At 58.3% G+C, this 56037-nt stretch carries 55 protein-coding genes and 2 pseudogenes (1 of these 57 only partly in view); 25 read left to right on the forward strand and 32 right to left on the reverse strand.

Annotated features, from left to right (window positions below; translation table 11 throughout):
- The first annotated feature begins 290 nt into the window (after positions 1 to 290).
- Positions 291 to 1223 carry an ATP-binding protein gene (locus tag JNM42_RS09335; RefSeq protein WP_294268612.1) on the forward strand — a complete coding sequence of 311 codons (933 nt, stop codon included), beginning with the start codon at positions 291 to 293 and terminating at the stop codon, positions 1221 to 1223.
- Between the two features lie 255 nt (positions 1224 to 1478).
- On the opposite strand, the gene JNM42_RS09340 is transcribed toward JNM42_RS09335, so the two are convergent.
- Together JNM42_RS09340 and JNM42_RS09345 are read right to left on the reverse strand one after the other, a co-directional pair.
- A complete protein-coding gene (locus tag JNM42_RS09340; protein WP_294268614.1) occupies positions 1479 to 2663 on the reverse strand; it encodes a sensor domain-containing diguanylate cyclase in 1185 nt (394 codons plus the stop codon).
- Positions 2664 to 2983: 320 nt separating this feature from the next.
- Complete coding sequence (locus tag JNM42_RS09345; protein WP_294268616.1) at positions 2984 to 5572, reverse strand: hypothetical protein; 2589 nt, start codon at positions 5570 to 5572, stop codon at positions 2984 to 2986.
- Between the two features lie 502 nt (positions 5573 to 6074).
- On the opposite strand from JNM42_RS09345, the gene JNM42_RS09350 reads away from it, so the two are divergent.
- The 8 genes from JNM42_RS09350 to JNM42_RS09385 all read left to right on the forward strand — a co-directional run bounded on the left by JNM42_RS09350 (position 6075) and on the right by JNM42_RS09385 (position 12593).
- Complete coding sequence (locus tag JNM42_RS09350) at positions 6075 to 6533, forward strand: hypothetical protein (RefSeq protein ID WP_294268618.1); 459 nt, start codon at positions 6075 to 6077, stop codon at positions 6531 to 6533.
- A gap of 28 nt (positions 6534 to 6561) precedes the next feature.
- Complete coding sequence (locus JNM42_RS09355) at positions 6562 to 8172, forward strand: 4-hydroxyphenylacetate 3-hydroxylase N-terminal domain-containing protein (protein WP_294268620.1); 1611 nt, start codon at positions 6562 to 6564, stop codon at positions 8170 to 8172.
- A gap of 84 nt (positions 8173 to 8256) precedes the next feature.
- The gene (locus tag JNM42_RS09360; RefSeq protein ID WP_294268622.1) at positions 8257 to 8799 is read left to right on the forward strand and encodes an isochorismatase family protein; all 543 of its coding nucleotides are present in this window, start codon (positions 8257 to 8259) and stop codon (positions 8797 to 8799) included.
- A 483-nt stretch (positions 8800 to 9282) separates the two neighbouring features.
- Positions 9283 to 9873 (forward strand): ferritin-like domain-containing protein, encoded by a 591-nt coding sequence (locus JNM42_RS09365; protein ID WP_294268624.1) that lies wholly within the window; start codon positions 9283 to 9285, stop codon positions 9871 to 9873.
- Between the two features lie 52 nt (positions 9874 to 9925).
- Positions 9926 to 10270: a c-type cytochrome gene (locus tag JNM42_RS09370; RefSeq protein WP_294268755.1), complete on the forward strand. Its 345-nt coding sequence runs from the start codon at positions 9926 to 9928 to the stop codon at positions 10268 to 10270.
- Between the two features lie 187 nt (positions 10271 to 10457).
- Positions 10458 to 11189, forward strand: a complete 732-nt coding sequence (locus tag JNM42_RS09375) for a sigma-70 family RNA polymerase sigma factor (protein ID WP_294268626.1) — start codon at positions 10458 to 10460, stop codon at positions 11187 to 11189.
- Positions 11186 to 12058 (forward strand): cupin domain-containing protein, encoded by an 873-nt coding sequence (locus tag JNM42_RS09380; RefSeq protein ID WP_294268628.1) that lies wholly within the window; start codon positions 11186 to 11188, stop codon positions 12056 to 12058. Before JNM42_RS09375 ends, JNM42_RS09380 begins: the two co-directional genes overlap by 4 nt.
- 10 nt (positions 12059 to 12068) lie before the next feature.
- A complete protein-coding gene (locus JNM42_RS09385; RefSeq protein ID WP_294268630.1) occupies positions 12069 to 12593 on the forward strand; it encodes an SRPBCC family protein in 525 nt (174 codons plus the stop codon).
- Positions 12594 to 12754: 161 nt separating this feature from the next.
- Here JNM42_RS09385 and JNM42_RS09390 read toward each other — a convergent pair whose 3' ends face one another.
- Together JNM42_RS09390 and JNM42_RS09395 are read right to left on the reverse strand one after the other, a co-directional pair.
- Complete coding sequence (locus JNM42_RS09390; RefSeq protein ID WP_294268632.1) at positions 12755 to 13891, reverse strand: ABC transporter substrate-binding protein; 1137 nt, start codon at positions 13889 to 13891, stop codon at positions 12755 to 12757.
- 144 nt (positions 13892 to 14035) lie between these two features.
- Positions 14036 to 14518, reverse strand: a complete 483-nt coding sequence (locus tag JNM42_RS09395; RefSeq protein ID WP_294268634.1) for a UbiA family prenyltransferase — start codon at positions 14516 to 14518, stop codon at positions 14036 to 14038.
- A gap of 552 nt (positions 14519 to 15070) precedes the next feature.
- Between JNM42_RS09395 and JNM42_RS09400 the strand changes: the two genes are divergently transcribed.
- Entirely contained in the window at positions 15071 to 15688 is a 618-nt protein-coding gene (locus JNM42_RS09400) for an SCO family protein (RefSeq protein ID WP_294268637.1), read from the forward strand.
- Positions 15689 to 15762: 74 nt separating this feature from the next.
- On the opposite strand, the gene JNM42_RS09405 is transcribed toward JNM42_RS09400, so the two are convergent.
- On the reverse strand, positions 15763 to 16248 hold the full coding sequence (locus tag JNM42_RS09405) for a copper chaperone PCu(A)C (protein WP_294268640.1): 486 nt from the start codon (positions 16246 to 16248) through the stop codon (positions 15763 to 15765).
- A 697-nt stretch (positions 16249 to 16945) separates the two neighbouring features.
- Between JNM42_RS09405 and JNM42_RS09410 the strand changes: the two genes are divergently transcribed.
- Positions 16946 to 19036, forward strand: a complete 2091-nt coding sequence (locus JNM42_RS09410; RefSeq protein WP_294268642.1) for an acyltransferase family protein — start codon at positions 16946 to 16948, stop codon at positions 19034 to 19036.
- 29 nt (positions 19037 to 19065) lie between these two features.
- Here JNM42_RS09410 and JNM42_RS09415 read toward each other — a convergent pair whose 3' ends face one another.
- Positions 19066 to 19230 carry a hypothetical protein gene (locus JNM42_RS09415; RefSeq protein WP_294268644.1) on the reverse strand — a complete coding sequence of 55 codons (165 nt, stop codon included), beginning with the start codon at positions 19228 to 19230 and terminating at the stop codon, positions 19066 to 19068.
- Between the two features lie 154 nt (positions 19231 to 19384).
- Here JNM42_RS09415 and JNM42_RS09420 point away from each other — a divergent pair, with 154 nt between their 5' ends.
- From JNM42_RS09420 to JNM42_RS09430, 3 genes are all read left to right on the forward strand, one after another.
- Positions 19385 to 20524 carry an SGNH/GDSL hydrolase family protein gene (locus tag JNM42_RS09420; RefSeq protein WP_294268647.1) on the forward strand — a complete coding sequence of 380 codons (1140 nt, stop codon included), beginning with the start codon at positions 19385 to 19387 and terminating at the stop codon, positions 20522 to 20524.
- A gap of 191 nt (positions 20525 to 20715) precedes the next feature.
- The gene (locus JNM42_RS09425; protein WP_294268648.1) at positions 20716 to 21705 is read left to right on the forward strand and encodes a 2-hydroxyacid dehydrogenase; all 990 of its coding nucleotides are present in this window, start codon (positions 20716 to 20718) and stop codon (positions 21703 to 21705) included.
- Between the two features lie 187 nt (positions 21706 to 21892).
- Positions 21893 to 22513 (forward strand): carbonic anhydrase, encoded by a 621-nt coding sequence (locus JNM42_RS09430; protein ID WP_294268650.1) that lies wholly within the window; start codon positions 21893 to 21895, stop codon positions 22511 to 22513.
- Between the two features lie 42 nt (positions 22514 to 22555).
- Here the strand turns inward: JNM42_RS09430 and JNM42_RS09435 are convergent, their stop codons facing one another.
- Positions 22556 to 24598 carry an acyltransferase family protein gene (locus JNM42_RS09435; RefSeq protein ID WP_294268652.1) on the reverse strand — a complete coding sequence of 681 codons (2043 nt, stop codon included), beginning with the start codon at positions 24596 to 24598 and terminating at the stop codon, positions 22556 to 22558.
- A 218-nt stretch (positions 24599 to 24816) separates the two neighbouring features.
- A complete protein-coding gene (locus JNM42_RS09440; protein WP_294268654.1) occupies positions 24817 to 26103 on the reverse strand; it encodes an extracellular solute-binding protein in 1287 nt (428 codons plus the stop codon).
- A gap of 401 nt (positions 26104 to 26504) precedes the next feature.
- On the opposite strand from JNM42_RS09440, the gene glgX reads away from it, so the two are divergent.
- Positions 26505 to 28847: a glycogen debranching protein GlgX gene (gene glgX, locus JNM42_RS09445; RefSeq protein WP_294268656.1), complete on the forward strand. Its 2343-nt coding sequence runs from the start codon at positions 26505 to 26507 to the stop codon at positions 28845 to 28847.
- A gap of 154 nt (positions 28848 to 29001) precedes the next feature.
- Here the strand turns inward: glgX and JNM42_RS09450 are convergent, their stop codons facing one another.
- The gene (locus JNM42_RS09450) at positions 29002 to 29565 is read right to left on the reverse strand and encodes a MarR family transcriptional regulator (RefSeq protein WP_294268658.1); all 564 of its coding nucleotides are present in this window, start codon (positions 29563 to 29565) and stop codon (positions 29002 to 29004) included.
- A gap of 110 nt (positions 29566 to 29675) precedes the next feature.
- Between JNM42_RS09450 and JNM42_RS09455 the strand changes: the two genes are divergently transcribed.
- The 5 genes from JNM42_RS09455 (at position 29676) to JNM42_RS09475 (ending at position 34186) form a co-directional block, all read left to right on the forward strand.
- Complete coding sequence (locus JNM42_RS09455) at positions 29676 to 29915, forward strand: thioredoxin family protein (RefSeq protein ID WP_294268661.1); 240 nt, start codon at positions 29676 to 29678, stop codon at positions 29913 to 29915.
- Between the two features lie 10 nt (positions 29916 to 29925).
- Positions 29926 to 30402 (forward strand): cytochrome P460 family protein, encoded by a 477-nt coding sequence (locus JNM42_RS09460; protein WP_294268663.1) that lies wholly within the window; start codon positions 29926 to 29928, stop codon positions 30400 to 30402.
- A 12-nt stretch (positions 30403 to 30414) separates the two neighbouring features.
- Positions 30415 to 30903 (forward strand): redoxin family protein, encoded by a 489-nt coding sequence (locus JNM42_RS09465; protein WP_294268665.1) that lies wholly within the window; start codon positions 30415 to 30417, stop codon positions 30901 to 30903.
- A 536-nt stretch (positions 30904 to 31439) separates the two neighbouring features.
- Positions 31440 to 32075 carry a glutathione S-transferase family protein gene (locus JNM42_RS09470; protein WP_294268667.1) on the forward strand — a complete coding sequence of 212 codons (636 nt, stop codon included), beginning with the start codon at positions 31440 to 31442 and terminating at the stop codon, positions 32073 to 32075.
- Positions 32076 to 32098: 23 nt separating this feature from the next.
- Positions 32099 to 34186 carry a pyridoxamine 5'-phosphate oxidase family protein gene (locus JNM42_RS09475; protein WP_294268669.1) on the forward strand — a complete coding sequence of 696 codons (2088 nt, stop codon included), beginning with the start codon at positions 32099 to 32101 and terminating at the stop codon, positions 34184 to 34186.
- 89 nt (positions 34187 to 34275) lie between these two features.
- Here the strand turns inward: JNM42_RS09475 and JNM42_RS09480 are convergent, their stop codons facing one another.
- On the reverse strand, positions 34276 to 35175 hold the full coding sequence (locus JNM42_RS09480; protein ID WP_294268671.1) for a LysR family transcriptional regulator: 900 nt from the start codon (positions 35173 to 35175) through the stop codon (positions 34276 to 34278).
- 437 nt (positions 35176 to 35612) lie between these two features.
- On the opposite strand from JNM42_RS09480, the gene JNM42_RS09485 reads away from it, so the two are divergent.
- Both JNM42_RS09485 and JNM42_RS09490 read left to right on the forward strand, forming a co-directional pair.
- Positions 35613 to 36182, forward strand: coding sequence for a glycosyltransferase (locus JNM42_RS09485; RefSeq protein WP_294268673.1), 570 nt, complete (start codon positions 35613 to 35615; stop codon positions 36180 to 36182).
- Positions 36183 to 36312: 130 nt separating this feature from the next.
- Positions 36313 to 37134 carry a symmetrical bis(5'-nucleosyl)-tetraphosphatase gene (locus tag JNM42_RS09490; protein ID WP_294268675.1) on the forward strand — a complete coding sequence of 274 codons (822 nt, stop codon included), beginning with the start codon at positions 36313 to 36315 and terminating at the stop codon, positions 37132 to 37134.
- Here JNM42_RS09490 and JNM42_RS09495 read toward each other — a convergent pair.
- The 11 genes and pseudogenes from JNM42_RS09495 to JNM42_RS09540 form a co-directional block, all read right to left on the reverse strand.
- Positions 37067 to 37864, reverse strand: coding sequence for a lysophospholipid acyltransferase family protein (locus JNM42_RS09495; RefSeq protein WP_294268677.1), 798 nt, complete (start codon positions 37862 to 37864; stop codon positions 37067 to 37069). The genes JNM42_RS09490 and JNM42_RS09495 overlap by 68 nt on opposite strands.
- A gap of 11 nt (positions 37865 to 37875) precedes the next feature.
- Positions 37876 to 38328 carry a glycine zipper 2TM domain-containing protein gene (locus JNM42_RS09500; RefSeq protein WP_294268679.1) on the reverse strand — a complete coding sequence of 151 codons (453 nt, stop codon included), beginning with the start codon at positions 38326 to 38328 and terminating at the stop codon, positions 37876 to 37878.
- A 10-nt stretch (positions 38329 to 38338) separates the two neighbouring features.
- Positions 38339 to 39274, reverse strand: a complete 936-nt coding sequence (locus JNM42_RS09505; RefSeq protein ID WP_294268683.1) for a carbohydrate kinase family protein — start codon at positions 39272 to 39274, stop codon at positions 38339 to 38341.
- Positions 39275 to 39378: 104 nt separating this feature from the next.
- Entirely contained in the window at positions 39379 to 40125 is a 747-nt protein-coding gene (locus JNM42_RS09510; RefSeq protein WP_294268684.1) for a DUF3426 domain-containing protein, read from the reverse strand.
- Between the two features lie 159 nt (positions 40126 to 40284).
- A pseudogene (locus tag JNM42_RS19460) lies at positions 40285 to 40344 on the reverse strand (zinc-ribbon domain-containing protein); the annotation flags it as partial.
- On the reverse strand, positions 40341 to 41237 hold the full coding sequence (gene prmA / locus JNM42_RS09515; RefSeq protein ID WP_294268686.1) for a 50S ribosomal protein L11 methyltransferase: 897 nt from the start codon (positions 41235 to 41237) through the stop codon (positions 40341 to 40343). The pseudogene JNM42_RS19460 and the gene prmA, both read right to left, overlap by 4 nt.
- 11 nt (positions 41238 to 41248) lie before the next feature.
- On the reverse strand, positions 41249 to 42613 hold the full coding sequence (gene accC / locus JNM42_RS09520) for an acetyl-CoA carboxylase biotin carboxylase subunit (protein WP_294268688.1): 1365 nt from the start codon (positions 42611 to 42613) through the stop codon (positions 41249 to 41251).
- 15 nt (positions 42614 to 42628) lie between these two features.
- Entirely contained in the window at positions 42629 to 43078 is a 450-nt protein-coding gene (accB, locus tag JNM42_RS09525; protein ID WP_294268690.1) for an acetyl-CoA carboxylase biotin carboxyl carrier protein, read from the reverse strand.
- 77 nt (positions 43079 to 43155) lie between these two features.
- Positions 43156 to 43647: a type II 3-dehydroquinate dehydratase gene (gene aroQ / locus JNM42_RS09530; RefSeq protein WP_294268691.1), complete on the reverse strand. Its 492-nt coding sequence runs from the start codon at positions 43645 to 43647 to the stop codon at positions 43156 to 43158.
- Between the two features lie 47 nt (positions 43648 to 43694).
- Positions 43695 to 44243, reverse strand: a complete 549-nt coding sequence (locus JNM42_RS09535; protein ID WP_294268693.1) for a TlpA disulfide reductase family protein — start codon at positions 44241 to 44243, stop codon at positions 43695 to 43697.
- Positions 44240 to 44914, reverse strand: coding sequence for a hypothetical protein (locus JNM42_RS09540; protein WP_294268757.1), 675 nt, complete (start codon positions 44912 to 44914; stop codon positions 44240 to 44242). Before JNM42_RS09540 ends, JNM42_RS09535 begins: the two co-directional genes overlap by 4 nt.
- Before the next feature lie 86 nt (positions 44915 to 45000).
- Here JNM42_RS09540 and mpl point away from each other — a divergent pair, with 86 nt between their 5' ends.
- Positions 45001 to 46398 carry a UDP-N-acetylmuramate:L-alanyl-gamma-D-glutamyl-meso-diaminopimelate ligase gene (gene mpl, locus JNM42_RS09545; RefSeq protein ID WP_294268695.1) on the forward strand — a complete coding sequence of 466 codons (1398 nt, stop codon included), beginning with the start codon at positions 45001 to 45003 and terminating at the stop codon, positions 46396 to 46398.
- Between the two features lie 37 nt (positions 46399 to 46435).
- Here mpl and JNM42_RS19465 read toward each other — a convergent pair.
- From JNM42_RS19465 to JNM42_RS09565, 5 genes and pseudogenes are all read right to left on the reverse strand, one after another.
- Positions 46436 to 46684: pseudogene (locus JNM42_RS19465) on the reverse strand (COX15/CtaA family protein); the annotation flags it as partial.
- Entirely contained in the window at positions 46624 to 46974 is a 351-nt protein-coding gene (locus JNM42_RS09550) for a COX15/CtaA family protein (protein ID WP_294268697.1), read from the reverse strand. The gene JNM42_RS09550 and the pseudogene JNM42_RS19465, both read right to left, overlap by 61 nt.
- Positions 46975 to 47201: 227 nt before the next feature.
- Complete coding sequence (cyoE, locus tag JNM42_RS09555; protein WP_294268698.1) at positions 47202 to 48104, reverse strand: heme o synthase; 903 nt, start codon at positions 48102 to 48104, stop codon at positions 47202 to 47204.
- Positions 48105 to 48121: 17 nt separating this feature from the next.
- Positions 48122 to 48679, reverse strand: a complete 558-nt coding sequence (locus JNM42_RS09560; protein ID WP_294268699.1) for a hypothetical protein — start codon at positions 48677 to 48679, stop codon at positions 48122 to 48124.
- Between the two features lie 78 nt (positions 48680 to 48757).
- Positions 48758 to 49567: an SURF1 family protein gene (locus tag JNM42_RS09565; RefSeq protein ID WP_294268701.1), complete on the reverse strand. Its 810-nt coding sequence runs from the start codon at positions 49565 to 49567 to the stop codon at positions 48758 to 48760.
- Here JNM42_RS09565 and JNM42_RS09570 point away from each other — a divergent pair.
- On the forward strand, positions 49566 to 49757 hold the full coding sequence (locus JNM42_RS09570; protein ID WP_294268702.1) for a twin transmembrane helix small protein: 192 nt from the start codon (positions 49566 to 49568) through the stop codon (positions 49755 to 49757). The two genes, JNM42_RS09565 and JNM42_RS09570, sit on opposite strands and share 2 nt — an antisense overlap.
- Positions 49758 to 49904: 147 nt before the next feature.
- On the opposite strand, the gene JNM42_RS09575 is transcribed toward JNM42_RS09570, so the two are convergent.
- The 5 genes from JNM42_RS09575 to coxB all read right to left on the reverse strand — a co-directional run bounded on the left by JNM42_RS09575 (position 49905) and on the right by coxB (position 54828).
- Positions 49905 to 50516: a cytochrome c oxidase assembly protein gene (locus tag JNM42_RS09575; protein WP_366504431.1), complete on the reverse strand. Its 612-nt coding sequence runs from the start codon at positions 50514 to 50516 to the stop codon at positions 49905 to 49907.
- 128 nt (positions 50517 to 50644) lie between these two features.
- Entirely contained in the window at positions 50645 to 51007 is a 363-nt protein-coding gene (locus tag JNM42_RS09580) for a cytochrome c oxidase subunit II transmembrane domain-containing protein (protein ID WP_294268704.1), read from the reverse strand.
- Between the two features lie 101 nt (positions 51008 to 51108).
- Positions 51109 to 51945 carry a cytochrome c oxidase subunit 3 gene (locus JNM42_RS09585; protein ID WP_294268706.1) on the reverse strand — a complete coding sequence of 279 codons (837 nt, stop codon included), beginning with the start codon at positions 51943 to 51945 and terminating at the stop codon, positions 51109 to 51111.
- 16 nt (positions 51946 to 51961) lie between these two features.
- Positions 51962 to 53554 (reverse strand): cytochrome c oxidase subunit I, encoded by a 1593-nt coding sequence (ctaD, locus tag JNM42_RS09590; protein WP_294268707.1) that lies wholly within the window; start codon positions 53552 to 53554, stop codon positions 51962 to 51964.
- Positions 53555 to 53568: 14 nt separating this feature from the next.
- Positions 53569 to 54828 (reverse strand): cytochrome c oxidase subunit II, encoded by a 1260-nt coding sequence (gene coxB, locus JNM42_RS09595; protein WP_294268709.1) that lies wholly within the window; start codon positions 54826 to 54828, stop codon positions 53569 to 53571.
- On the opposite strand from coxB, the gene JNM42_RS09600 reads away from it, so the two are divergent.
- Positions 54827 to 55411, forward strand: coding sequence for an SCO family protein (locus tag JNM42_RS09600; protein WP_294268711.1), 585 nt, complete (start codon positions 54827 to 54829; stop codon positions 55409 to 55411). The genes coxB and JNM42_RS09600 overlap by 2 nt on opposite strands.
- A 147-nt stretch (positions 55412 to 55558) precedes the next feature.
- Here the strand turns inward: JNM42_RS09600 and JNM42_RS09605 are convergent, their stop codons facing one another.
- Positions 55559 to 56037: the final stretch of a THUMP domain-containing protein gene (locus JNM42_RS09605; protein ID WP_294268712.1), read on the reverse strand. Its footprint extends 673 nt past the window's final position; 479 of the gene's 1152 nt are visible here — the last part of the coding sequence; its start codon lies beyond the right edge, outside the window; it ends in the stop codon at positions 55559 to 55561.

Below are 56037 nucleotides of genomic sequence, written 5' to 3' on the forward strand. Positions count from 1 at the left end.
ACTTGATCGCCAGAAAATTCGTATGACAGTCAAGCTGGTATTGGCTTGGGCCAACGAGCGTATCGGGTAGAAATCAACGCGCCACGAGATTCGAGAAACCAGGTAGAGGAATTCCGCTTTAGGCAAAACCCTGGTCAGGGGGCGACATCTTATCGGTATTTATTGCAAGAAGTCAGCCTTGACGCCACCATTTATCATGGTAATTCGCGGAATATAAATCCATAATTGCCAGGATCTTAGATCGAATCCTGACTCCCGTTCTGCTCGATGCACTGGCGCATTCCTCTGCCGTGGCATTGCTCGGCCCACGCCAGACGGGCAAGACGATGCTGGTTCTGGAAGCGGCCAGGGCGAGTGGACGGCCTTATCTTTATCTCGATCTGGAATCGGAACAGGATCGCGCAAAACTGGCGCAAGCCGAGTTGTATCTGGCCGACCATGTCGACAAGCTGGTCATTCTTGACGAGGTTCACCGGGCTCCCGGCCTGTTCCCGATCCTGCGCGGTCTGATTAACCGTAACCGGCGTGAAGGCCGACGCGCGGGGAATTATCTGCTGCTCGGCTCGGCGGCGCTCGATCTGCTCAAGCAATCCGGTGAAACGCTGGCCGGGCGAATTGCCTATCTTGAACTGGCACCCTTTACCTTGCAGGAAACCCGCCATCTGCCTCCGGATACGCTCTGGCTGCGCAGCGGCTTTACCGAAAGTATGCTGGCCCCGAGTAATGCGCGCAGCCTTCGCTGGCGGCAGGACTTCATCCGTACTTATCTGGAACGCGACATTGCGCAATTTTGTCAGCGCATTGCGGCTGAAACCCTGCGCCGCTTCTGGGGCATGCTGGCGCATCATCAGGGCTTCCTGCTCAACACCGCCCAGTTTGCCCGCAATCTGGGGGTGGATGCGAAGACCGCTGCGTCATATCTCGATCTGCTTGTCGATCTCCTGCTGGTGCGCCGCCTGCCGCCCTGGCACGCTAATCTCGGCAAACGCCTGGTCAAGTCGCCCAAGGTCTATGTACGTGACAGTGGACTGGTGCATGTGCTGCTGGCTATCCCGGACAAGGAAACCCTGCTCGCGCATCCGGTACTCGGGCAAAGCTGGGAGGGCTTTGTCGTCGAGAATTTACTAAACTGTGCGCCGGAAGGCGTTCACGGATATTTCTACCGGAGCAGTTGCGGCGCAGAAATCGACTTGTTGCTGTGCCGGCCCAATGACGAGCTGTAGGCCGTAGAGATCAAACGCAGCCTGACGCCCAAGCTGGAACGTGGTTTTCATGCCGCCTGTGCCGACCTCAAACCCGTACGCAGAATGGTCATCTACCCTGGCGAGGAAAGTTACCGCCTGGCCGAGGACTTCGAAGCCATGAATCCGCTTGCTGCATCGATGCTGGTATCGTGGGGTAATTGAGTCCACTGTGTCGGCGAGCATGAGAGGACGGGGCCGGGGTTGATCTACGGGTTTGATCAACCTGCAAGATCCTCAGGCGCGCTTCGAGCGTTTCCTGGCGGAAAGTGGGCGAAAGATCCTGCGCCAGGCTGAAAGTCGCGCTGTAGCCAACGGCACACTCCCGGCGCAGACGACGCGGTTGCGACCTCCATTCTTGGCCTGATAGAGCGCCTGGTCGGCGGCAGCAATCAGCCGTTCGGCCTGTTGCTGATTTTCCACGGACGGCAGCTCGGCGGGCAACATCGAGAGCCCGATCGAGAGGGTGACCTTGATGGCCTGTCCCGAATGGTCCTGGAACTGGTTTTCTTCGATGCTGCGGCGAATCCGTTCAGCGATTTGCCGGGCATAATGCAGCTCGGACTGCGGCAGGAGAACAACGAATTCCTCGCCGCCGTAGCGGGCAATCGTATCGCCCGCCCGCAACTGGGACTGTATGACGACAGCTACGCTGCGCAGCACTTCATCACCCGTCTGATGGCCGTGCGTGTCGTTGATCCGCTTGAATCGATCGATGTCGAGGAACATGCACCCCAGCGCATGCCGGTATCGGCGAGCCTGGCTGATTTCGGCCTGGCAGCGGTGTTCGAAGTATCGGCGGTTCGGCACCCCGGTCAAGGCATCGGTCAGCCCGGCCAGCTTCAGGCGTTCCTGTATCAGTGCACTTTCCAGGCAAAGGGCGATGATTTCAGCCAGTCGCTCAAGGAAGTCGGTTGCACAACCGGCAACATAACGATCGGGGTTGGCACTGCCAAAGTGGAGGCTACCGATCAGTTCACCCTGACGCGTAAGCGGCAACAGGGCCACAGAGGCAATCGCAGCCGCCGGCGCATTGAACAGTGTCTGGTGTTGCGCCTCGCTGAAGACGCCGAGAAAGGGACGATGTGTGCTGCAATACAGCGTTTCCAGCGCAGCCGGCGTCGGCAGCAAAGTGAGTCCGCTGCAGGCGGTATCGCTGCCCAGCCCGCTTTCCAGAATCCGGCTGGCCTCATTCTCCCGATCAACCAGCGCGAGGGTCACAAACTCAAGCCCGAACGTGAGTTTGCATTCGCTGAGCAGCAGGTGAAGCAGTTCCAGCAGCGAGCCGGCGCCAATCAACTGGCGTTCGAGCTGATCAAAGCGGCGCATCTTGTCTTCATTGATCCGCGCTTCGTTCAGCAGGGATTCCAACTGCCGGTGAAGGGAAAAGTTCTCTGCCTGGAGATGGCTGTTCATTGTCATGCAGTCGGCTGTCAATTCCCGTACTTTAACGTGAAAGTCGCTTCAGCGACTCTTGAACCGCACCTCGTACTCCGGTCTGGCCCGTCAGTCCATGGCCAAATTTCGCGCCACGGTATTTCAATGAGTTAGCGTCAGAACAAATTTACAGTGTTCTGCGCCACTCCTTGATGGCTTTTTCACGCTCGATGGCCGATGGCTTTGTCTGGTGAGTTTCAAACCAGACCAGGGCATGAACGCCGCATTGTCTCGGAACGGCAGCCGAAGCCGAGGGGCATGACTTTCAAAACCTGCGGTGCCTGCCAGAGTCATGCCCACCGGAGTCAACGTCGCCCGCCGCGGAACCCGCCACCGCCGAAACCACCGCCACCAAAGCGGCCTCCGCTGAAGCCACCGCCTCCGAAACGATCGCCGCCGAAGCCGCCTCCAAAGCGATCATCTCCGCCAAACAGGCCACCACCTGAGTGGTCGGCGCCGACGAAGCTGCCGAAGCGGTCATCGCCGAAGCTGCGTGCTGCCGATTCCCTGTCGCCCCACGACGAGGCGCTGGACGATCCGGACCACCCGCCCGATGAATGTTGCTGCCACCCATCGCCGGTATTCCTGTACACGTTGCCATTGACGTCGGCATAATGGTTGTTGCCGACGGAAGCCGTATTCCAGGTGTTGGTCTTGCCGGTATTGGCGTTGTAGGTCGAACCCTGGCCGGCATGGGCATACCCATCGGGGCCCGCTGTCGTTGCTCCGCTACGTTGGTAGCTGCTGCCGTCGGCGCCTGTTCCCGAGACGCTTGAGCCGGTAGAGCGCTGCCCGGTATAGACGTTGTCATTGCTGGCGCGGGCGACGTTGCCGTAGCCACCGGCGGCGGTGTTGACGGTGCGGTCGTAGCCGCGCGTGTAATTGCCGGTGTAGGCGTTGAATTGTCTGCCGGCGGCATATGAGCCCGAGGTGCCGGTGCGCTGGTTGAAGTAGTTGCCGCTGGCGGTACTGCCGGCAACGCCACCGCCCGCATACCACGAGCGCGTGCCGGAGGTCACAGTGTTGCCCCAGTGTCCGTAAACATTCGCGCTGGCGGAGGCGCAGCAAGGGTATCCGCCCCAGTAAGCAGGATGATAATAGGCGCCATAGAAGCCGCCGTAGTACGGCGACGCCCACGCCGCTGTGGCCAGCCCCATGGCGAAGCCGAAGGTGAAGCCGACATAGGGGTTATAGACGGGTACGGCAGCAACGGTATAGGTCACGGGTGCCGGATACCATACCGAGCCGATCCACGGCGAGTAGTAATAACCGGTGCCGTACACCACGGTTCCTGACGGGTCGACGACAGTGCCGAGATAGCCTGGGGTGTAACCCGTGAACACCACAGCAGGCGTTGCTTCGTAAATCCGCACATAGGTGACATAGTGCAGCGGAGATGAAGCAGGGATGGTGTAGATGACGTCGGGCACCGCGCTGGCGACGACCCAGGGTCCGGTCAATTGAGGCGCGCTGAACCACACACCGGCGGATACGGCGTAATAGCCGCTGGCTCCGGCCTGGATGATCGGTACCGACGAGTTGACGACAGAGGACAAAGGAGTGCCGGCAATCGGGGCGTATTGCGGCGGGCCGTCGAAGGACGGCGTGAATGTCGGCCCGTTGCTGAGCGGAACGCTCGCGGTCTGCGGAATGCTGTTGGCGATAATGGCTTCCTGCGCCTGCGGCGTGCCGGCCACTGACGCCAGTACGGCCGCAGCCTTCGAACTGGCCGGTATCTGGGCGAAAGCGGGAGGCAGCGCATTGCTGGCGACAAAGGTCCACGGCCCGCTGAGCGCGGCCGAGCGGAACCAGCGTCCCGCGAGCAGGACGTAGTAATCGTTATTGGCGGTGTTGATCAGCACATCGTTGGTCGAGTTCGATGCCCACAGCAGAGGCGTTCCGTCGATCGGCAGGAAATCGGGCTGGCCGTTGAAAATCACCAGTTCCGCCGGCCCCTGAGCGGTATAGATGGTCGGGACGCCATTGGCCAGAGAGGGCTTTGGATTCGCCTGCGGCCCGCCGTCGAGCAAATCGACTTTCCCCGCAGCAGACAGTTGCCGGGCAACGTTGTCCAGTTCCTGCTGCGCCCCCCAGCCAGGCGAGGCCAGCGTCCATGGCCCGCCGATCGACGTCGAAGTCAGCCACCCATCATAAACATGGAGGTAGTAAGCAGCGCCGATGCCACCGGTCAGGATCAGCGCCCGCGTATTGATCGCGCGTTGTAGCTGGCCGTAATCGGCGACGGGTTTGAGTACCGGCGGGCCATCGATGGGCACCAGGATCGCCGGCGAGTAGCTGACGATGATCTGCGGCGGTGCATTGAGGACGGGAACCGAAGATGGTTTGATTCCCGATGCGGCAAGCGAAGCCTGCAGGCGATCGAGCGAAATGGTCTTCAGGCCTGCCGCCAGGCTGGCCTGCAGTTCTGCCACATAGGCGGCGCCACGCTCAGGCAGTGTCGGGAAATCGCTTTTGGTGATCCTCAGGTTTTCGAAAACGACGGTGCGTGTCACCTTGTCGACCTGCGCGCGCGCGCTGGCGAAGACAACACCGAAGGTCTCCTCCTGCGCGCCGCTCGGCTTGATCGCCAGCGCCGCCCTGAAATCGATCTTATTGCCGTTCCAGGAGTTGATCTGCGGTTGATAGACGAGCACCGCCGCGTTGCTGATGCTCAGATCCCGGGGCCACGGATCGGCCGGCGGCGCCGTGCCCGGTGTCTGTGCAAGATCGCTGGTGCCAAAGCTTTGCTGGTTGGCAAAGCCGGTCTTGGGTGCGCTGAAGCCAGTCTCACCGTCCCCGCCCCCCGCCGAAGCACAGCCGGTCAACAAGAGCGCTCCGCTGACAGCACCGGCAAACAGTCCGCGCAAGACAAGTTTCGTAGATTGACTGGCCATGGTTATCTCCTGGGTGAACAAGGATCGGATACGCGAAAACGTTTGTCGTTCAAGGATTCAATTCATCCCTCGGCTACCAGGGGGATGGTGATCGCGAGGTATCAGCACGGTTTGCAAAATCTAGCTGAATTGCTGCAAAAAGGTCATTCAACAATAGCAGCACAAGTATATTGGTGCGCATCGACAGCGGTCAATCGGCAGGGCGATTGCAACAGTTCTCTTTTAGAACAAGCATACCCTGTCGATCGGCTGGTTGAGGATGGCATCAGCCGATGGTTCGGGTCGATTGCGGCCGTATCGAGGTTTGGGCAAGTATCAATCGGCGCAAACTCCTCGCATGGCATCTCGATGGGGTCATGCGCCCTGGCTTCCAGCCGGCTTTACAGGCCGTTCTGAAAGCTCGGCAAGCAGGTTATGGACAGAGGTGTAAGATCGACGCTCATGTTGTCCTCCAGATTAACTGGGGTCAGTAGGGCGTATCTTTGATAGCGAAGGGAATACTATGGCTACCCCGGCAAAACCGGCAACAAAATCCACAGCGAAATCAGGCGCCAAGTCGGTGACCAAAGCCGCTTCGACAATACGCGCCAAACCAGCCACAAGCTCCACGCGCGCCACTGTCCATGAAGCGGCCGAGCCCTTTCTGCGTTTCCGTCACTCACCGGAACTGCAGGCCAGAACAGAGGCCGTGTTGACGTCGCTTGAAGCATCACCGGCGCTTGCCGGCCATGGCGATGCCCTGGCGGACTTGGTGGCCGAACTCACCGAGGCCGGAATGAATTACTATTACCTGCGCGCACTCAAGGATGCCCAGGTCGGCTTTGTCATTGAGCAGTCGGCGCGTCTGGCCATGTCGGGTGCGGTGAAACTGATCAGTTCGGTCAGCCGGAAATTCATCGTACGCATGGACGATACGCAGTTACTGGCCGTCGCCCGGCATATCCGCCATCTTGCTCGATGAGTTTTCCGGATGTCATTGAGGAGTACGCATGGTAACCAATGCAGCAGGCAGTGACCGCAGCAAGTTGATGAACGGTCAGGATTACCGTGACTCCTTGCGGAAATACAAGCCCACGGTCTATGTCGATGGCCGCTTGATTGAGTCCGTGGTCGATGCTCTCTCGCTTCAGCCCGGCATTAACGCACTTGCCGTCACCTATGACTTCGCGCTTGACCCTGCCAGGGCGCCGTTGATGACGGCCAGGCAGTCCGTCAGCGGCAAGACCGTCAATCGCATGCTGCACATCGACGAATCGGCCGGTGACTTGCTGAACAAGCTGGAGGCGGTCCGCATACTCTGCCAGGAGACAGGCTGTGCCCAGCGCTACCTGGCACACGATGCACTCAACGGGATTGGTCAGGCTGTCGCCCGGATCGATGACGCAAAAGGGAGCACCGAATATCGCGCCAAATTTGCCGCCTACCTGCAGCATGTCCAGGATGAAGATCTGACACTCGGTATCGCCATGACCGATGCCAAGGGCGACCGCAGCAAGCGCCCTAACCAGCAACTCAATCGGGATGTCTATGTGCATATCGTCGAGCGCAACGGCCAAGGCATTGTCATCTCCGGCACCAAGGCCATCGTGACCGCAGCGCCCTACGTGCACGAGTTCCTGGTCATGCCTTCACGCAACATGCAGGAGGCCGATGCCCAGTTTGCCGTCTGCTGCGCCGTTCCCGTCGATGCGCCTGGCATTACCATTGTGTCTCGTCCGGCCGGGCGTCCGGGCGAGAAGCCGGAACATGGTTCTCCACTCTTCTCTCGCCGATATGGCCAGGCCACCGGCGTTGTCATCCTTGACAAGGTGTTCGTTCCCTGGGAGCGCGTTTTCGTTGCCGGTGAATGGGAGTTCTCAGGGGACGTCACTTACAACTACGCCACCCATCACCGCCATAGCTGTATCGCTGCCCGTGCAGGCTTCGGTGATTTGCTGATCGGAGCGGGTGCGCTGATGTGCGAAGCCAACGGCCTTGACCCCGACCGCAAGGCCAGCCTGCGCGATCCCATGGTGGAACTCATCAAGATTACCGAAGGCTTCTACGCCTGCGGTGTCGCGGCCAGTGTCTATGCCGTGCAAGACCCCTACTCGAAGAGCTTCATGCCGGAACCCGTGTTCGCCAACATCGGCAAGCTTCTGCTCTCCACCCAGATTTACGACATGCATCGCCTTGCCCACGAAGTGTCGGGAGGCCTCATCGTCGCCTTGCCAGGCCCGGATGAAGACCACAACCCGGCTACCGCAGCGACCCTGGCCGAGGTGCTGCGAGCCAATCCCGATGTTCCGTACGACAAGCGAATCGAAGTCGCGCGCTTCATCGAGGATTTGACGGCATCCTACCAGGGCGGCTGGTACTCCCTGATCAGCTTGCACGGTGGCGGCTCCCCGAGCGCCCTGAAGCAGGAAATCTGGCGCAACTACCCGCTCGGCGACAAGGTCGATCTGGTGGAGCGTTTGCTTGATCGCGGCGTGCTGACGGATGACAATCGGCCGATTACCCGCAACAAGCAGCCTGGCCGGTGCTGTGATGCGGGCTGTAGCCAGCCGGGGCAAGCGGTGATGGTGCCGTTACCCATTTCACGTAAAGCTGACGCGTGACAGGAAGCCCGCCAGCTCTGATAGACCATAATCAAGTCGTCACGCGCTCATGCAGAGCGGTGAGCTTTTCACGAGAACAGCAGCATGCGAATCAAGCCTTCTGAATCATTACTGCTGGCCATTGACCTGCAAGCGCGCTTGTTGCCTGCCATTGAATGCGCCCAGACCGTTCTGGCCAATGCCGTGTGGCTGGTCGATGTGGCACAGGTTATTGGCGTGCCTGTGCTGGCAACAGAGCACTGTCCCCAGAGTTTGGGTCTGGTCGAGGCCGGGCTGCGGGCGCGGTTCCCCGAAGACGCCATTGTGCAGAAGACGCATTTTTCGGCCGTCAGCGAGGGCAAATTGCTTCAGGCCTGTGAAGCAGGGCGGAAACAATGGGTTGTCGTGGGCACTGAAGCCCATGTCTGTGTGCAACAGACGGTACTCGACCTGTTGGCAGTGGGTCGCCAGGTGTTTGTAGTCGAGGATGCTGTCGGCGCAAGGCGCCACCACGATAAAGAACTGGCCTTGCAGCGCATGCAGCAGAACGGCGCTGAGATTGTCAGCCGGGAAATGGTTGTTTTCGAATGGCTTGAGCAGGCCAATACTCCGGTTTTTCGCGATGTGCTTAAGCGGTTTATCCGTTGAATTCAGAGCAGCGACGAATTTCGGCAGTTCTACACTGAATGGACGCCCCGGGTCGGATTACTGTGACTCGTGTTGCTCCGACTGTACTCCTCAGTCATGGAAAGTCACAGACCCTCCGGATTGTTAGCGACGTTCAGCCTGATAGCGCTGAATGGCACAAGTCGCCATGCCAGCATTGTCCGGCAAAGCAGATTCTTGAATCCAGTGGGTAGTCACCCCTGCTTACTGGATTCCGGGTTCCGCTTCGCGGCCCCGGAATGACGTGCTGAACATTGTGGCTAATCAGGACGTCAGTTAGCGCTGCATTGCTGCCTGACAGGGAAGTTGTCGGTGAAGCTATGGCTGCGGTAGTCGCCCCACAATTTATTTTCCTGCATCCGGACTCGGCATCGCTGCGTATGGGTCAACAGGTGCTTGCTGGGCACCTCTTGTCAAGAACCGAACCCGGCCTCACTAGGTCGCAACTGAATGAAGGAAAGCACCATGCTGATCAAGACGAATCAATCTCCTGATGTCACCCGCCGCAGCTTCCTGAGTACGAGCGGCGGTATCGCCCTATCGGGCGCTGCCCTGGCGCTTCTAGCCGGCCATACTCACATCGCCGCAGCGGCGAGCGCCAATCCGTCCAGCGATGTGGGTATCCTCAACGTGGCCCTGGGCCTGGAGTACGAGGCCATCGCCGCCTACCAGTTGGGTGCCGAGAGCGGACTGCTGCAGAAGCCGGTGCTGGACACTGCGGTACTCTTCCAGAGTCATCACAAAGGGCACCGGGACGCGCTCATTGCCACCATCGAAAAGCTGGGCGGCAAAGCCGTCATGGCCAAGTCCAACGCCGACTATGCGGCGGCCCTGAGCGCCGGTGGGCTCAAGTCCCAGACGGACGTTCTGACCCTGGCAGCGCGCCTCGAACTGGGGGCCGTCAATGCCTATCTTGGTGTCATTCCCGCCTTCGGCGACAAGGATCTGGCCAAGGTAGCGGCGCGCCTGGCCGCCGACGAGACCATGCACTGGTCACTGCTGACCAGCAGCCTCGGCAAGCCGGTACCGGTGGTGGCCCTGAGCTTCGGAGCCTGAGTTGGCGCAGGCGGCCGGACTGGCGTTGCGGGCCACTTCGCTGCTGACTGCGGTGGTCGCCCTGTCGGTACCTCCCGTCGGCGCCGCTCGCGCCGCCGACACGGCGCGCGGCGGCGCGCTGTACGAAGCCCGCTGTGGCGCCTGCCACAGCCTCGACGCGCATCGGGTCGGACCCATGCACCGGGGTGTCTTCGGCCGTCGGGCGGGTTCCGCCCCCGGCTACGAGTACTCGCCGGCCCTCAAGGGGGCGGACATGGTCTGGGACGCTGCGACTCTCGATGCCTGGTTGAAGAACCCGGAGACACTCGTTCCCGGTCAGCGCATGGGCTATTCAGTCGCTGACGCGATCGATCGGGACGACCTGGTGGCCTTCCTGCGCCAGGCGTCGACGCGCTGACATCTCCCATTCAGGCACGATCCGCGCTATGTCACCGCGCATTGCCGATGATCCACCAGGACGCCATCTGGCGCCCCTCGCCGTACCCAATGTTTTCATACCGGTGTCGGCCAGCCTTGCCCCTGCGATGTATGCGTCCCGAGCAAGTGAATTTGGCAGGAGAGGCGGATTGGTGCAAGATGCACTCATGGCACTGACCGACCCCCCTGATTTGTTATTGGCAGCAAGCGCAGACGACGCCTGGTTCGACGCGCCGGCCAGCGTCGCTGCCGCGGACGAGGAAGCCCATGGCGCCGAAAGCGCTGCAAGCAGGCGCCGGGCAAGCTCGGCGGCCGCCAGCGAGGCTTGTCTGTGCGACTGGATTGCGCGCGTGGTGCGGCAGGACGAGCAGGCCCTCGCGGAACTCTACGAAACCATGGCCGGCCGGGTCTATGGCCTGGCTTTGCGCATCACCCGTCAGGTGCAGACCGCCGAGGAAGTGACCGAGGATTGCTTCTGGCAGGTCTGGCGCCAGGCGCCGCGCTTTGACCCCACTCGCGGCGCCGCTGTCGCCTGGATCTTGACCATCGCCCGCAGCCGCGCGCTCGACGCCCTGCGCCGTGCTGACAGCACCGAGCCCCTCGGCGATGAGCGGCTCGCCAGCATCGAGGCGGAAGACGGAAGCAATCCCCACGACCTGCTCGACGCTGTCGAAAAGCAGCACCGCCTGCACGCCGCCCTGCGCGACCTCGAACCGCTGCCCCGCCAACTGGTGGCACTGGCCTTCTTCCGGGGGCTTTCCCACGAGGAGATCGCCGCTCAGATGGGACTGCCGCTGGGCACCGTGAAATCACACATTCGCCGTGCCCTGCTGCGCCTGCGCGAGCTTCTCGGCTCAGCATCCGGCGCCGCCAACCTGAGCCAAATGGTGACGCCATGAGTACCGATCCCAGACTGCCCGACAGCGACCTCCCGGACGAGATTTCCGGCGAGGGTGGCCGCGCGGTGAGTGAGATCAACCGGCTGATCCTTGAGAGCCTGGCGCCTCTGGAGGTTCCTCCTTCTCACAGGGCAAGCCTGCGCGGAAGGCTGATGGCCCGCGTCGGCGATAGCAAGCGTCGCCATGCCGGGCTGGTCACCGTGCGTGCCGGCGACGGCGCCTGGCGTGAGATCAAGGCCGGCGTGCGCACCAAGACCCTGCGCGAGGGCCCGGAGGGCGCCTCCGTGCTCATCGAGCTGGCGCCGGGAGCGGCGCTGCCGGTACATCGCCACCGCCACCTCGAGGAAGGCATCGTGCTCCAGGGCGGGCTGCAACTGGGCGATCTGGAGCTGGGTCCCGGCGACTACCACGTGTCGCCCGCAGGCAGCCGCCATGGCCGCATCAGTTCCCGTCAGGGCGGCATCGCCTACCTGCGCGGCACCTCACTGGGACACACGGCCGCAGTGTTCGCCGAGCTGATCGGCGGCCTGCTACCCGGCGACGGACCGGCGCTGCATACCGTCCTGGCCGGCGAGGGTAACTGGGAGGCTATTGCCGAGGGCGCCGAGCAAAAGCTGCTCTGGCGCGACGGGGACTTCATCTCCCGCTTCGTTCGCATGGCCCCCGGAACCCGCCTGCCGCCCCACGCCCATGACGGCGAGGAGGAATGCATCATGCTGGCGGGCGAGGCCTTCTTCGGCGACATCCTAGTGCGCGCCGGAGAGTTCCATCTGGCGCTCCTCGGCAGCATGCATCAGGAGGCAGTGAGCGAGACGGGCGCCATGGTCTTTTTGCGCAGCCGCGAAGCCCTTCCCGTGCCTGCGGCATGAGCCGGTCGCGGTGAGCCTCCGCTTGGTTCTGGTCAGTCGCTGGCGCCTGGATACGACGCGCGAACGGATCTGGGAATTGCTCAGCCGACCCCAGACATGGTCCGACTGGTGGCCCCATCTGGCGAGCGTCGAGCCGCTTGCCGCCGGCGATGACGACGGCGTTGGCGCCAGTTATCGCTTTCACTGGCGCAGCGGGCTGGGCTACGGATTCTCGCTTGTCATTACCACGACCCGTTCGTTGCGTTTGCGGGAGATCGAGGGGGCAGCCGGGGGCGACCTGCGTGGCATCGGCCTCTGGGTCATCGAGGAAGACGGGCCCGGCGCCGTGCGCCTGACCTACCGCTGGGACGTGGAACTCGCAAAACCCTGGATGCGCTTTTCCGCCCCGCTGCTAAGGCCGGTCTTCGCCTGGCGCCACTTCGCAGTCATGAGCAGCGGCGCCCGCGGCATGGCGCAGCGCCTGGGTTGCCGGCTGGGTGAAATGGAGGAGTGGTCTACGATCACGTTTCTGGCACCGAACGCGACAGCAGGGTAAGCTTCATGGGATGTCACCGTCCGCTACGCTGTGAAGCTGAAGATGTGTGCCTCAACCCCGCTACCGGCCAATGGCTTCGCATCAAGCAGAACTTCAGTCTGACAACAGCGGAAGTGCCGGATATAGACACGAATCGGCACGATGTCCTTTGATCCTGATATCTACTTCAGCAGCTTGCCATCGCGATTGATGATATTGATATCGACGAAGTTCACACCGCCATGGTTATTCGTTGTATAGCTGACAAACAGGTCGCCTGCATTGTAGTCCCTGATCTGCTCAAGGGCGTCGCGCAGTTTCTTGCGGGTCGGATTCGGGCCGGCGCGGCGCAAGCCTTCGACGAGCACTTTGGCGCCGAGGAAGCCTTCCAGCAGGGTATGGTTGGGCGTGACGTCAACTGGCTTAAACTTGGCAAAGTTGTCCATGACTTCCCGAGTTAATGGAGTCGCGCGGGTTTCCGGGTTTGGAACCACCTGGGTAATGACAAGGCCGGCCGCTGCCTTCTTGCCAATGCGCTGGACGATCTGCGCCGCATCGGTGACGGAGAGTGTAATGAATTCGGCCATGTTGCCCATCTCCCTTGACTGCTTGAGGAATTCGGCGCCTGCCGCTGTGTTGGCAATCATGATCACCGCCTGCGGTGCGGCGGCAGCAATCGACTTGACGGCAGCAGAAACTTCCGTGGTGTTCTTTTCGTAACTGGCTTTGGCGATGATCTTGCTGTCGTATTTGCCGATCAGTGCTTCGGCGCTGGCCAGCCCGTCGAGACCAAATGGGTCATTCTGGTAAAAAATCGCATAATTGCGGTAACCCGTGGAACTGTATTGCTGAATGATCCTGTTGATTTCCGCCTCATAGCTGGCTCGGGTAAAGAACAGCCATGGGCTGCCGCTCTTGAGTACGCTTGACGCTCCAGTTCGCATCATGACCAGTGGAATGCCGGCGTCGGTGAGTATCTTGTCCTTGAGCAGCGCTTCAACATTGCCGGTGCCGACGAACCCGATGAGGGCCAGAGGCTGCGCCTCGTTAATCAACTCCCTGGTCAGGCGAACGGTTTCGCTGGCGTTATAGGCGTCATCCTTTGTGATCAGACGGATTTTCTGGCCATGCACACCGCCACTGGCATTGACGGCGTCGAAATAGAGCTGTGCGCCGGCACGAATGTGGCTGCCGGTCGGCGCAAGCGGGCCGGACAAGGGGGTGACCTGCCCGATGACGATATCGGCGAGTGCGTTTCCGGCAACAGTGAGTGCGGCAAGAATGAGGGCTGTCCGCTTGAGTTTGCTGATCAATGTCATATCCACTCCAGTTGTAAAACACGGAATACATGCAATACAAGGAATCTATGGGGGCGGATACGTAAAGTCAAGGAGCGGACATCAGACGCTCAATGAAGTCAGGCATTCCGAGTGCCAGGGCCAGCGGCAGATCGACCGCCAGATTCACAACAGCACTCCGATCGACAGCACCAGTCCGAGCACAAATCCCGTCTGGGCTGTAGCAGCCAGCAAGGAATTCAACTCCGACCCCGGCGGATTGCGCAACAGTCGGCGAATGAGCGACAGACTGAGCGGCAGGGCCAGAAATCCGAGCCAGGCGCCTTTATGACCGTACCATGAAAGTAGCGGCAGCATCAGTGCAACGTAAAGCAGGCGCGAGTGCTTGCGTCCAAGTACCGATACCAGCGTTTGGCGGCCGCCAAGCAGATCACTCTCAAGGTCTCGGTAGTTGTTGATCAGCAGGACGGCTGCGGCCGGCAGGCCGACCACCAGACCAGCGAGCAAGGCATCGGGCGACCAGGCGCCGAGTTGAAGCCAGTGGCTACCTGCGACAGCAACCAGCCCGAAGAAGAGCAGAACAAAAAGGTCGCCCAGGGGTGAATGGGGAAACTGGACGCGGACCTCCGGAGTAGGACCAGCCGGCAAGCAGTGAGGCCAGGCCGGCAAGCAGAATCGGCCATCCGCCCAAGGCGACCAGATAAATGCCCAATAGCAAAGCCACAGTAAAACTGAGGAAGGCCGCACGGCTCACGCTGGCCGGATTCGTCCCTCCCTCGGCTGACACACGCCGTGGTCCGACGCGGTCAGATTGATCATTGCCACTCTCAAAGTCGGCAGCGGTGCCGACCAGGGCCGGTGTAGCGGAAATGCTCAGGGTGCGTTGAAGAACCGCCATCCACCAGAGATGCCAACCGCTGCGAAATACCGTGCTGGTTTTACCAGTGACCGTCAGCTTGCTGATACTACTTTGGCTAGAGCTGTTGTTTGGCATCGCAGCACCCGGAGATAGCCGCATGGCCTGCTGACAGCAACATGTATGCGGTTTGTTTCATAGGTAATGTCATGTAGGCGCTCCAGCCTTGATATTTGGAAATCAAATCGCCCATGCGACTAAATGCCACTTTGGAATTAAGTCGCATCTGATCATAGTAGAGCCCAACACGAACTTGAACTGAAACAGGCAGTGAAAAGAACCGAATGAACAGAAACACTCTCCTCCCGGCGGCAGTTCTCTTGCTCGCCGGCATGCTCGTCTGGATGCTGTTCTTCTGGAAACCGGGTAACCAGGCGATACCGCAACCAGGCCAGCCGCTAGCGCTGGCCAGCACGCCCACCGGCGGTGAATTCACGCTCACCGGCAGCAAGGGTGCCGTATCCCTGGCGGATTTTCGTGGCAAGGTGGTGCTGTATCTGGGCTACACCTACTGCCCGGACGTTTGCCCGATGTCGCTGGCGCTGATCGCGCAAGGGCTTGCCGGGCTGGATGCCGCCGCACTGCAAAAGGTGCAGGGGATTATCGTCTCGGTCGATCCGGAGCGCGATACGCTGAAGCGCCTGGCGGAATACGTCCCCTTCTTTCACACCAGCCTGATCGGCGTTACCGGGACGCCGGAGCAGATTGCTGCCGTCGCCCGCATGTACGGATCCAGCTACCGCAAGCAGCCAAAGGGGCCGGAAGGCCACTATGCCGTCGATCACTCGTCGGTGACTTACATCATTGCCCCGGACGGCAAGCTTGTCGTCATGCTGCAGCACGGTAGCCCGCCGGAGAGCATTACGGCGGCGATCAACAAGACACTTGCTACGACAAAATAGCGATTTGACATTCATTTCGCCCAAGAAATAAATGTCAACACCCCCTGGTTCAACAGCAGTGACAACTTCAGCCCTTAATGCTTCATTCCACTGTGCTCCATGCCCTTTTCGGCGGACGGGGTGATTGGCACTTTGCGCACCGGGGCTTCGATCTGCTGTTTGCTGCCATCATCGAAACTGAGCGCGATCGGGATCGCATCACCATCCTTGAGCGCTTGCCTGATGTCGATCAACATGATGTGGTAGCCGCCCGGCTTGAGTTCGGCCTGACCATTGGCCTTGATGTCGATGCTCTTGACTTCACGCATCTTCATCACGCCGTTTTCATTGGTGTGTGAATGCAATTCGACGGTTTTTGCGATGGGGCTTTCTGCCTTGACCAGTTTGCGATCAGAACTTCCGGCATTCTTGATGACCATGAAGGCTGCGCTAACCTGCGAGTTTGGCGGAACCAGGTTGACATAGGGATCGTTGATTGACAGCCTGGTTTCTGCAGAAAACGAGGCGAACGGGATTGCTGCACTGAGCAGCAAGGCAAAGCGGAAATACGTGCGGTACATGGAATCTCCCTGGTAAAGATTGTTCGTGAAGTCTTGTGACATAAAGACCAGTCTGCTTTGTCTGTATTGAGCAATGTTCTGATCATATCAATGATTTTCCACAAAGTTGACGAAAATTCACCCCTGCTCGATGAGCTTCATGGAAGCCAGGAATGCCATTAGCCTGGACGGCCAGAATCGAAAAGCGAATGCGCTGGCGGAGTTCAAGCGAGATGCAAGTTAAAAGGGGAATTATTCGTGAACTCAGCAGTAGCCCTAAAAAATTGGCATGGACTCAAAAGTGCACGTAGGCATTCTCGAAAAGCAGACGCTCCGACGCAAAGCCCAGGATTCTCTGCTGGCGCTGGTTCAGGTCGGAATAGGCAGTGTATCCGCCACTCAGAATCGGTAATCCCGATCATGTCGTCATCTGAAAGATATGGCCAGTGGCATTTTTCCTGGCCGTTAGCAAGCGCTGAGCTGCGGTTAACCTGGTGAACAACTTGCGTATCTCTGGTTCAATCGCCGCTTCGAGCAGATCGAGGGTCCTGCCGCCGCAAGCGGCAGCATACGAACATCAGATTCCGGCTGTCTGACCACCTCCTCGAAGGCCCGATCAGCGAGAAGCCCCATAAAAATCTGTTAGCATGACGCCCCTCCGGAAGTTGAAAATCCGGGGGAAGCTCACCGTCAGGAATTCAATCAGCATCGATCCCACATGAACTCTCCAACGCCGAAAGCACAATCCAAATATCGCCCGGATATTGACGGGCTGCGGGCTATTGCCATCCTCTCGGTGGTTTTTTTTCACGCTGGATTTCCAGGGTTTTCTGGCGGCTTCGTTGGCGTTGACGTTTTTTTCGTCATTTCCGGCTTCCTGATTACCTCACTGCTCTTTAACGAGGCGGTGGCCACCGGCCGTGTCAGTCTGAGTGCCTTTTATGCACGACGCGTGCGCCGACTGATGCCCGCCGGTCTGCTGGTAGTGGCTGTAACGCTGCTGCTCGGCGGGATTTTCATGGCTCCCGTCTCGGATGATCAGCGCTCACTGGCGCGCTCGGCAATGACGGTGGCTGTCTTCGCATCGAACTTCTACTTTTTTGCGACGACGAGAGGCTATTTCGATTCTCCCTCCTTCACCATGCCATTGCTGCATACCTGGTCGCTCGCCCTGGAGGAGCAGTACTACCTGATCTGGCCCCTGCTCATGCTCCTGGTTTTTCACGTTTCCCGAGCGTCGCATGCCGAAGGCCCCATGCGAATACGCGCCGTGTGGGCTTTGAGTGTGATGCTGCTGGTATCGCTCGTCGTGTGCGTCGTCACAACCCCCGTTTATCAGAACTTTGCCTTTTACCTGCTGCCTGCCCGGGTCTGGGAGTTTGCCATCGGCGGCCTGGCCGGATTGGCGGGGTCTGCATTCTATGTGCGCCTGCGCTGGTGCGCCGAGGGATTGGCCGTGGCCGGCCTGGCAATGATCGCCTGTTCGGTCGTCGCCCTGAATGAAGGCACGCCTTTTCCGGGGTGGGCGGCCATCCTGCCTGTATTTGGTGCAACCTTGCTGATTGTCGGCATGACAGCCAACGAACGGGGCGTCGTGCGGCAAGTGTTGTCCTTCAGACCCATGGTATGGATCGGCTTGTTGTCCTATTCGTGGTACCTATGGCACTGGCCACTGCTTTCAATTTACAGAACATACAAGCTGGGAGTACTGGACATTGCGGGCAATGCGCTGATTGTCGCGCTAGCGCTGGTACTGGCCGGGTTGACCTATCTCTGGATCGAGCGCCCCATCCGGCTACGTCGGCCGTGGCTGTTCAGCGGAACAAGGTCGACGCTGTTTGTGGGTCTGGCAATGTGCCTGGCTACGCTGTTCCTGGCCGGCGGCCTGTGGGCGTGGCGCCACCATCAGAAGTCTGCCGAAGCGTATCGGGAGATCATCACAGCACATGCCGACCATCCCCCGTTAACGAAGGAATGTTCCGAGCCGGTGCGGCCAGCAGGCGACTTGCCGCTGGAAAAGTGCAGTCACGGCCCGGATAAAAAGCATCCCAGACTGCTGTTGTGGGGAGATTCACATGCACGCCACATGTTACCGATGCTGATGCAGGCATTTCCTGATGTTGCCGTTTACGAACTGACAAGACCCACCTGCGCACCGCTGATCGCTGACGAATCACGGACGGTGGAGCGTGGATCGCGGTCGGCAGTTCTGGCGAAGCCCTGCCAGGAGTTCAATCAACGGGTGTTGCAAGAAATTATGGAGTTGAAAGGCCGCGGACTTGAGGGTGTGGTCATTTCTGCAAGATGGCCCATCCACTTTGCGCACAACAGTTTTTCGGTTGCTGACATCCCACGAAGCGGTCTGGTTCAAACCGACGAAAAAATTCTGGTACAGGTACGTGCCGACATCCAGGCGGATCTCGACCTTACGTTGACTAGTCTCGAACGTAGCGGCTTACGCGTCGTGGTGCTCGCGCCAACCCCGCAACTGATTTATCACGCGCCGGCCTGCCTGGCGTCGCTGGATACATCGCGCTGCGATGTTGCGCGCTCCTTGAACGACGCTTTGCTGACCGATGTGACTGCCGCGCTTGCCGAAGTGGTGAGTCGGCATCCGAATGCACGGCTGGTCCAGGTGATGGATTTTTTCTGTGACGAACAGACCTGCCATGCCGTGCGCGACGGAAAAATCCTCTACCACGACGACGATCACCTGACGATAACCGGAGCCCGGGAACTCGGGCGCTATCTGAGTGCCGATCTGGCCTGGCTGCGCGGCAAGCCGGACGCGGCTGGCGGAGTGAAGTGACAAGGAGCGGGGTCTCCGATAAGTGCTACTCAATGCTTGCGGTTCTGTGACTGATCGGTAGCCAGTGCGTCCTTGGGAAGACTGTGCAGCACATCATTGAGTTCCCAGGCATGCTGGCCGGGGAAGTGCTGCCCAGCACCGGCGCTGATCAGGTGATAGTCCTGAAGAGCCGAATGCAGATCAATGAAATGCATTTTATATGCTGAAAAGTCTCGTGTATTCTTGCTCTTGCGATGCCTTGCCTCGGGATACGGTATTTCAATGAGTTTGCGCCAGAACTATTCTACCTTGCACCCTTGACCCGCCTTAAACCACCCCCCGGAAACCTGTCCGCAAAGCATGAAAGCCATGAAAAAACTGCTCCTTGCACTGGTACCCACGATCATTGTGCTGCTGTTGTTCGGCCTGGGTTTCCTGGCCTGCTACTACGTGATCGGCAAGGTGCTCGACAATGAAATCCAGGGAGAGGCCAAGGCATTTACTCTCGGTCGTCTGCTGAAAGACAGTCCGGAGAAGCGAAGTGCGCTGGCAAGCACCTACCACGATCCCGGCAAGGCGTTGCAGATGTTCGACGACATTTCGTGGGCCGTCCCCAATATCCCGACGCCATTCGTCGGCACCGCACCCACACCCGGCCAGCATGGTAATGCCCATATAAACTCGATGCAATTCCGGTCTGCCAAAGAGCTGGAAATGCCGAAGCCTGAGGGCACCTACAGAATCTTCATTACCGGAGGCTCTACCGCCTATGGCAGCGGAGCGCCAGGCGATGACCAGACCATCGCCGGTTACCTGAACGCAATCCTGACCAGGCAGCTCACGCCCGTTACCAAACAGAAGTATGAAGTTTTCACCATGGCCAATCGGGCATGGGCTTCGACACATGAGCGCATTGCGATCGAGAATCGCCTTTCCGAACTTGAGCCGGACATGGTCATCTCGTTTTCCGGGGTCAACGACGTGCATTGGGGGGTGCGCGGGCGAAATGTCCTGTGGTTCCGCTCTTATGCCGACGAATACTACTGGTCGCTGATCAAACGCGTTTTCATAATCACCCGACAGCCCCCGATGCCCGAAAACACACGGATTGAAAATCCGATTGCTCCTGCCCTGGTCGCAGAACGCTTGCTCAAGAACGTCAGGATCAGTCAGTTCGTCCTGTCGGAGAAGAAGATAGATTATGTATTCGCGCTGCAACCGGCGCTGGCGGTGACCAACAAGAAATTGAGCAGCCGTGAAAAAAGCAGTTTGAAAAGCGAGGACTATTTCCGGACGTGCTACGGGCTGTTCGTAAAAGATCTGCAGAACCTGCATGGTGAAAATTTCCAGTTTGTCGATCTGTCAGGAGTGTTTGACGGTCTGGACGATCAGGAGGAGATATTTATGGATTCCTATCATTTTGGCGACAAAGGAAACGAGAAGATCGCTGAAAGCCTCTTTCTTCAGATCAAGGGCCGGCTTCTCAAGCAAGCTCGACCGCCACCCTGAATGCCCGGCAGGGTTGCTCGATTCAGCCCATAGGGCGTAAGCCGACGCATTGCACGTGCTTTGCATAAGCCAATGTCGGCTTTCGACGATGCTGGTCGAAGGAAATGCTGAGCCGGCCCAGGCAACTGCACAACCCGAGAGCGACGTCGAAATCAACTTCATTGGGTCCGACCATTTTTTGAGTATTCAGAATGAAAATCGCCGTATTCAGCGCCAAGCGCTATGACCGGGAATTCCTGAGCGCCGCCAATGTAAGCGCCGGCCATCAACTACGCTTTTTCGATGCGCCGCTGGATCTGGAAAGCGTTGCGCTGGCCAGCGGGCACGATGCTATATGCATCTTCGTCAATGACATTGCCGATGCCGCCGTGATCGAGGCGCTGGCAGGCGGCGGTACGCGGCTGGTGGCCTTGCGCTGCACCGGCTTCAACAACGTGGATATGCAGGCAGCAGCACAATTCGGCATCAAGGTGGTGCGGGTGATCACTTATTCGCCCTATTCGGTGGCCGAGCATGCGCTTGCCCTGTTGCAGGCGATCAACCGCAAGATTCACCGGGCCTACAACCGCACGCGCGATTCCAATTTCTCGCTCGACGGGCTGATGGGTTTCGATCTTCACGGGAAGACCGTCGCGGTGGTAGGAACCGGCAAGATCGGGCGCGTTTTTGCCCGTATCATGCTGGGCTTCGGTTGCCAGGTGCTCGGCTATGACAAATACCCTTCGCCCGAATTTGAAGCGCTCGGCGCCCGCTACGTCGCACCTGAGGAGATCGGTGCCAAAGCGGACATCATCTCGCTGCACTGCCCGCTGACGCCTGAAACGCATTACATCATCAATAAGGACACGCTGGCCAGGACCAAGCGCGGCGCCTTGCTGATCAACACCAGCCGCGGCGGACTGATCGACACCGAAGCCGCCATCGAAGCGCTCAAGAGCGGGCAACTGGGCGGTCTGGCGCTCGATGTCTATGAGCAGGAAGCCGATCTGTTTTTCCGCGATCTGTCGAGCACGGTCGTTTCCGACGATATGTTCCAGCGCCTTCTGTCATTCCCCAATGTCATTGTAACGGGGCATCAGGCGTTTTTTACGGAGGAGGCCATTACCACCATCTGCGAAACGACGATCAACAGCTTCACCGAGTTTGCCACCGGGCAAGCCCTGTCCAACGAGATCAGATAAATGAACCTAAAAAACGCAGTTGATCATAATGCCGATCGTAGGCACTCATCCCCGGCCCTTCTCCCGCAGGGCGAAGGGTGCAAACCCACTCGCCCTGCAAGGGATGGGGTGAGGGCCAAACACTCGCCAAACCTGGTGTTGCGGCGGTCTCGCTCAACTGCGGTTTCTCGGATGAAAGAGTCCTGTCATGAGCACCGACCCCACCGATAGGCCACTGTGGACTGCCGATGAAGCGCTCGCCCGCCTGCAGGCCGGCAACTTGCGCTTTATCAGCGGCCAGGCACGTTTTCCAACCGTGCAGAAAGAAGTTCTGGCCGATCTTGCCAGGGGGCAACAGCCCTATGTCACGATTCTGGGCTGTAGCGACAGCCGGGTGCCGCCCGAACTTGTTTTTGATGCCGGCTTCGGCGAACTGTTTGTCATCCGGGTCGCGGGCAATGTACTCGGCCCCTCAATCCTGGGAACCTTGCAGTATGCCGGCTTGCACCTGCATACCCCGCTGTTTGTCGTGATGGGCCACGAGGGTTGCGGCGCAGTCAAGGCAGCCATCGCTTCCCGCTTTGACGGCTCCCGGCAGGCCAGCCGGATCGAGATACTTCTCGAACAGATTATTCCTGCACTGGACGGCCTTGACCCGCAGGCCTCGCCGGCCGTACTGCTCAGTGCGGCGGTCGAAGCCAATGTGCGACACACCGTGCGCCAACTGCTGGCAACCCCGGAAGCCAAGGCTCGCCTGGGCGAAGGTGTCATGCGACTGGTTGGCGCCGTCTATGAACTTGAAACGGGCCGCGTTCGCTTCCTAGATTGAGACGGTCAGGCCCATCGGCCAGTTGGCAGGCGATTACCCTGGCTAGGGTCGAGCGCCTGCCCAGTCCAGGTCATCTTTCAGATAGCCAGCAAGATCGCGGGCGGTGGTGGCAGAAATGTGGTTGTTGTCGTAGTAGAGAATTTTCCCGTCCCGGACAGCGAAGCAGGTTTCTCTATCGCAGAAATAGTCCATCAGTTGCGCCAGGCGGGTGTTGGGATGCCGTTTTATGACCTCAGCGAGGGCTTCACTGCTTTGGCCAACTCCGGTTGTGTTGGTTTCGCGGGAGATGTTGCAATACGCGGCGTCTCGCGAACCGATGCACTGCGGGATCTGGTAGACCATCGACGGGATAGGACCAAGAACAAGAACACGCAAACCCAGTTTCTCCAGCGCAGTCAGCGTGGCTTCAAAATGATGCTGCATTTGGGCGTGTAGTTGAGCCCGTTTGTTTTCGTCAGCCTGAAAGTCGCCAAGTCGCTGGCTGGCCAGGCTAATGTTCGGATAGCCCAGGTAAAGAGGCCAGCGTGCAGAAATGATAACAGTTTCAAGCCCCTTGTTCTGCAACTCGGTAATTTTCTGGAGGACGCGTTGATTGAAATCAGCGCAGTAAGGCTGAGGTGTCGGTAACTGTGACTCGAAGCCAAGAATCGGGACGCATCCACCCATGGCGATTTGATAAATACCCAGCCCGGGAAAGGCTTCAATGAGCATCGGCATCATGTGGTCGGCATGTGAATCGCCCCAAAGCAGCAGTTTGGGATGTGCTTTATCCGGGCCGTGGACACAATTCTCTTCCGGTAATTTGGTGAGCGGGTGATACTGATTCAGCAGGCAGGTCAAGGGTAGACGATCCTCGCGTGCTGCCTGTATCCGGCGAAATTCGGGCGTCGACATTTGCAGCTTGTTCCAGGCCAGCAGTGCGACGGCGAGCAGTAGGGTGCACAAGATGATTCCCAGCCCGGCAAACAGCGTCGAACGATTGCGTCCAAACAGCCACGGGCGATGCAGTCGGATCGGGCGTTCGATCCAGATGAAACTCAGCCAGGCCAGGCCGAGTGCCAGCGTAACAATCAGTGCGTTATCCAGCAGATTCTGGGCACCAAGATTGTAGATCCGGTAGATGGAGAGAAGCGGCCAGTGCCACAGATACCAGGAGTAGGACAGGATTCCAATAAAGACCAGTGGACGGGCGCAGAGCACGCGACGGACAAGACCGTGTTCATTGGCGCTCAGGCCGCAAATTAGCGCCGCGCTGCCAAACACAGGAAGCATCGCCGCCCAGCCCGGAAAGGGGGTGCTGTGGGTAAAGGCGGTCACCGAGTAGATAATCAGGCCGAGGCCGGTCAGCGCAAGGGTTTCGGCATGGCGATAAAGTCGCGCATGGAAGGCGCTACCCGCCAGCCCGACGATCCCGCCGATGGCGAATTCCCATACCCGTGCAGGGAGGAGGTAAAAAGCCATATTTTGCTGTTTCGGCGTGCTGATGATGCACCAGGCGAGAGAAACCACCAGCATGGCACTCAAGGCCAGGATGACGCGCAAGCGCATCTTGTGCTCAGTGTTCGGCGTCCGGTAAAAACGGAAAAACAGCAGCAACAGCAGCGGCCACAGCAGATAGTATTGCTCCTCGATGGATAATGACCAGGTGTGCAGCAGGGGCAAGCTGAAGGACGGGTCATCGAAATAGCCGCCGGTTTTGTAAGCAAAAAAGAAGTTTGAGCCGAACACAGCCACGGCCAGTGCAGATCGCGCCAGTATGCGTTGATCACTCGATCCCGGCAGCATGAACAGCCCGCCCAGCAAGAGGGTGACCGCGAGGACCAGCAGCCCGGCCGGCATCAGCCGGCGCACCCGCCGCGCATAAAAGCCGCTCAGGCTGATACGGCCGCTTGCGATGGCCTCGTTGAAAAGCAGTCCGGTTATCAGGTAGCCTGAAATGACGAAAAAAACGTCAACGCCAACGAATCCACCGGGGAAGCCGGGAAAGCCGGCATGGTAAAAAACGACCGAAATGATGGCGATGGCGCGCAGGCCGTCGATGTCCGGGCGGTATTTGCTGGCGGTATTCAATTGTGAAGAGGGCATGGATGATGCTCGGTTTATTTCTGCTCAGACGGGCGGGCGCAGTTTACAGTGTCCCGGAATTGCTTGGCGCTATATAAACCATTCTGTCCTTTTCGGGCACCTTCCTGACGCTGGCATGACACCCTGGCTGACGAAAGGGCACCCGGAATGACGTTTCGATACTTGTTCAGTGGCTCCCTTGAGTGCCAATGACAGCCGGGTCACGAGTCGCGTGTCTCTCAGAAGGGCTGAGCCTTCTTCAGCCCTGGTTTGGCCGCAAGCACGGCATTGCCGCGAGCAACTGCGATATCAAGCGCGGCCTTGGCCGGTTTCCTGTTGGCCCAGACGGCTTCCATTTCCTCGTCGGCGATGATTCGGACCGGATCGATGTTGGCGACGCGAACACTCGGCTGGTCACCCTTGCCATCGATCGATTCATAGGCCAGTTGCAAGGTCTGGTCCTCGTTTTTCAGCAGCTTGCTGTGTGCAGCGGTCCGCGCCGCAGCGGTGAGCGGCAGGGAGCCAAAGCTGCGAACCAATTCGGTCTGCATTTCGGGCGTCAGCAGCCAGGCCACAAAACCGGCCGCTTGCCTGTAGTGTGCCGAAGGATGCCCGGCACCGGCCCACAGCGAAGCGCCATCGGCCAGCGTGTGCTGGCGACCACCATAAACATCGTCATGGAAGGGCAGCATCGCCACCCCGAGCTCGACGCCCCTGGCGTCGCGGAAATTGACGGCTTCACGCGAATCGGTGGTCAGCATCGCGCACTCGCCATTGCGGAACTTGACACTGGCCTCATCACGTCGTCCGAAGCTCTTGAAGTAACCGGCCTTGGCCCAGGTGGCCATCATTGCGACGTGCTTGACCTGTGGCAGTGCGTTGAAGCCCAGTTGTCCCTTGGCGTTCATCACCGGCACGCCGGATAGCGAGCTGATGTTGTCGATGTGCACCCATACCGGCCAGGACGACGTGTAGGGGCAGGAATAACCGGCAGCCTGGATCTTGTCGAGCATGCCCTGCATCTCGAACCAGGTTTTGGGCGGCTGCTCGGGATCGAGTTTGGCCTTGCGCAGGGCGTTCTTGTCAAAGAACAGCACCGGTGTCGAATAGACCAGGGGCAAGGCGACCAGCCGGCCTTTGGCATCGAGCACGCCGGCCTTGAGATCGGCCGAGAGTTCGCCGACATTGAGGGCTTGCCCGGCCTTGGCCATCATCTCATGGAGCGGCAGGAACCTTTTCGGTTGGATCAGAACGTCGGCCATGTCATAGCGGCTGACCAGGTTCAGTGCCGCCGGTTTCTGGCCCTTTTCGAAGCGGACCAGTTTCATCGAACCGCCATTTTCCTTGTTGTAACGATCAACCAGGGCCTGCAGGTGCTCTTCGCCAAGCGTGCCGAGGTTGTGAGCCAGTTCGGGATCGCCTGCGGCAATCGGCGCCGCTGCCGGTTTGGCTGGTTTGGCCGCCTGTGCGGAGATGCTCAGCGCAAGGCCGGCGGCGATGATTAGTGGACGGATGAAAAAAGACATATACGCTCCTTTGCGATGGCAATAACATCGCCCACGCTTGGTACGCGCGAGTGATCCCCTTACCCTTGATTATGAGGAAAGCCATGACAATTATGCCATCGGCTGGCAGGGACACTTCAGAATAGACGGCGAGTAAATCGTTAACGAAGACAACGACGCTCCGGATAAAGTTACAATCCACGGTTACGCAACATCGTTACTGCTGTGCATGATAAAAAATCCGGAGCACCTCTGGCCGTAATGGCAACGCTCAGGTTTCCAGTATTTTTGACTGGCGTTGGTTTTCGACGGTGCAGGGATTTTCCTTTAAGGTTGTTGATGCGACGCCAAAGCTTTGCTGACACGATTCATCTGTCGCCCCGCAAGCCGGGCAGAGTTCCATTCAAAATTTCCGACTCGCGATGAACAAGCTTCCGATTACTGTGGTGTGTTCCGGCCAACCCAGCCCCATCGGCGCGACCTGGGACGGAGAGGGGGTTAATTTCGCCCTGTTTTCGGCCAATGCCGAAAAGGTGGAACTGTGCGTCTTCGATTCCAGCGGCAATCATGAGCTGCAACGCCTTGAGTTGAAGGCACGCACCAATGATATCTGGCACGGTTATCTGCCGCAGGCTCGCCCGGGAATGCTGTACGGTTATCGCGTTCATGGCCGCTACCGCCCGCAGGACGGTCACCGCTTCAATGCCAACAAGCTGCTGGTCGATCCCTATGCCAGGTCGCTCGCCGGCGAGATCGAGTGGAGTGATGCCCACTTCGGGTATCGCATAGGCCACGAGCACGAGGATCTCTCCTTCGACCGCCACGACAGTGCGAGAGGCATGCCGAAGTGCCGCGTTATCGACCCGGCCTACAACTGGCAGGACGACCGGCCACCGCGCATTGCCTGGCAAGACACGGTGATCTATGAGTTGCATGTGAAGGGCTTTACGATGGGCCATCCGGGGGTACCGCCCGAGCTGCGCGGCACTTACGCCGGGTTGGCGAGCGCACCGGCGATCGAGCATTTCAAGCGGCTCGGCGTCACCGCCGTGGAACTCCTGCCGGTGCACGCCTTTGCCCACGACCGCCATCTGGTTGAAAAGGGTTTGTGCAATTTCTGGGGCTACAACTCGCTTGCTTTCCTTTCGCCCGATCTTCGCTATGCGGCCACCGGTCGCATCTCGGAGTTCAAGACCATGGTCAAGACGCTCCATGCCGCTGGAATCGAGGTCATTCTCGATGTGGTCTATAACCACACGGCAGAAGGCAATCAAATGGGCCCGACCCTGAGCCTGCGCGGCATCGACAACGCCAGCTACTACCGGCTGGTGCCCGGCAACGCCCGCTACTACATGGATTACACCGGTTGCGGCAACACGCTCGACACGGCCAATCCGCGCGTTCTCGATCTCGTTCGTGACAGCCTGCGTTACTGGGTCGAGGACATGCACGTCGACGGTTTTCGCTTCGATCTCGCGGTCGCATTGACACGCGGCATGACCGGCGTCGAAATGGGTAGTGCGTTTCTCGAGGAGATCACGCGCGACCCGGTGCTCTCGCAGGTCAAACTGATCGCCGAGCCCTGGGATCTCGGCCTCGGCGGCTACCAGCTGGGCGGCTTCCCGCAGGGCTGGTCGGAATGGAACGACCGCTACCGCGACACCCTGCGCGCCTTCGGCAAGGCCGACGCCGAGACGCTCGGCGAGTTTGCCACCCGCTTTACCGGCTCCAGCGATCGCTACGAGCGGAACGGACGTACGCCACAGGCCAGCATAAACTTCATTACCGCCCACGACGGCTTTACCCTGCACGATCTGGTCAGTTACAACCACAAGCACAACGAAGCCAATCTGGAGGGCAATCGGGATGGCACCGACAACAACCTGAGCTGGAACTGCGGTGTCGAGGGTTCCACCGACGATGACGCCATCAACACCCTGCGCCGGCGCCAGAAGCGCAACTTCCTGACCCTGCTCCTGCTCTCGCAGGGCGTGCCCATGCTGCTTGCCGGCGACGAGATGGGGCGCTCGCAGGGCGGCAACAACAACGCCTACTGCCAGGACAACGAGATCTCCTGGGTGGACTGGAGCTTTGGGCGCGAAGAGCGCCAGCTCTTCGGATTCGTTCGGCGCCTGATCCGGCTACGGCGCGCGCGCCCGATTCTGCGCCGGGGCGAGTTCTTCCAGGGACGACCCGTTGCTGACGGGGGGGTAAAGGAAATCATGTGGTTCCGCCCTGACGGGCGCGAGATGGACGAGCAGGCCTGGAGTCAGTCGCATGCGCGCTGCATCGGTATTTTTCTTGCAGCGGAGCCGTGGGCCGCAACGACACGCGGCAAGCGCCATGCGCATGCCAACACTTTCCGGGGCTGGTTGTCGTCACTGCTACGCGGCCTGTTCAAGGCTGGCACAGGGACTGAAAACCACACCGATGCGCACGTATCCCTGTTGCACCGATTGTTGGGCAGGATTCGATCCCCGGAACTTGCGGCCGGCAACGGCAGTTTTCTGATTCTGGTCAATGCTCACCACGATACGATCCCGTTTTTGATCCCCCGACTCGATGAACTCCTGCTCTGGTCTACGCTCATTGACACGTACTTCGAGGACGGGCGGAAATCGAACGGACGCCTGCAGCCGGGCGAGTCCTATGCCTTGCACGGACGTTCGATCGCGGTACTGCAGGCGGTGAGCAAACGGCGGACGCTGCTGAGCATTTTTGCGAAATCGGGACGCACGTCGTCAGGACAGTTCCCGAATCCGTGACCAAGATTCACGCCTACTCGAGTTTCCGACAACAGGTGGGTGTATTTAGATCAACAGTCATTCGCCGGTATCGCGGTATTGTCGGCGAATGGCCGGAGCGCAGAGATAAGGTTCCATCGTCCAGGCTGGCACCTCAAGCCGGGATAGGCTTGAATCAAACGCACTCTTCTGTTACTGCTGCCCACTCACGACAGATGCGAACAGTTTGTTCGGTGGCCAGCGGCTCGTTTGTCAGCCCGCAGCGTGCGCCGTTTTCCTCGGTCAGAAAGTGGGCGCACTGCCGGCAGAGGCCGAAGGCGCGCTGCCCGTTGACGCGTTGCATGGCCGCGAGAAGGTTGCGCAGTGTGCTTTCGAGTGCGGTCGCCTCAACATCTCGTTCGCAGAGTGCCTGCTCCACGCGCTCGACCCAGCTCTCGCTCAATACAGACTCGCCTGCGCGGGTCAGTTTCAAGTGCACACGCTTGCCGTGTCGGGCGTCCGGCTCCTTGGTCAGCAATCCCCTGCGCTCCAGCACGGCGAGCGTCTGCGACACCGTCCCGCGGGTGATGCCGAAATACTCCGCAATGGCGATGGGCAGGTCGCTGTACCGATTGGCCCGCACAAGGTAGTGCAGCACCTGAATGTGGATGGGCTGCAGCCCGTGCCGCGTCGCATCGTCACGAACGGACTGCTGAATCAGCGCCCCCAGGCGCTCGAGCAGGAGTGAAGTTTGGCTCATGCCCGTAATGTATCGTCTCGATGCACCTCTTGACAAGGATCATATGGCGACACTAAACTATATTATGCATCGAGTCGATGCATAAAAAACCATCAGCGAAGGAGTCCATCATGAGTAAAGCCACAGCCTTGTTTTTCCACGCCGGCTGCCCGGTGTGCGTGTCCGCCGAGCAGCAATTTGTTCAGGCCCTTGATCCTGAGCGGTATTCCGTCGACGTCGTGCATCTGGGTCAGGAGAAAGCTCGCATCGCAGAGGCCGAGCGTTTCGGCGTGAAGTCGGTGCCCGCACTGGTTGTGGGCGGGTTGCCGTTCCATATCAACTTCGGCGCTGCGCTGGCCGATCTGAAGTAAGGAGGTCGCCATGAACCGTTTACTCATTGCGCTGGCCATGGCCTCGTTCGTCCAGCCAATTTTTGCCGCCGATCCTGAAGTGCCTTTTCCGGCAGGCTATCGCGGCTGGCATCACGTCAAGAGCATGGTGATCGATCAAGGACATCCGCTGTTCGAAGCCTTCGGCGGCATCCATCATCTGTATGCCAACCCGAAAGCAATGGCCGGCTACAAGGCTGGAAAATTCCCGGACGGTTCAGTCATCGTGTTCGATCTCCTGGAGGCAAAGACAGCCGATAACGCCGTGACCGAGGGCGCACGCAAGGTCGTCGGCGTGATGCACAAGGATGCGAAGAAATATGCCGCGACCGGTGGCTGGGGCTTTGAAGGCTTTGGCGGCGGCGACAAAACCAGTCGCGTGGTGCGCAACAACGCCGCCAGCGCCTGCTTTGCCTGCCATGCTCCGCAAAAAGACCACGACTATGTGTTCAGCCGGTTGCGCGACTAAGGAGGATCTGCAATGAGTGAAATGCCGATGGCGCCGGACTGGCAGGTCAGCCAGTGGTTCAACACCCTGGCGCCATTGAGCCTGGCGCAGTTGCACGGGCGGGTGATTCTGCTGCACGCTTTCCAGATGCTGTGTCCGGGCTGCGTCAGTCATGCCATACCCCAGGCGGAACGGGTGCATCGGGAATACGCCGGCGACGGAGTGGCCGTCATCGGCCTGCATACGGTCTTCGAGCACCACACGGCGATGATGCCGGTGGCACTCGAAGCCTTCTTGCACGAATACCGGGTGACCCACCCGGTGGGTGTGGATGTCGCGGTAGCGGGCGACCCGATTCCGGCGACCATGCGTCTTTACGGGATGCGGGGCACGCCCACGCTGATCCTCATCGACCGTGCCGGGAAGCAGCGCCTGCACGAATTCGGGCGTATGGATGATCTCAGATTGGGAATTCGGCTCGGCCAGTTGCTCGCCGAAGAGGCGAAGATGGTGGCGGACTAAGCCGCCGCGTCGAACTGCTGTGTCACGCCGGACGGCTGTGGAGGACTCGAGAAAAGGCTGGAGACATTCCGCTTTTTTATCGACAATTGAAACGCAGTTGAGCGTAATGCCAATATCGTAGGCCCTCATCCCCGGCCCTTCTCCCGCAGGGCGAAGGGTGCAAACCCCCTCTCCCTGCGGGAAAGGGCTGGGGTGAGGGCGAAACCCTAGCCAAACTTGGTGTTGTGGCGGTCGCGCTCAACTACGGTTTCCGAGTTGATTTGTTCCGTGTGTTGCCTGGCGTTGCAGATCCCCCATCGTTGGGGTAAAGGTGAAATCACACTCGATTTCCAAGCGCGGTAGATGCTGTGCCCAAATAGCGGCCTATCGATTATTCCACTTGCCGGAATAGTAAGTTACATGAAATGGGGATTCAGTGTGCTTCAGTTAAGGTTGATGATGAAGGCCTGTTGTCGCCTCGTTTCGTCACACGACAGAACGGGTTTCAGGCAACTCAAGCGCAACCACGTTGCTAACGACACTCCTGGAGAATTCATATGACTAGCAAACCAAGCAACCCGATCAAGCTCTATCGTCACCCGCTGTCCGGTCACTCGCATCGCGTGCAACTGATGCTTTCCTTGTTGAATCTGCCCACTGAACTGGTAGAAGTGGACTTGATGAAGGGCGCCCACAAGCAGCCTGAGTTTCTGGCGATGAATGCCTTCGGTCAGGTTCCGGTGCTTGATGACAACGGTACCATCCTGGCCGATTCGAACGGCATTCTGGTATATCTGGCGCGCCGCTATGGTGACGCGAGCTGGCTGCCAAAAGATGCCCTGGGCGAAGCCGCGGTGCAGCGCTGGCTATCCGTTGCCGCCGGGCAAATTGCATTTGGTCCGGCGGCAGCGCGATTGGTCACGGTATTCGGCGCCAAGCTGAACGCGGACGACCTGATTGCGCGATCGCATGCACTTCTGAAGGTGATGGAAGTCGAACTGTCGAAGCAAGCTTTCCTGGCCGGGAACCATATCACCATCGCCGACGTCGCGGCTTACACTTACATCGCTCACGCACCGGAAGGCAATGTGTCGTTAAGCGACTATCCGAAGGTGCGCGGCTGGCTGAGCGCGATTGAATCAGTGCCGGGTTTCGTTGGCATGAAAAAAACGGCAGCCGGAATGGCGGCCTGAATTTGAATCGACGGAGGCAGAGCATGGGAATTGAAGCGACGGGACCCTGGCACAGGGGCGAGCGCGAAATGCAGGAACGCCTCGGTGTGGCCGGGCGCATGCAAAGCGTCGGCAGCCGGGTCATCCGCGACTATATGCCGGATGAGCATCGCGCCTTCTATGCTCAAGTACCCTTTCTCGTCCTCGCCGCCGTCGATGCGGCGGGCGATCCATGGGTCACTTTGCTTGAGGGCGAGCCACCCATTGCGCGCTCGCCCGATCCGAAACATCTTGAGATCGACGCGCTGCCGGCAATCGGCGACCCAGTACGCAATGGATTGCAGCTCGGCGATTCAATCGGCCTGCTGGGAATCGAGCTGCCGACGCGCCGACGCAATCGGGTTAATGGAAAAATCGTGCATCGCGGTGCGAACCAGCTCGGCCTGGCCGTTGAACACTCCTTCGGCAATTGTCCGCAATACATACAGACGCGACATGCATCGTCATCTGAAGAATCAATGGCAGCGGGCGCTGGCGCTGAACCCTTGTACGGGTCGGTAGAAATCCTGTCCGGACTCGATGATGAGGCTCGCGCTACTATTGTCGCGGCCGATACATTCTTTGTGGCGAGTTACGTTGATGTCAACGGCAGCAAAGAGACTCGACAAGTCGATGCTTCGCATCGCGGCGGCAAGCAAGGCTTTGTTCGCGTCGACCAAAATGTCCTGACCATCCCTGATTTTGCCGGCAATCTGTTTTTCAATACACTGGGCAACCTGTATAGCAACCCTAGAGCAGGTCTGGTATTCGTCGACTTTGCCAGCGGCGACCTGCTGCAACTCACCGGGCGCACCGAGCTGGTGCTGGATGGCGACGAGGTAACCTGCTTCCAGGGCGCTGAACGCCTTTGGCGACTGCAGGTCACCCGGCTCGTGCGTCGTCGTGCCGTACTCAAACGGCGCTGGGCCCTGGACAATTTTTCACCCAATTCCTTGATGACGGGATCGTGGCAGGAGGCACTGGCGCGGCAAAAGGCAATGGCGCTACGAAATGACTGGCGGCCCTTTCGCGTCATGCGCATCGTCGATGAGAGCACTACGATCAAGTCGATCTATCTCGAACCAGCCGACAGCGCGGGTCTGCCCGTGTTCAAAGCCGGGCAGCATTTGCCGATCCGGCTGGTTACCACAGCGGGCAGCGCGCCGGTCATTCGCACTTATACCTTGTCGCTTGCTCCATCAGACGGCGTCTACCGCATCAGCGTCAAACGCGAAGGTGTGGTGTCAACCTATATCCATGAGCAACTGAGCGTTGGAAGTGAGTTGGAAGCCCGCGCACCCCTGGGTGATTTTGTGGTCGATGCTGCAGAGCACCGGCCCCTGGTATTGCTTTCGGCTGGCGTCGGTATCACGCCACTGTTGGCGATGCTGCGTCATGTCGTGTACGAGGGCCTGCGCAACCGGCGAGTGCGCCCCAGCTATTTTGTGTACTCGGCGCGAACCAGGGCTGAGCGTGCGTTTGATCGCGAACTGCGTGAGCTGGTTGTTCGCGGCGGGGAGGCGATTCAGGTCATTCGATTGCTCAGTCAGCCGGAAGCCGATGCGCGTGAAGGTGTCGACTATGAAGTTCGTGGTCGAATCGACATGCAGTTGCTCAAGGCTCTTCTGCCATTCGATGACTATGATTTTTATCTGTGTGGCCCGGGCAAATTTATCCAGGACATCTATGATGGCCTGCGTGCGCTGCGCATTCCCGATGATCGAATCCACGCCGAACAGTTCGGTCCCGCGAGCTTGCGCCGCAGCGGCGCCAGCGAATCTGAAGCGAGCGCATACACGAACCTGCCGGCGGCCGATATTGATGTAACGATCGTCTTCTCAAAATCCGCCAGGGAAGCCACTTGGTCGCCAGACAGCGGGAGTCTTCTCGATCTTGCCGAGACGCACGGCCTGTCACCCGAGTTCAGTTGCCGGGGCGGGTCTTGCGGTACCTGCAAGACCCGAATTCTCGCTGGTCATGTCAGCCATACTTCGCTGCCCGGAGTTCGTCTGGAGCCCGACGAAGTGCTGATCTGCTGTGCCGTGCCAGCCGCAACCGGCGACCACGCTGCATCCCTGGTGCTCGATTTATAGCACAGAGTTACAGTACGCGCTGCACGCCGAGCGCTGTCAGGAGACTGCGGCCCCGGCGGAAAAACAACTCAATCTGGTGGGGCTCCAATTCAGTTGATTGCAGGGTTGGCGCGAAGGCGATCGATCGCCAGGTCAAGAAAGGTCCGAACGCGGTGTGCGGCATGGCGGCCTTCACGGTGAAGCACATGTACCGGCAGCATCGCTGGTTCATAATCGCTGAGCACTATCTTTAGCTCGCCAGAGCGCACGCGGTCGGCAACCTGGTAGGACATCAGGCGGGTAAGACCCAAGCCGCCGAGCGCTGCCGCAATCGCCGAGTCATTGGTCGACGTCGTCAGGCGGGGTGCCAGCTTGATGCCGTAAGTGGTGCCCTTGTCGACGAACTTCCAATCGGATGACGGCGTCACTGCGCTGGCAACGACGATATCGTGTCCGACCAGATCTCCTGGCGATTTCGGAACTCCGCGTCGCTCAAGATACGCAGGCGCAGCACAGATCACCCGTCGTACCTGCCCAACCCGAATCGCCTGCATCGACGAATCGGGGAGGTCGCCAATGCGCACCGCGACGTCCATCCCCTCGTCCAACAGGTTGACCAGGCGGTCAAGGAACAAGCAACTGGCAGTGACCTCGGGGTAACGCTGTAGATATTCGGCGACGATGGGGGTAACGAACAGGGCGCCGAACAGCACCGGCGCAGTCAAAGCAAGGCGTCCACTCGGCGCGCCGTGCAGGCCTCTCACCGACTCGTCGGCTTCGCTCAGCTCGGCCAGAATCCGCCGGCAATCCTCGACATAGCGGGCACCCGGCTCAGTGACCAGGACAACCCGTGTTGTTCTGGTGAGCAAGCGGACAGCGAGCTCATTCTCCAGATCGTTGATTGCCCGCGTCACCACCGGCGGAGAAACCTTGAGCTTGCGCGCTGCACCGGCAAAACCATTGCAATCGACCACCGCTACTAAGATCCTGATCTGTTGGAGCTTGTCCATACCGTTCCTTTTTGTAGCAATAGCTCATCCTGTTTTCTGCTGATTCTTTTCGCTGACTAATAACAATAGAGTATCGTCATTTGCTGACTGAATTGCGAGTTGATTGAACGGGTCGGTGGAAATTGACCGACCAGGACAGTGACAGCTCTTGTATTTCGAGGTTTTCCAAATGAGTTCGGGCACTGACCAGTGCAGAGCCTGGAATGGCAATCGGATCAATCGGCCAACCGGATTTCTTGACATGGATTTTGATTACGCCACTCGAATCTTGTTCTCCAGACGTTTTGCTGGAGAAAATGCTGAACGGTAACCACCAACACGCTCCCGACTTTCATGCCATATTTCGGCATCTGCCCGGCGCTATGGAAACTAATCTAGCAGTGCAAGCAGCACATCTGGCTGTTTCACTCATCGTGGTAAACTAAAATGCGGGCTCATTGCTGGAGAAATGCATTGCATCAGCCATTGGTCAGTCGGGTGAGATCGTTATCGTGGATAACGCTTCTACTGATTCAAATATTGAAAAGGTGGCTGCTGTTCGACCAGACATCCGAATCATCAAGATTGAGAAAAATCTCGGTTTCGCGATGGCATGCAATCTGGATGTAAAAGCTGTTATAGGTGAATTTTTTGTAGTGAGGAGCAATCAACTGAAGGCACTAGTACAGGAAGCCGAGGCTGTTGCCGTGTGCCGTATTGCGTGGGCAGAGGCACACGCTGCGTTGTCCAGGCGGGCGCATGAAGTGCCAGATGATGTTTCTGTTATCGAGCAGGCCAAGTTGGCGCTGGCTGCTGATTGGTCGCACTTCGTGGTGCTGGAAATCGACCAGCCGCTGGTTGAGCGAGCTGGAGACTATGCCGATATGTTTGCATTGCGCGGCTATGACAGCATCCAGCTCGCAGCCGCTTTTGAGGCCGCTCGCATTTCGCAGTCTCCCATATTCTTTGCTTGCTTCGATACGCGTTTGAACAAGCCCGGCAAGCGTCTGGTAATGATGTATGCATAGCTCTGCCGATTTAAGATATGCACTATTGCGATCATGGGCAGGATTTCAGCACGACATGCTTGTCGGCGATCCCTTTTTTTGGTCTGAAGCTCGGCCCACAATGCGCTAACTGAAAATCCTGGAGAGATGTTTGGCAACCTACGCAATCGGTGACATTCAAGGCTGTTTTGATTCCTTTACACGCTTGCTTGAGCGCTGCGCGTTCGATGCGACTCGTGATCGACTCTGGTTGGTGGGCGACCTAGTCAATCGCGGACCGCGTTCGCTGGAGACCTTGCGTTTCGTTCGCAATCTGGGTTCTGCAGCGACAACGGTTCTTGGCAACCATGATCTTTCGCTGTTGATGAGCGCAGAAGGATTCGGCAAGCAGGGCAAGGGCGACACTTTCGACGAGATTCTCGCCGCGCCGGATCGGAACGAACTTCTCGACTGGCTTCGGCATCGGCCCTTGTGCCATGTTGAAGGCCAATATTGCATGGTGCATGCCGGTCTTTTGCCGCAATGGACGGTGCGCAAGGCGAGTTCGCTGGCCCTGGAGGTCGAGACCGCGCTGGCCGGAGGTAAGTGGCGCAAGTTCATGGCCAATATGTGGGGAAGCGAACCTGCTTCATGGCAGAACGATCTTGAAGGCTGGCCGCGATTGCGCGTGATCGTCAATGCCATGACGCGCATGCGCTTCTGTTCGCCACAGGGCGTGATGGACTTCCGGGTCAAGGGAGAGGTGAGCAAAGCACCGGAGGGTTACATGCCCTGGTTCGAGGTGCCGGGGCGGCGCAGTGCGGACAGCGTCCTGATTACCGGCCACTGGTCTGCATTGGGGCTGAAGGTCATGCCCAATCTTCTGGCGATTGATTCCGGCTGCCTGTGGGGCGGTTCGCTGACGGCTATCCGGCTTGAGGACCGGGCGATCTTTCAGGTGGATTGCTCGAAAGAGGAAATCCGAGCCGGCTAGCGATGGCGGTGCGCGCCGCCTGTGACAGTTCACGCCGGGTTTTCCCGACGGTATCGATTACCGGTTCCGGTATCAGGCGCACCGTCAGCGAGCGGCTGGCAAGAATCGCGGAAAAACACTGTCCTATCGTGGTTTCGCCAGCAAAGGACGGCGCCAGACTGATGTTGCCCTGAGCATCGTGGTAGGACAGCGCGAGCGGCAGAATGGGGCGGCCAGTCTCGATCGCCGGTTGCAGCAAGGCGGCGTGAAAACCGAGCAGATGAGTTCCGTCGCTTGTCGTTCCCTCAGGAAAAATGGCGACATCCATGCCCGCGTTTAGCAGGGCATCGATTTGTGCATTGACTACCCTGGCGTGACCGCGGCTCCCCCGGCGCAGGAAAACGGTGTCGTTTTTTTCACCCAGCCAGCCAAAGAAAGGCCACTGGCGTACTTCGGCCTTGGAGATGAAGGCGGCTGGCCGCAGGGAATGAATGGCGAAGATGTCGAGCCAGGAGACATGATTGGAAACAAGCAGGCAACCAGGGGGCGCATCGGTCGGCTGCGTCTCCAGGCGAACGGAAAGAATCCTGAGTATCTGGTGCGACCAGCGCTGCTTGAAACGTGCTCTTTGTTGTGTGCCGACCAGGGGGTAGGCGATAGCTGTGCCGATGGCAATCCAGGTAAAGTGCAGTGCCAGTCTCAGGCAGCGGAAAATACGGATCGGATAAGGCGTCGGGCGGGCTTGGGTCATCTATTCATCGGTTAATGTGTGACTCGCGTCGAACCGTCCCCGCTCAGGACACGAACCCGCTCACCCGGATAGAAAATCTCGCCCATTTCCTGAACCACCGCGACCAGCATGCCACTGTCGAGATTAACTGTGATTTCCAGCGCGTTCTTTTTTGTGGCGTTTTCTTCAATAGCCGATCCCGCCATACCGCCAAGCAGCGCACCGATGATCGCGCCGACGATCTGCCCCCTGCCGCCGCCGACCGTGCTGCCGGCCACACCGCCAACGGCTGCGCCAGCAAATGTTCCGGCGCCTGAGTTGGTGCCTTCCATGGTCACTTCACGCACGCTCTCGACGACGCCGGTTCGCACCAGCATTTCGCGCCTTGCCTGATCGCGCGTATAGACGTCGCCTGACTTGCTGCTCGCGCAGCCGGCCAGAACCAGAGAAATCAACACGGTGGCAACCAGTTTCAGAACGTTCATGGTTATCTCCCTACCAAGGTGCCTTGCCGAAGGCTTGGGCATAACGGTCGGCAATTTCATCACGACTCGCCCGGTGGTTTTGCCCACCGCGATGGGAAATCTTGATGGCGCCCATCACCGCCGCCAGTCGACCGGTCTTCAACCAGTCCCACCCGTTGGCAATCCCGTAGAGCAGTCCGGAACGGTAGGCATCGCCGCAACCGGTGGGGTCGACCACGTCATCCGCCTTAACGCAGGGAATCTCATGGCGTTGACCGCCTGTGTAAATTTGCGAGCCCTCGCCGCCGCGCGTAACGATCAGCGCCTTAACCTCGTTGGCCAGTCGTTCAAGCGAGTGGCCGGTCCGGTCGCACAACAGCTTTGCCTCGTAGTCGTTGAAACAGGCATACTCTGCAAGTTTCATGAACTGCATCAGGTCATCGCCCGAAAACATGGGCAGGCCCTGACCCGGGTCGAAGATGAAGGGGGTGCCGGCAGCGGCCAGGTCATGGGCGTGTTGGAGCATTCCGTCGCGCCCGTCGGGAGCGACGATGCCCAGCGTGGCGCTCCTGGCATCGGCAACCCGATTGAGGTGTGAATAACTCATCGCGCCGGGGTGAAAAGCGGTGATCTGGTTATCGTCAAGATCCGTGGTGATGAAAGCCTGAGCGGTGTAACTGCCGGCGATACGGCGCACGTGAGTGCGCGAGAGACCCAAGTCGTCCAGGCGAACGAGGTAGGGGTCGGCGTCATCGCCAACCGTGGCCATGATCAGCGGGTCACCACCCAGCAATTTCAGGTTGTAGGCAATGTTCCCCGCGCAACCGCCGAACTCGCGACGCATCTCGGGTACCAGAAAGGCCACGTTCAGAATGTGAATCTGTTCCGGGAGGATGTGATTCTTGAAACGATCATGGAAAACCATGATGTTGTCGTAGGCGATGGAGCCGCAGATGAGTGTGGACATAAAGGTTTTGGGGAATTGAAAAAGTGGGAGGTAAAAATTATAACACCCGGTTTGCGGCACCTTACGGCGTAGCTGGGGTAAGTCAATGGCGGGTGGAATGCAGTTCAGGGGTAGAAAACGTAGAGACGATAGCCGGACGCACCGATGTCGCTAGCTTCTATCCAAAGGCGAACGGCAACATCGGTATTGGCTGCAAAAGGTTGATCGGCCGCTACGCTCGGTGAAAGATACTCTTCAGGCGGAAACACACGGCGCGCAATGGCAAAATCCTGCGTATCGGTCAGGGTGAGTTCGAGCGAAGGAAAGGCTTGCGCGTAGTTTGCCCGGTTGCGCAGCGTGGCGTTTAGAATGAGCAGGTTGCCGTGCGCCGGGTCGGTCTGGAGATCCGATGTCTCAATGCTGACCAGTTCAACGTGGCGAGGTAAAGGCACTTCAGCGCCGAGCGCCTCGGAGAGCAGCTCAAGCAGCGGGCGCATACTGGGCGTGGTGATGGCGATTTCGCTGCGGAAACGGAAAACGATTTGTCCGGCAAGCGCCAGCGCAAGCAACAGGGCAGCGAGGACAAAGGGCCAGCGGGCGGCCTTGTCGACCGGCAGCGCAACCGGCCCGGCCATGACTCCTTCGGCCCACTTGCTGTAACCGGGGATTTCGCTCGTCTCGCGCGGCAGAATAAGCCCGCTTGCCTTGCCCAGTTCATGTGCGGCTTGTTCACTCAGTGGCGGCGCATTTTCCACGGGCATTTCTGCCGGAGTGATCGCCATGCCCAGCCCGATATCGTCTGCCGTAACGGTTTCTTCGGGCACGGTGTCGGCAGCGTAGCTGCTTTCAGCCTGAGGGCTTTTCGGGGTCACTGATGGCCGGTTTTCCGCAAGGGCAGAAGTCTCTGGCAACACGTTTCGTGACGAAATTCGTGGGGCGGGTAAAGTGGCGGTTCCGGTTTCGTCAAGCAGACTGTCAAGCGCATTGAAGACGCTCTGGCATTGACCACAGCGAACCCTTCCGGCGCGCGCCTTCAACTGTTCCGGAGTGACCCGGAAAGTCGTCTGGCAGTCGGGGCAGCGCGTTTTCATTGAATGGCCTTGACTCCCGCGAGACAAACCCAACCGTCGCGCGTATCGGCGACGCTGAGCGCCAGATACGGGGCATAGGCGGCGAGAAGTTCTTCGCTTTGTTCAGCGAGGATGCCGGAGAGCGCCAGTTTGCCACCGGGACGGACGTGCGAGCAGATCGCCGGTGCCAGTGCACGGAGCGGATTGGAAAGGATGTTGGCGACCACCATATCAAACTGCCCCTTGATTTCCTGTGCCGAATCAGCGAAGCAAGCGCTAACATTGTTACGTTCGGCGTTGATTGTCGCCGCACCAACGGCCTGTAAATCGATGTCGACCCCGAGAATGTTTCCGGCGCCGAGTTTGGCTGCGGCGATGGCCAGAATACCTGAACCGCAGCCGTAATCAAGAACAGAAAGGCCAGGGGTCACAGAACGTTCCAGCCACTCCAGGCAAAGACGGGTGGTCGGATGCGAGCCGGTGCCGAAGGCCATGCCCGGGTCGAGTACCAGAATGATCGCATCGGGGTCGGGAGCCTGGTGCCATGAAGGAACAATCCACAAGCGCCCGGAGACGCGAATCGGGTCGAATTGCGACTGGGTGAGTTGCACCCAGTTCTGCTCGGCAACGTCCTCCTGGGTAAAAGCAGGGATTGCCGCAAATCCGGCGTTCGGTGCGCAGAGCGCGAGCAGTGCGCTGGCGTCAGTCCCGGAATCCAGCAGGGCGATGACCCGCGAGCGTTCCCAGCCTGGCGTGGTGAGTGAACCGGGTTCGCCGAACTGTGGCGTCTCGTTCGGTGTGCCCGCATCGGCATCCTCGATGCTGGCTGAAAGAGCGCCGGCTTCAAGCAGGGCATCGGCCAGTGCCTCGGCGTGTCGGCAGTCAGTTTCGATACTGATTGAAAGCCAGGACATGGTCAGCCAGTTCAGTCGTCCTTCTTCAACTCGCCTTTGGCGGCGAGTTTTTTCTCAAGGTAGTGAATGTTGATACCGCCTTTGATGAAACTGGCATCCTGCATCAGTTCCTGATGCAGGGCGATGTTTGTCTTGATGCCCTCGATGCTCATTTCCGACAGGGCAATACGCATGCGGCGAATGGCCTGATCGCGCGTGTCGCCGTAAGCGATCACCTTGGCGACCATCGAGTCATAGTGCTGCGGTACGGTGTAGCCCTGGTAGATGTGCGAATCAACGCGGATGCCGGGACCTCCGGGCGGGTGATAGGTCGTTATCTTGCCTGGAAATGGAACGAACGTGTATGGATCTTCGGCATTAATGCGACATTCGATGGCATGACCGCGAAAGCTGAGGTCGCGTTGTCGGTAGCGCAGTTTCTCGCCGGCAGCGACACGAATCTGTTCCTGAACCAGATCAACGCCGCTGATCATTTCTGTTACCGGATGTTCAACCTGAATGCGTGTGTTCATTTCAATGAAATAAAACTCGCCATTCTCGTAAAGGAATTCGAAGGTGCCGGCTCCACGATAATTGATTCTTCGGCAAGCCTCGGCGCAGCGCTCGCCAATGCGCGCAATGTGGCGGGCGGGAATTCCAGGTGCCGGCGCCTCTTCGATGATCTTCTGGTGGCGGCGCTGCATTGAACAATCGCGTTCACCGAGATAAACGGCATTCCTGAAACTGTCAGCCAGCACCTGGATCTCGACATGGCGGGGATTAACGAGGTACTTCTCCATATAAACATTGGGGTTGCCGAAAAAGTTTTGCGCTTCCGAGCGGGTCATGGTGACCGCGTTATGCAGCGCAGCTTCGGTATGTACCACGCGCATGCCACGTCCGCCACCGCCACCGGCGGCTTTGATGATTACCGGGTAGCCGACGGCCTTGGCCGCTTTGACAATTTCTTTCGGATCTTCGGGTAGAACGCCCTCCGAGCCGGGAACGCAGGGTACGCCGGCAGCTTTCATAGCGTCCTTGGCCGACACCTTGTCGCCCATCAAACGGATTGTTTCGGGGCGGGGACCAATGAATACGAAGCCCGAAGACTCGACCCGTTCGGCAAAGTCGGCATTCTCCGAGAGAAAGCCGTAACCGGGATGGATGGCTTCTGCGTCGGTGACCTCTGCCGCCGAGATGATGGCCGGGACGTTCAGGTAGCTGAGGTTAGAAGGGGGAGGGCCAATGCATACCGATTCGTCAGCTAGCTTTACGTATTTGGCTTCGCGATCAACCTCGGAATGAACGACGACCGTCTTGATGCCCATCTCACGGCAGGCACGCTGGATGCGAAGAGCGATTTCCCCGCGATTGGCGATGAGGACTTTCCCGAACATGGCGGAACGCTCTCCCTAGCCGACGATGAACAGCGGTTCACCGTACTCGACCGGTTGACCGTTCTCGACCAGTATGGCTTTCACCGTCCCGGCGTGGTCGGATTCGATTTCGTTGAGCAGTTTCATGGCCTCGACGATACATAGCGTCTGGCCGGATTTGACTACGCTGCCGACTTCGACAAACGGATCGGAGCCCGGGCTGGCCGAGCGATAGAAAGTGCCAACCATGGGTGACTTGATGACCTCCCCTTCTGGCAGATCGGATTTGTCCTCGACCTTTGCGACCGGCGCGCTGACGGCCGGAGCGGCCATCGGTGCGGCTTGCGGAATCATGTAGGTTTGCTGGGGAGCGACAGACGGGTGCTTGGCGATGCGAACCCTCTCTTCGCCTTCGCTGACCTCAAGTTCGGTAATCCCCGATTCCTCGACCAGGTCAATCAGTTTTTTGAGTTTGCGTAAATCCATGAATGATCTCCTTCTTGAAACCGTTTTCGCCAATGGGGGAAGCAGGCTGCTGACGAGCCAGGTTGTTTGCCGCAAGCTCAGTCTGAGGTGATTTGGCTCAGCAGGTACTCCAGCGCGAGCAGATAACCTTTGCTTCCGAGACCCGTAATGACGCCAATCGCCAGCCTGGAGAAAAACGATTGATGTCGGAAGGATTCACGGGCATGAACATTGGAAAGGTGAACCTCGATATAGGGAATGCCGGTGGCCGCCATGGCGTCGTACAGCGCAATGCTGGTGTGGGTGAAAGCCGCTGGATTGATGATGATGTAACTTACGCCTTGCTCGCGAGCGGCATGAACGCGCTCAATGAGGGCGCCCTCGTGATTGCTCTGGAACGATTCCAGTTCGACACCGGCGGCAGCAGCGCGGCGGGCAAGTGCAAGATTGATCTCGGCAAGGGTCGTCAGTCCGTAATGGTCAGGCTCGCGCGTGCCCAGCAGATTCAGGTTCGGTCCATGCAGTACAAGCAGCTTGGGTGGAGTTGCGCGATTTTTATCGTCTGACGATGTGGCTTTTTGCTTCTTCATGCCTGCGAGTTTGCCGATTTTACTGCATTTTGTCCAGTAATTGCTTTTTACCGGGCGGTAACTTTTTGCAGCAGGATGTCGAGTTCCTGCTCGGAAACGCGACCCAGTCGGGCGAGTCGAACCTCGTTGTTGGCAGCGAGAACCACAGTGTAAGGGAGCGCAAGGCGCGAATTGCCTAGTAGCCGGGTCAGTTCTACTCCTTCCGAGTCGGCGATAAGGAGCGGGTAGACGCTTGGATACTGTTTTGAAAAATTGATGACGTTCTCTGCCGTATCAAGCGCAATGCCGACAAATTGAACACCATTCGCTGCAAATTTCGTTTGCAGTCGTGAAAATGACGGCATCTCTTCCCGACAGGGCGGGCACCAGGTTGCCCAGAAGTTGATCACAAGCGTATTACCCTGCCATTGCTTGAGCGTTTGCTGTTTTCCCTCAGAATCATTCAGGTGAGTGGTGAAAAGGCGCGCGATCGCTTCGCTTGAGACAGATGGTTCAGGCGTTCTCTCAATCCGTGCCCCCATCCCGATATAAACGCCGGCGGTAAGCGCAATCATTGCGCCGACCAGACCGACGACAAGGAGTTTGCTGTTTCTCATCGGGAGTCCATGCGGCTGGCAATCAACAGTTTGTTAACGGCGTCAAGGCGGGCGCGTTGTCGATTCCTCCCATCACGCGTCTTGAAGGTGACCCGCTCCTCCTGTGAAGGGTAAACGACCAGATTTACGAGGGCATCCTCATCGTGGATGGTCAATACGGTTTCTGCCCGTTCGCTGCGCGGTGTGCTATGTTCGTAATCAATGCCCTGATTAAGAAGAAAAATTTCAACATCCTTGGCACTGTCAGTGAACAACTGGATGTCGATTTCAGCGAAGCGAGCGGCCGTTCCATCAAGTACGGAGCCAGTGAGATAGGGGTTGAATTTAAGCATTTTCGACATTATTCCGCTGGCTTTTTGCCGAAGACAGGTCACTCTTGCGATTTGCTCAACGTCCTGGAACAGACGTTGGTAGATGCGCAACTCGGCTTCTACCTCGGCGTTTTCTGGTAAATGTACATTGTCCGGAAATCCAAGGTGGTTCGCCGCCTTGCGCTTGGCGAGCGCGTAATCGCTGATTCCATCCTCGGCGATCAGGCGCGCCGCCGCGCTGGCAATGCGAGTACGTTGCTGGGCGCGGTACGGGTTATCGTTGGCTCGGGTCATCAGGCGGGGCGCTTTAATCCTGGGGTTCACTAACCAAAGTTCTCTAGCGCTAGCTATTTGCCACATTTCCAATGGGTAGCAAGGATACAATTCTCTCGCTGTGAGCGTGAGCTTTTGTTTTCGGACAGTCAATTCTAACTTGGATTTTTTGTATGCATATTCATATTCTCGGGATCTGTGGCACTTTCATGGGCGGCATCGCCCAGTTGGCTCGCGCCGCAGGGCATCGCGTCACGGGGTGCGACACTGGCGTCTATCCGCCGATGAGCACGCAACTTGAAGCGGCGGGTATTGACCTTGTTGAAGGTTATGGAGTCGAGCAGATGGCCTTGAGGCCGGATTGTTATGTGGTGGGGAATGCCATTTCACGCGGCAACCCCTTGCTTGAAGAGATACTGGATCGCGGATTGCCTTATGTTTCCGGCCCGCAGTGGCTCGCTGACCATGTCTTGCAGGGGCGCTGGGTATTGGCGGTCGCCGGCACACATGGCAAAACAACGACTTCCTCGATGCTGGCCTGGATTCTTCAGGACGCGGGCTTGAGTCCAGGATTTCTGATTGGCGGGGTGCCGATGAATTTCGGCGTATCGGCCCGATTATCAGGAGAAATCAGCGATTCGCCTTTCTTCGTTATCGAAGCAGATGAATACGACACGGCCTTTTGCGACAAGCGCTCGAAGTTTATCCATTACCGTCCACGAACCGCGATCCTGAACAATCTGGAGTTCGATCACGCTGATATTTTCGTCGATCTGGCAGCGATCGAGACGCAATTCCATCATTTTGTTCGTACTTTGCCGCGTAACGGCCTGCTGGTGACCAACGCTGCGGAAGTTAGCCTCGAGCGTGTTCTCGCACGTGCCTGCTGGACACCCGTCGAGCGCTTTAACGAGGCCAGCGGGTGGCGTATCGAAGGCGACGACGATGCCAACGGTTCGCTGCGCCTGATGCGCGGCGAAGAAAATATCGGCGAAACACACTGGGCCTTGAACGGCGAGCACAACCGGGCCAACGCCTTAGCGGCGTTGCTTGCTGCGCGGCACGTCGGTGTTCCGCTGGACAAAGGACTAGAGGCGCTGTCGCGCTTCGAGAATGTAAAACGCCGGATGGAGTTGCGAGGAACGGTTCGTGGTATCAGCGTTTACGACGATTTTGCTCACCATCCGACGGCAATTGCCACGACCGTGGCCGGACTGAGGCGCAAAATCGATTCGCGGGCAGTGGTCAGCTCAATGCGTCCCCCGCGAATTCTGGCTGTCCTTGAGCCACGCTCGAACACCATGAAGCTCGGAGTGATGAAGGCGCAGTTGCCGGCTAGTCTTGCTGAGGCCGATCAGGTCTTCTGCTATGCTGCCAATCTTGGCTGGGATGCTGCCGAAGCATTGGCGCCTCTGGGCGAGAAGGTGGAAGTTGCCGACGACCTGGATGAACTCGTTGAACGTATTGTTGCCTCATCACACCCCGGCGACCAGATACTGGTGATGAGCAATGGTGGTTTTGGCGGCATCCACGGCAAGCTGCTGGCTGCGCTGGGTTTTGCCAAAGCCTGAAGATAATCATGAAAGCCAGCAGGCCGACGATCAGCGCAACGATCAGCGCGCCAACCCGGTGTGACCAGTCGATCACTGTCAGCGCGGCGTTCGTTAGCAACGCGCCGTCAGCGGTCTGTCCGAGATCGCGGTTTATATGAAATGCCTGTGCAAAGTCCATCTCGGGTAACCAGACCCCGAGGCAGGTGGAAAAATCTCTACAGGCCAGTGCGGCGTAGTTGCTGCTTACCCAGCCGCCGAGCGCAATCTGGAAGACTTGCGCGATGAGCGCGAGCGCAGCGGGCAGTCAAACTCCGCCTGCTGGCGAGAGTGTATCGTGTTGCCGCTGGCGCAGCAGAAGCCAGACGAGCAGGGCCAGCGTAGTCTTTCCGCCGAGCAGGTGGGCGCTGAAGACAACCGGCTTGAGTAGCACAGGGTGTCGGTCCACATGCGTAGAAATGCCTGCACGCCGACAACGCCGACCAGCACCGTCGGCAGCCATGGCGATTGAAGCAGAGACCGGCGGTGGCGCCACGCCAGCATCGCGATGCAGACGATAAGCAGGCCGAGGACTCCGGCAAAGTAGCGATGCACCATCTCAGTTCACGCTTTGTGTTCTTCGACTGGCTTGCCGGGGAAGGTCTGCAGCGCGGCAGTTTGCTCGTGGGCGGCACCGGGTACGCCGATCAAGTGACAGTAGCAGCCTGGTCAGTCTGGGCAGCCAGCCCTGCGTCAGACAGGTGGACTTAGGCGCCGAGCGAGATCACGCCAAAGGCGAGCAATGTGGCAAATACGAGTAGCGGGCGATAGAGGCGCATTGGCAATCAGATAAAATGGTCGGCCAGTAGCGCCGCAAAGAGCAGCGTCAGGTAAATGATCGACCAGCGAAAAGTGCGTCGGGCCAGTCCGTCACTGTAGTTGCGCCACAGCGCGAAGGTATAGGCCAGAAAGATCGCATCGAGCACCAGCACGACAGCAAGGTACCAAGGGCCGCTCATGCCGAGGGTGTAGGGCAGCACCGTGGCACCGGTAAGCATGACGACGTAGAGCAGGCTATGCAGGCAGGTGAGCTTGATTCCGTGCGTGACCGGCAGCATCGGCAAGCCAGCCTTCGCGTAGTCCTCGCGCCGGTAGCAGGCCAGTGCCCAGAAGTGCGGCGGCGTCCAGATAAAGATGATCAGAAAGAGTACCAGCGCTTCCGGGCCGACATTGCCGGTCATGGCGGCCCAGCCAAGTAATGGGGGCATGGCACCCGACGCGCCGCCGATCACGATGTTCATCGGCGTTGCCGGTTTGAGCAAGAGTGTGTAGATCACCGCGTAGCCAAGAAAGGTGGCGAGCGTCAGCCACATGGTCAGGGGATTGACCAGAGCGTAGAGCAGCCACAATCCGCCACCGCCGACCAGGGAAGCCAAAGCCAGGGTTTCGGCTACCGAGACTTTCCCTCTCGCCGTTGGCCTGGCACGGGTACGCGCCATAAGTGCATCGACTGTTCGTTCGACAAGGCAGTTGATTGCTGCCGCCGCACCAGCAACCAGTGCAATTCCTGCTGAGGCAGCGAGAAACAGGCCGAGCGGCGGAAAGTCGGGAGAGGAGAGGAACATGCCGATCATCGCGGTGAACACGATCAGGCTGTTAACGCGCGGTTTGCACAGCGCGAAGAAGTCAGCGAGGCGTTGCACGAACGGGCGCGGGGTGTTGGCCTGATCTCTCAAGGTTGCCGGCATTCAACACCTCCTAAGTGTTAGCGGATCCAGGAATATTTTAACAGACGCTCAAGATCCTTGAGTACGCCACGCATATCTGTTGGGTCGGCGTAGCGCATCATGACGTTACCGAGAGGGTCGACGATGAAAACCTCCTGGCCACTACCATTAAGGGCGCCAATCCAGGCCTCACCAGCAATATTGGTTTGCACGGTAGCAACGAGGAGACCGGGGAACAGTCGCTGCAACTCCACCATGGGTGGATCGTTCGCTGAATCTGAAACATCACTGACAATCAGGACACGCTGCAAGCGGTTTTTTTCCTTGTTGAGCGCGACATGGACCTGAAGCATTTGTTGCAGGTTATTCTGACACGTGGTGGTGCACGACCCTTTGACAGGCAACACGAGCAGCCACTTGCCAAGCAATTCTGCAGTCGGCAGTGGGCGTCCGTCAGCATGACGGAGGCCGCTTGCCGGTAATGTACGTGGCGGTTGCAGTAGTTCACCTTGGTTGCCGAATTTATCAGGGCGCCAGTCCAGCCAGAAAAGTCCGGATCCGATCACGAAGGGCAGAAAAAACAAGGCGGCCAGCAAGAGCAGTGTCCGGCGTGAAGAATTGGGTGTCGGTAGGGCCGTGGTCATGGCGTGGGTGTCTAGAGTGCTGTTTGAAAATCAGGATGTGCGGCGGAAGTTAACAACCAGCCAGAGCACGACGGTGATTGCGGCAAAGCTCCACCACTGGAGAGCATAGCCGAGGTGAGTTTCCAGCCGTTCGTCGGGCCGCCGCCATTCACGCACGAATCCGCCCGCCGTGCTGGCTGCGTCGAGTTCAATGACAATAGGTTGAAGAGGAAAGTTGACGGCCTTGCCAAAGCGTCCCAGATCGAGGTTTTGCCAGACGCTTTGCCATTCGATTTTATTGTTGACGTCGTCTGCTCCGAGGGTAATGAATCGTGTATTGGGAACGACAGCCGTGCCTGAAACTTCGACGGTCCCGGTGGGGGTTGCGACCTGCGGCACCTGATTATGTTCGGCAAGCGCCGGTACCCAGCCGCGATTGACAAGCAAGCGCATGTCGCTGCCTTCGAGCCTGAGCGGGGTAAGGACGTGATAGCCTGCCTGTTCGCGATGTGTGCGATTGTCGATCAGTATCTGATGCTGCACATCATACTGACCACGGGCGACAATCTTGCGGTAACGTAGCGCTTGCGGATCGACCAGTGATGTCGGTATCTGTATTGCCGGTTCGGCGCCACGTGCGTCGAGCTCCTTTTGCAGTTTGCCCTTGATGGAGGCCTTGTTCCACTGCCATTGGCCGGCAGAAATGAAGAGAGGCAAGAGCAGGGCGGCCGCCAGCGTAGGCAACAGACGTGGCTGAAATCGACGCTCTGAATTCTTTTTTGTGTCTTCCTGAGTTGGAGGAGTTGCCGTCACCTCGGTGGTGCGCGCATAATTGGCACTCACCTTATTGGATTCGACCATGTTCAAGCTCATCATACTGCTCATGTTGGTTGGCGTGATAGGCAGCCTTTTTTCCGGCCTTTTCTTTCTTTACCGGGATCAGGGTACTGGCGACCGCACAGTGAAAGCATTGACCTTGCGCATCAGTTTGTCGATCGCGCTCTTCGTACTGCTGATGCTTGGTTATCGTTTTGGACTGATCACCGGCTAGAGACAGTAGCGAACAATAAGGAACCCAGATACCGAGCGGTTGATCTAGCGAGAGCATCAAGCCGCGCTCTTGGTAACGAAGTGTCTACGCTTAGTCAAACTCCTCATCAGCCAGCTTGCATCCATCAGCATTCTCCAAAGACTTCAATCAGCGTAATGCAAGATTTTTCGCCGCTGATTTTGTGTCGGCTACAATGAAGAATGCATAGGCCAGGGTGATCGTACGGATATCCTTGTCCAGTTCCGGCTTGACAATGAAGGTCAGCGGCATTTCCTTCGTTTCACCCGGTGCCAAGGTCTGTTGCGCAAAGCAGAAACAGTCAAGTTTCTCAAAGTGTTGTGCTGCCAGTCCAGGGGAAACGCTGGGGATGGCCTGCCCGACGATGGTTTTGTCTGAAAGATTATGCACGCGGAATTTGGCCTGATGAAGTTCTCCAGGGTGCAGATCGAGGCTCGACGTCAAGGCCGTCATTTCCCAAGGCAGACCGGGCATTACGGTACCGATGAATTCGACCGTCACAGTGCGGCTGCTATCGATACTGGAAGGCGAAGACGTAAGCGGATTGCTGATGCCCGCAATACCTAGACTTCCAGGTTTTGCTCCAGTTTTGCCATTGAGACCCGTTACCTGGCAAAACACGTCGTACAGCGGCACCATGGCAAATCCGAATGCAAAGGCGAGAGCGATGACAACAAGCAGCTTGATCAGCAACTGCCGGTGGCTTCGCAAGGGCATCGGACTATTGACTGATACGGACATCGTTCAGTTTCTTAAAAACATTGTCAGGAGAAAAATAGCCAGGGCAATGGCGGCGAGAAGCAATCCCACAAGCCGATTGGCTGCACTGCGGCGAGCAAGTTCTTCGGGCGGAAGGTTTGCCACGGGTGTCATCGGAGTGCCTGCTGCCTGTTTGCTGAGCTTGATGTATCACTATTAATCTCAGAGCCTGTCGCAGGCGTGTTATTCGCCATTTCAGGCAAACTGGATGGCAGGTCCTGAGCGACCGCCAGTTCTATCTTTTTCTGCACAGACGAGTTGCGATCATTGGGAAGGTTGATCAGCGCAACGTCAATGTAGGCCAGGATGACGAATGGGACCAGTGCCCATAACCATTGCACTGTTCCTGTCGGTCCGGAGAACTTTGCAGTCAGGTGACCGCTAGTCTTGCGGTGCTTGACCAGTGAAAGAATCATGATCATGAATACCACCGCAAAGAGGGTGCTGACAAAGATCATGTAACCGTTATGCATCCTCAAGACAGGTTCTCCGGTTAGTCATTTCAAGCGAAGCTTGAAATGACATGGTGTTGACGGCAATAGGGCACGGAAGTTGGTGAAGTTTTTTCTGGAAACTACAAACAATAGACAAAAATGAACAGTAGCAGCCAGACTACGTCCACAAAGTGCCAGTACCAAGCGACTGCTTCGAATGCAAAATGTCGTCCAGGAGTGAAGTGGCTGGCCAGCGAACGAAAAAGTATGACGATGAGCATGACTGTCCCCAGTATTACGTGAAAGCCATGGAAACCGGTCAGCATGAAAAAGGTTGCACCGAAGATCCCGTCGCGCAGTGTGAAATCCAAAACAACATACTCATACCACTGCAGGCCGATGAACAGGATGCCCAGAGCGATGGTCAGTGCCAGTCCAAGCTTGAGCTGAGATTGCTTGTCCTTCTGGAGACCCCAGTGCGCCCAGGTCAAGGTGACCCCAGATGTCAAAAGGATCAAGGTATTAAGCGCCGGTATGCCCCAGGCGTGAACAGGCGTGATTACAGTTTTCAAGCCCGGCCCGGCCGTTGGCCACGCTGCAACAAAGCCCGGCCACAAGCTCTGCGCGTCTTCAAGCATTGGTACCGCGATATTTCGGGCATAGAAAAGTGCCCCAAAAAAGCCGGCAAAGAACATGACTTCGGAAAAAATGAACCACGCCATGCCCCACCGGAAAGACGCATCTTCCTGACCAGCATACTTGCCTGAAATGCTTTCATTGATGACGGCGCCAAACCAGCCGAACAGCATGATGAGCAGAATCCCGGCGCCGAGGGCCATGACATAGGGACCAATAGCCGTCTTGTTGAGCAACAGTGCGAAGCCGGTAGCCAAGGTAAGCAGGGCAATCGACCCAACGAGCGGCCAGATTGAAGGTGGCGGTACGTAATAGGCATTGTTGTTGGTGTGTGTTTGCATGGTAATCTCCCTTGGCCTACTTCACGAGCGGTGGGGTGACGAATGAGTGGTATGGAGGCGGAGAACTGAGCGTCCATTCGAGAGTATCGGCCCCATCCCATGGCCGATTGCCCGCCGGTGCGCCACCGCGCGCACATTTGATCACAATGTACAGGAACAGCAGTTGACTGGCGCCAAGAAGGAAGCCGCCAACGCTGGCAATTGCATTGAAATCGGCGAACTGCAATGCATAGTCGGGAATTCGCCTCGGCATCCCGGCCAGACCGAGAAAGTGCATCGGGAAGAAGGTGATGTTGAAAGCAATAGCGGTCACCCAGAAGTGCACCTTGCCCAACTTTTCATCGTACATGTGGCCGGTCCATTTCGGTAGCCAGTAATACACGCCGGCCATTATGGCCATTGCGGACCCTGAGAAAAGTACGTAGTGGAAATGGGCGACCACGTAATAGGTGTCCTGCAACTGGATATCCACGGGCACCAGAGCCAGCACAAGTCCACTGAAGCCACCGAGCGTAAACAGGATGACAAAAGCCAGTGAAAAGAGCATGGGAGTTTCGAGCGTAATCGAGCCGCGCCACAGGGTCGCTACCCAGTTGAAGACCTTGATTCCAGTAGGAATCGAGATCAGCATGGTGGCGTACATGAAGAAGAGCTGTCCGCCAAGCGGCATACCGGTGGTGAACATGTGGTGCGCCCAGACGATAAAGGAAAGAATGGCGATTGAGGCCACCGCATAAACCATCGAAACATAGCCGAACAACGGCTTGCGGGCAAAAGTCGGGAGGATGGTTGAGACAATGCCGAAAGACGGCAGGATCATGATGTACACCTCGGGGTGACCAAAGAACCAGAAAACGTGCTGGAACATGATCGGGTCGCCGCCACCGGCGGCGTCAAAGAAATGCGTCCCAAAATTACGGTCTGTCAGCAGCATGGTGATCGCGCAGGCTAGTACCGGCATCACGGCTACCAGCAGGAAGGCCGTGATCAGCCAGGTCCAGACGAACAAGGGCATTTTCATCAAGGTCATTCCCGGAGCACGCATGTTGAGTATGGTGACGATGATGTTGATTGCACCCATGATCGACGAAATACCCAGAATATGAACAGACAAAATCGATATGTCATAAGCAATACCGCCCTGCATGTAGAGCGGGGGGTACATTGTCCAGCCGCCGGAAATCGCACCGCCAGGTACGAAAAATGTGGCGATGAGGAGAGTGCCTGCTGCCGGTAGCAGCCAGAAACTCCAGTTGTTGAGGCGAGGGAAAGCCATGTCGGGGGCGCCGATCATCAACGGCACCTGCCAGTTGGCGAAACCGACGAGTGCAGGCATGATGGCTCCGAAAATCATGATCAGGCCGTGCATCGTAGTGAGTTGGTTGAAGACGCCGGGCTGGAAATATTGCAGGCCTGGCTGAAACAGTTCAGCACGGATCAGCATGGCCAGCGCACCGGCAAAGAAAAACATGAACAGGCTGAACCACAGGTAGAGGCTGCCAATGTCCTTGTGGTTGGTACTGGTCAGCCAGCGCATAAAACCTTCGGGGGCGTGATCGTGATCGTGGTCGTGGTGACCCGTGGCGTCATTAACAGTCGTAGTATTCATTATCAGACTCCTTTTTACTTGCGCCGGGCGGCGACGTCGGCCGGCTGTACCAGATCACCCGTCTTGTTGTCCCATTTATTGCGTTCGTAGGTGACGACTGCGGCGATATCAAGATCGGACAACTGCTTGCCAAAGGCGGCCATGGCCGTTGGCGATTTGCCATTGAGAACCATGTCGATGTGTCCTGCCACATCGCCCGTGGCGATTTTTGAACCGCTCAGTGCAGGAAATGCGCCAGGAATTCCCACGCCGTTGGCTTGGTGGCAGGCAGCGCAATTCGCGGTGTAGACCTTTTCTCCGATCGCGTTCAGCTCAGCCATCTGGTACGTCTTGCCCGCGTTGGCGGCCGCAGCGGCGACCAGGGCTTTCTGCTCCTGCTTCCAGGCGTCGAATTTCTCAGGAGTTACCACCTCCACGACGACCGGCATGAAGCCGTGTTTAACGCCGCACAATTCGGCGCACTGGCCACGATAGATGCCTGGTTGGTCGACCTTGAACCAGGTGTCGCGGATGAAACCTGGTATGGCGTCCTGCTTGACACCAAAGGCTGGAACCCACCACGCGTGAATTACATCGTTAGAGGTCAACACCAGGCGAACCTTCTTGCCGGCAGGTACCACCAGCGGGCGGTCAACTTCAAGAAGATAGTGCTCTCCCTTGGGCTGCTCCCCGTCAATCTGCGCTTGCGGTGTTGAGGAATTGCTCATGAAGCGGATGTTGTCGCCGAGATATTCGTATTCCCACTTCCACTGGTATCCTGTTACCTTGATTGTCAGATCCGACTTGCTGACATCTTTCATCGACACCACCAGCTTTGTCGCTGGCCAAATCATGCTGATCAGGATAAGGATAGGGATGACGGTCCAGATGATTTCGACAGCGAGGTTATCGTGAAATTTTGCAGCCTGATGGCCTACAGATTTGCGGTGCTTTAGCAAGGCGATGGCCATCGGAATAAACACAACGACAAGGATCGCGCAGCAGATCCAGAGAATCAATGTGTGCAGGTCGTAAATATCCTGAGCCACGCCGGTAGCCGGCGTCGGCAGATTCAGCGCAAAGTCAGCTCGGGCCAGTGCAGGAGCCAATCCGGCAAGCAGGGCAAACAGGATACGAATTGTCCACGTACAATAGGTATGTCCGGCACGCGGGTCGGGGTATTTTGGTATGCTCAAGTTTGTTCCTCCCATACTTTTTAGAATTACTAATGGTGCGACATTCTGCCACATCTTCAATAAAAATTCATTGAAGTTTTTGATTTTAGTCAATGACATGTTACGGGTTTTCCTGCTTATTTTTTTCTTCGGCCTGGCCGGCTGCAGTGAGCGAACACCGCCGGCTTTCCGCAACACAGACATCAGCGGAGCAGAGTTCGGACGCTCCCTGGCACTAAAGAATCATCAAGGGAAACTGACATCGCTGGCTGACTTTCAGGGCAAGGCCGTGGTCATTTTCTTCGGTTACACGTCCTGCCCGGACGTCTGCCCGACGACGTTGGCGCGCTTTGCCGAAGTGATGAAGCAGCTTGGCAGCGATGCGGGCCGCGTGCAGGTGCTCTTCGTCACCATCGACCCGGAGCGCGATACCCCGGAAATGCTCGCTGCCTATGTGCCGTGGTTCAATTCCTCGTTCATCGGCCTCTACGGCGACAAAGCGAGTACCGAAGCTGCGGCACGGGAATTCAAGGTGTTTTTTGCGCGGAGCAAGGGCAGCGAGGGCATGGGTTATGTGATCGACCATTCGGCAGGCGCCTACGTCTTCGACCCGGCCGGAAGAATCCGGCTCTATGTCAAGGACGATGCGTCCGTCGAAACCATTGTCAGCGATCTGAAACGTCTGCTGCATGCGGCCAGTTGAAGGGTGGCTAAGGCCTGCGCCGCCATTAATTGCAACAGCCTGTCCTGGAGCACCATGCTACATTGAGTGCATGGAAGCTCTGCCTCACTGCAATCGCGTTGCCAATGCACGTCCTGTTTTCCGCTCAGGTCCGTACATGGAATCCTCTCAGCGCCGGTTGCTTCCTGCCACCATCTTGAACTCGAACAAGCGGCATTCAATGGCGCCGTTGTAGAGCAGTGTTTTTTTGCCTGGCGTCAGGCGCATCAATTTGGGCAGACGCATGTCGGCGCTCAGCAGATAACAGTTCCAGCCGGCGAAATGGCGCTTGAGCGCGCTGCCCAGAGGCGGGTAGAAGGCGGCGAGTTCGTCCTGTTCCGAAAGGCGTTCGCCGTAGGGCGGGTTGGCGACCATGATGCCGGGGTCAGGGCCATTGTTCGCCGGGGCGTCGATTGTCAGCACATCGCCTGAACTCAGCGTGACGGCAGGCAACAATCCGGCGCGGTCGAGGTTGGCCAACGACGCGCGCACGGCGACCGGCGAAATGTCGCTGCCGTAGATCTGGGCATTGGCCGCCGGTTTCTCGGCGTCCATGGCGGTGTCGAGCTGGTTTTTCCACTGGTCGAGCTGGAAGTTTTTCAGGCGCT

The sequence above is a fragment of the Propionivibrio sp. genome, from assembly GCF_016790145.1.
In the GTDB taxonomy this organism is placed as follows: domain Bacteria; phylum Pseudomonadota; class Gammaproteobacteria; order Burkholderiales; family Rhodocyclaceae; genus Propionivibrio.

Bases quoted from the DNA above. Each gene is read 5' to 3' on its own strand.
- JNM42_RS09340 (WP_294268614.1), bottom strand. From the start codon at position 2,663: ATGACAATGAACAGCCATCTCCAGGCAGAGAACTTTTCCCTTCACCGG.
- JNM42_RS09345 (WP_294268616.1), bottom strand. From the start codon at position 5,572: ATGGCCAGTCAATCTACGAAACTTGTCTTGCGCGGACTGTTTGCCGGT.
- JNM42_RS09350 (WP_294268618.1), top strand. From the start codon at position 6,075: ATGGCTACCCCGGCAAAACCGGCAACAAAATCCACAGCGAAATCAGGC.
- JNM42_RS09355 (WP_294268620.1), top strand. From the start codon at position 6,562: ATGGTAACCAATGCAGCAGGCAGTGACCGCAGCAAGTTGATGAACGGT.
- JNM42_RS09360 (WP_294268622.1), top strand. From the start codon at position 8,257: ATGCGAATCAAGCCTTCTGAATCATTACTGCTGGCCATTGACCTGCAA.
- JNM42_RS09365 (WP_294268624.1), top strand. From the start codon at position 9,283: ATGCTGATCAAGACGAATCAATCTCCTGATGTCACCCGCCGCAGCTTC.
- JNM42_RS09375 (WP_294268626.1), top strand. From the start codon at position 10,458: ATGGCACTGACCGACCCCCCTGATTTGTTATTGGCAGCAAGCGCAGAC.
- JNM42_RS09380 (WP_294268628.1), top strand. From the start codon at position 11,186: ATGAGTACCGATCCCAGACTGCCCGACAGCGACCTCCCGGACGAGATT.
- JNM42_RS09390 (WP_294268632.1), bottom strand. From the start codon at position 13,891: ATGACATTGATCAGCAAACTCAAGCGGACAGCCCTCATTCTTGCCGCA.
- JNM42_RS09400 (WP_294268637.1), top strand. From the start codon at position 15,071: ATGAACAGAAACACTCTCCTCCCGGCGGCAGTTCTCTTGCTCGCCGGC.
- JNM42_RS09405 (WP_294268640.1), bottom strand. From the start codon at position 16,248: ATGTACCGCACGTATTTCCGCTTTGCCTTGCTGCTCAGTGCAGCAATC.
- JNM42_RS09410 (WP_294268642.1), top strand. From the start codon at position 16,946: ATGAACTCTCCAACGCCGAAAGCACAATCCAAATATCGCCCGGATATT.
- JNM42_RS09415 (WP_294268644.1), bottom strand. From the start codon at position 19,230: ATGCATTTCATTGATCTGCATTCGGCTCTTCAGGACTATCACCTGATC.
- JNM42_RS09420 (WP_294268647.1), top strand. From the start codon at position 19,385: ATGAAAAAACTGCTCCTTGCACTGGTACCCACGATCATTGTGCTGCTG.
- JNM42_RS09425 (WP_294268648.1), top strand. From the start codon at position 20,716: ATGAAAATCGCCGTATTCAGCGCCAAGCGCTATGACCGGGAATTCCTG.
- JNM42_RS09430 (WP_294268650.1), top strand. From the start codon at position 21,893: ATGAGCACCGACCCCACCGATAGGCCACTGTGGACTGCCGATGAAGCG.
- JNM42_RS09435 (WP_294268652.1), bottom strand. From the start codon at position 24,598: ATGCCCTCTTCACAATTGAATACCGCCAGCAAATACCGCCCGGACATC.
- JNM42_RS09440 (WP_294268654.1), bottom strand. From the start codon at position 26,103: ATGTCTTTTTTCATCCGTCCACTAATCATCGCCGCCGGCCTTGCGCTG.
- glgX (WP_294268656.1), top strand. From the start codon at position 26,505: ATGAACAAGCTTCCGATTACTGTGGTGTGTTCCGGCCAACCCAGCCCC.
- JNM42_RS09450 (WP_294268658.1), bottom strand. From the start codon at position 29,565: ATGAGCCAAACTTCACTCCTGCTCGAGCGCCTGGGGGCGCTGATTCAG.
- JNM42_RS09455 (WP_294268661.1), top strand. From the start codon at position 29,676: ATGAGTAAAGCCACAGCCTTGTTTTTCCACGCCGGCTGCCCGGTGTGC.
- JNM42_RS09460 (WP_294268663.1), top strand. From the start codon at position 29,926: ATGAACCGTTTACTCATTGCGCTGGCCATGGCCTCGTTCGTCCAGCCA.
- JNM42_RS09465 (WP_294268665.1), top strand. From the start codon at position 30,415: ATGAGTGAAATGCCGATGGCGCCGGACTGGCAGGTCAGCCAGTGGTTC.
- JNM42_RS09470 (WP_294268667.1), top strand. From the start codon at position 31,440: ATGACTAGCAAACCAAGCAACCCGATCAAGCTCTATCGTCACCCGCTG.
- JNM42_RS09475 (WP_294268669.1), top strand. From the start codon at position 32,099: ATGGGAATTGAAGCGACGGGACCCTGGCACAGGGGCGAGCGCGAAATG.
- JNM42_RS09480 (WP_294268671.1), bottom strand. From the start codon at position 35,175: ATGGACAAGCTCCAACAGATCAGGATCTTAGTAGCGGTGGTCGATTGC.
- JNM42_RS09495 (WP_294268677.1), bottom strand. From the start codon at position 37,864: ATGACCCAAGCCCGCCCGACGCCTTATCCGATCCGTATTTTCCGCTGC.
- JNM42_RS09500 (WP_294268679.1), bottom strand. From the start codon at position 38,328: ATGAACGTTCTGAAACTGGTTGCCACCGTGTTGATTTCTCTGGTTCTG.
- JNM42_RS09505 (WP_294268683.1), bottom strand. From the start codon at position 39,274: ATGTCCACACTCATCTGCGGCTCCATCGCCTACGACAACATCATGGTT.
- prmA (WP_294268686.1), bottom strand. From the start codon at position 41,237: ATGTCCTGGCTTTCAATCAGTATCGAAACTGACTGCCGACACGCCGAG.
- accC (WP_294268688.1), bottom strand. From the start codon at position 42,613: ATGTTCGGGAAAGTCCTCATCGCCAATCGCGGGGAAATCGCTCTTCGC.
- accB (WP_294268690.1), bottom strand. From the start codon at position 43,078: ATGGATTTACGCAAACTCAAAAAACTGATTGACCTGGTCGAGGAATCG.
- aroQ (WP_294268691.1), bottom strand. From the start codon at position 43,647: ATGAAGAAGCAAAAAGCCACATCGTCAGACGATAAAAATCGCGCAACT.
- JNM42_RS09535 (WP_294268693.1), bottom strand. From the start codon at position 44,243: ATGAGAAACAGCAAACTCCTTGTCGTCGGTCTGGTCGGCGCAATGATT.
- JNM42_RS09540 (WP_294268757.1), bottom strand. From the start codon at position 44,914: ATGTGGCAAATAGCTAGCGCTAGAGAACTTTGGTTAGTGAACCCCAGG.
- mpl (WP_294268695.1), top strand. From the start codon at position 45,001: ATGCATATTCATATTCTCGGGATCTGTGGCACTTTCATGGGCGGCATC.
- JNM42_RS09550 (WP_294268697.1), bottom strand. From the start codon at position 46,974: ATGGTGCATCGCTACTTTGCCGGAGTCCTCGGCCTGCTTATCGTCTGC.
- cyoE (WP_294268698.1), bottom strand. From the start codon at position 48,104: ATGCCGGCAACCTTGAGAGATCAGGCCAACACCCCGCGCCCGTTCGTG.
- JNM42_RS09570 (WP_294268702.1), top strand. From the start codon at position 49,566: ATGTTCAAGCTCATCATACTGCTCATGTTGGTTGGCGTGATAGGCAGC.
- JNM42_RS09565 (WP_294268701.1), bottom strand. From the start codon at position 49,567: ATGGTCGAATCCAATAAGGTGAGTGCCAATTATGCGCGCACCACCGAG.
- JNM42_RS09575 (WP_366504431.1), bottom strand. From the start codon at position 50,516: ATGTCCGTATCAGTCAATAGTCCGATGCCCTTGCGAAGCCACCGGCAG.
- JNM42_RS09580 (WP_294268704.1), bottom strand. From the start codon at position 51,007: ATGCATAACGGTTACATGATCTTTGTCAGCACCCTCTTTGCGGTGGTA.
- JNM42_RS09585 (WP_294268706.1), bottom strand. From the start codon at position 51,945: ATGCAAACACACACCAACAACAATGCCTATTACGTACCGCCACCTTCA.
- ctaD (WP_294268707.1), bottom strand. From the start codon at position 53,554: ATGAATACTACGACTGTTAATGACGCCACGGGTCACCACGACCACGAT.
- JNM42_RS09600 (WP_294268711.1), top strand. From the start codon at position 54,827: ATGTTACGGGTTTTCCTGCTTATTTTTTTCTTCGGCCTGGCCGGCTGC.
- coxB (WP_294268709.1), bottom strand. From the start codon at position 54,828: ATGTCATTGACTAAAATCAAAAACTTCAATGAATTTTTATTGAAGATG.